Here is a 57,671-nt window from a genome sequence, read left to right on the forward strand (position 1 = left end):
TACATAGAGCTCTATTACAATAGGGTGCGCATGCATTCCACCCTGGGCTACATGTCTCCAGTGGAATACGAGCGGCAATACGCTTGAGGATCCTTAAAAGAAAGTCCAGTTTATCCTTCCCACTCCACAGTCCGGACCGCCCCGCGGTCCAACTTTCTGTCCGCACCCCCGTTTAAGCGTTTAAAACCGCCAAACAGTCCCTATTTCACCGCAACTTAGAGAGGACGGCCTCGGTCGGTACTGCCGTATCAGCCGAGGCCGCTGCATCGCTAGCGCTGTACGTAGGCGCGGACGAGCTCGAAGGTGTTGCGCACGCCGTCCATGTGGCTACGCTCGTAGTTGTGGCTCGCATACACGCCGGGGCCGATCAGACCATGGCGAATGTCGTAGCCGGCAGAGAGCGTGGCTTCGACGTCCGAACCGTAATGCGGATACACGTCGATAGCGTAATCGAGCTCAAGCTCGCGCGCGATATTGGACAGCGCCGTCACCAGGTCGTAGTTGTACGGACCGCCCGAATCCTTGGCGCAGATCGACACCATGTGCTCGGTGCAGCCTAGGTCGTCGCCCACGCAGCCCATGTCAACGCTGATCATCTCGCGCGTGTCGGCCGGCACGAAGGCGCCGCCGTGGCCCACCTCCTCGTACACGGTAAAGAGCAGCGAAACCTTACGCGAAAGCGTCACCTCGCCAGCGGCGACGGCACGCGCCAAGCCCAACAAAATGGCGGCCGATAGCTTGTCATCCAGGAAGCGGCTCTTAATGTAGCCGCTCTCCGTCACCGTCGTGCGAGGATCCATAGCGATGATGTCGCCGGTCTGAATACCCAGCTCGAGCACATCGTCCTTGCTGTCGACGTTCTCGTCGAGCAAGATCTCCATGTTCTTCTCGATGGTCTTGACCGGCTCGTCGGCCACGTGCGCCGAAGGCTCGGTGTTAAGAACCACGCCCGTGTAGACATTGCCGTCGCGCGTGTAGACGGTGCAGTTCTCGCCATCGGCCGTAGACCACTGATGCCCACCGAGCGTCGTGGGGCGCAGGCGGCCATTGTCCTTAATGGAACGCACCATGGCGCCTAGGGTATCGACATGGCTCGCCAGTACGAGCGGCTCGCCCTCGCCGCCAAGCTCAACGAGCACGTTACCCTTATTAGAACGCTCAGGCCCAAACCCCATATCGCGCAGGGTCTCCATCAGATAATCAGTCGCCGCACGGGTATAGCCGGTAGGGGAGGCAATAGAAGTCAGCGTCTTAAGCTGTCCTGCGATATAGGAGAGCGTCTCCTCTAGAGAAGCATCAATATTAGAAGTCATATGCATCCTTCCAAGTAAAACTAAGACCGAGTCCCGATTTTAACCGTTCTGCACGTGCAATGCCCCAGGAGCCGAGCCGCCTCCAGACGTCCCCGCACCGGTTTTGTGCACGTGCACGGTTTACAATCTCAATCTTGCATAAATCCTATTGGTATTTGCATAGAAATGAGGTATCTTTTTGCTTCGTCTCAGGGTGCCCCACCTTGGACCGTGCAAAAAACGGAGTATTCAGCACCGTGGACCCCAACGGCCCCATCACGAACGACAAAACGACGCGGTTACAGCAGTGTTGCAGGTCGTCGCAAAGCAGAAACTCAGTAACAACCCCCTCCACTCATCGATAGCCCGCCCACAATGGCTGTCGATGGGCGCCTGCGGATCACTACCGCCCATTCACAACGTTATGCATTTTTAAGAGCTTGTTGAATACTCCCAAAAATGCACGCAGGGAAGTGCACCACCTATCCGCAGCGGGCAGTACGCCTTGGTTTTGTCCGTCTCAGGGCATCGACGCAGCACAAAAAGCCCCGCCGTGCGTAGCACGGCGGGGCCAGCGGCACGTCAAAAGACCATACACCTACGGGCGAAGGACCACCAAACTGGGCTAGGCAGCCGGGCAGATCTTCTTGAAGAGCTCGATGACGTCGTCGAGCGTTGCCTCGCGCGGGTTACCCGGGAAGCAGGCGTCGGCCATGGCGTCCTTGGCCAGGACCTCGATCTCGTCAGCCTTCATGGCCTCACAGACGTGCGGGATGTTCACGTCGGCGGAAAGCTGCTTGACGGCGGCGATGGCGGCATCGGCGGCCTCGGCGGTGCTCATGCCCGTGGTGTCAACGCCCATGGCGACGGCAACCTTGGCCAGGCGCTCAGCGCAAACCGGCTTGTTGAACTCCATGGCGATCGGCAGCAGCATGGCGCAAGCGACGCCGTGCGGGGTGTCGTAGTGAGCGGACAGGGTGTGAGCCATGGCGTGGTCGATGCCCAGGCCAACATTGGAGAAGCCCATGCCGGCGACATACTGACCAAGAGCCATGCCCTCACGGCCGGAGCCGGGCTGGCCGGACTTGGCCTCGGCGACGGAGTCGCGCAGGTTCTCGCTGATCAGCTTAATGGCCTCAAAGTGGAACATGTCGGAGAGCTCCCAAGCGCCCTTGGTGGTGTAGCCCTCGATGGCGTGGGTCAGAGCGTCCATGCCAGTGGAAGCGGTCAGGCCGGCGGGCATGGAGGCCATCATGTCGGGATCGACGACGGCGACCTCGGGGGCGTCGTTGGTGTCGACGCACACGAACTTGCGGACCTTCTCGGGGTCGGTGATGACGTAGTTGATGGTCACCTCGGCGGCGGTACCGGCGGTCGTCGGCACAGCGATGGTGAACACGGCGTGGTTCTTAGTGGGAGCAACGCCCTCGAGGCTGCGGACATCGGCGAACTCGGGGTTGTTGATGATGATGCCGATGGCCTTAGCAGTGTCCATGGAGGAGCCACCACCGATGGTCACGATAGCGTCAGCCTCGGCGGCCTTGAAGGCCTCGACGCCGTCCTTGACGTTCTGGATAGTGGGGTTGGGCTTGATCTCGGAGTAGAGGCTCCAAGCGATGCCGGCAGCGTCGAGCTCGTCGGTCACCTTAGCGGTAACGCCAAACTTGACCAGATCGGGGTCGGAGCAGACGAAGATCTTCTTGTAGCCGCGACGCTGGAGCTCGCCGGGGATCTCCTTGATGGCGCCGGAACCATGATAAGAGATGGTATTGAGAACGAAACGATTAGCCATTGATAGCCTCCCATCGTGTGCGGGGCATCCATTACGCCCCACGCTATGAGTCCCATCCTAACGCTTTTGAAACAAAAAACGCGTGAGAACGTCAATAGTGTTAAAGCGTTTCAACAGATGATGAAAAATATTGCGGCAAAGGGACAACCCCTTTGCCGCATTCGGTTACTTTCGGCAGCCCTCTTTCCAAGCCTCGGCCGCAACCTTCCAGCGTAAGCGCAAGTCGCGCTCGCGGTCGATGAACATGATGGCAAACGCGACAAACAGCAGCAAGCTCGCCACGACGATGGCGTGCAGGCCCATGCGCTCAATACACCAGTTGCCCAACACGGCGCCAAACACAAAGGTAAAGATCACGCCAAAGTACAGCAGGCCGTTTTCCAAAAAGCCGCGCCTGTGGGTGATGATGTAATCGTCCACGTTTTGCAGCGCGTTGCGCAAGTTGCCGATGCACATGGTCGTAGCGATGCCGTGACCGTGGATCTTGCGGAAGCTCTCGACCTGCATTCCGCAGGCAAACGAGGTGAGGCAGTTGGCGAGCAGGTTGAAATTGCCGCCCGGGATAAAGCTCACGCCCAGCAAGATGACGGCTTCAAAGAACACCGTTACCTGGCGCCAGTGAATCACGCTGCCAAACCGCTCGTGTACCAGATCGGCAAGCATAATACCCACGGCAAACGACACCACAGGGAAGAAGTAGCGCCCCGCAAGTGCCCAGTTGCCCTCCGAGATGCTCACGCCCACGAGCAGGATGTTGCCTGTCTGCGCGTTGGCGAAAACATGGTCGCGCCCAATGTACGAATACACGTCCATAAAGCCACCGGCGAGCGCCAAGATGATGCCCAGCTCAATAGACTCCGATATCTGTTTGGCACGCTGCATCGTCGTGCATCCTCCTTGTTGACGACTCTCTCGTGCGTTGGCGGAAACATAGCCGCCGTTCATACTGTAACCCATTGACAACATGGCGTGCGCGCGAGACGGGTTCTCCAACGCGCAGATACACAGTCTGGAAACAAACGATCCCCGCATCGACGCGCCGATCCCCAGCTCATGTACTCCCCCAGTCTTTTTAGCCCCGTCCCAAAAAGACTGGTTACAATTACGTGCAGCATACAAACACCGGGAGGGATCGTGGCACAAAAGCCTCAGCACGCTCAGAACAACCAGCGCAGTCAGCAGGGCAAACAGGGCCAGCAGCAAAAGCGCGGCGGTAAGGCGCAGGCCACGGTCGCCCGCACCAAGCATTCCCAAGCGACGCCCGCCCGCCCCTGGCGACCGGGCCGCGATAAGTTCCTCCCCGTCAGCCGCGCCGACATGGATGCGCGTGGCTGGGACCAGTGCGACTTTGTCTACATCTGCGGCGACGCCTATGTGGACCATCCCAGCTTTGGCATGGCCATCATCAGTCGCGTCCTCGACGCGCACGGCTACAAAGTGGGCATCATCTGCCAGCCCGACTGGACCGATCCCGCCAGCATCAGCGTGCTCGGTGAGCCGCGCCTGGGCTTTTTGGTCAGTGCCGGCAACATGGACTCCATGGTCAACCACTATTCGGTGACCAAGCACCGCCGCCACACCGACGCCTATACCCCCGGCGGCGAGGAGGGGCGCCGTCCCAACCGAGCTGTCACGGTCTACGGCAATCTCATCCGTCAGACGTTCAAGGACGCCCCCATCATCATCGGCGGCATCGAGGCGAGCCTGCGCCGCCTGGCCCACTACGACTACTGGCAGGACAAGCTCAAGCGCTCGGTACTGCTCGACTCGGGCGCCGACATCCTCATCTACGGTATGGGCGAGCACGCGATCGTCGAGATCGCCGACGCGCTCGACGCGGGGCTGCACATCGATCAGATTACCTATATCAACGGCACCGTTTACCGCACGGGTTCGCTCGACGAGGTCTACGACTACGACTTGCTGCCCAGCTGGGACGACCTTGCCGCTGACAAGCTCAACTACGCACGCAGCTTTAACGTGCAGCAGCAGAATATGGACCCCATCACCGGGCATCGCCTGGTAGAGCCATATCCCAACAGCGTGTACGTGGTGCAGAACCCGCCGTCGGCGACGCTCACCACCGACGAGATGGACGAGGTGGCCGAGCTCCCCTACGCACGCGATTGGCATCCCGACTACGACGCGGCGGGCGGCGTGCCGGCCTTTGCTGAGATCAAGTTTTCAATCAGCTCCAACCGCGGGTGCTTTGGTGAATGCTCGTTTTGCGCCCTCACCTTCCACCAAGGTCGCGTGTTGCAGATGCGCAGCCACGACTCGATCATGCGCGAGGCAGAGCTGCTCACGCGCGATCCCGAGTTTAAGGGCTACATCAACGACGTAGGCGGACCGACGGCCAACTTTAGCCGTCCCGCCTGCGACAAGCAGCTCAAGCACGGCGTGTGCAAGAACAAGCGCTGTCTGTGGCCGAGCGTGTGCAAGAACATGGTGGTCGACGAAAGCGGCTACACGCAGCTGTTGCGCGACCTGCGCCAGCTGCCGGGCGTCAAAAAGGTCTTCGTGCGCAGCGGCATCCGTTTTGACTACACCATGGCCGATGCCTCGGACGAGTTTTTACGCGAGCTGCTGGAACACCATGTCTCGGGCCAGCTGCGCGTAGCGCCCGAGCACGTGAGCGACGCGGTGCTGTCCGTGATGGGCAAGCCGAGCCGAGCTGTCTACGACGCATTCTGCCGTAAATTTGAACGCTTGAATCGCGAATACGGACTCAAGCAGTACGTGGTGCCGTATCTGATCTCGAGCCACCCCGGTTCAACCATGAAGGAAGCCGTGGACCTTGCCGAAGCCGTGCGCGACATGGGCTACATGCCCGAGCAGGTACAGGACTTCTACCCCACCCCGTCCACCATGTCGACCTGCATGTACTACACCGGTGTAGATCCGCGCACCATGCAGCCGATCTACGTGGCGCGCGACCCGCACGAGAAGGCCATGCAGCGCGCGCTCATCCAGTATCGCAAGCCCGAGAACTATAAGCTGGTACGCGAGGCGCTGGAAAAGGCTGGCCGTCGCGACCTGATCGGCTACACCAAGCATTGCCTGATCCGTCCCGTGCCGCCGCGCCCGGGCGAGACGTCTGCTGGCGGTGGGCATGGCGCAGGCAAGAAGGGCGGCAAGGCCCACGGTGGCGCCGCTGGCAAGGGGCCTAAGGGCAGCAAGGGGCACAGCGGCATGTCGCGTGCGCAGAACACCGCAGGCCGCAACCGCGCGGCACAGGGGCGTCAGGGCGCCAACGGAGGCGGTCGCCGCAACTAGGGCAGCGGCGCGCTCGCTGCGTCCATCCCACACGCGTGGCGCAGCGAGCGCATCGCCCCTACCAGCACAAAGCCGGCGATGGCAACCGTGACCACCACGTCGAGCGGAGTGTTCACAAACCACAGCAGCCCCATGAGATACGACCCGGCATTAAAGGCAAAGTGCAGCAGGATCGTGTAGCGGAGCTTTCCGGTCGTCACGAGCACCCAACCAAAGATGAGGCCGGCGGCACCCGCGTAGCAACCCTGCACCCAGTTCATGTGCATAAAGCCGAAGACCGCCGCCTGCAGCACGATTGCCGCGGCGACGCCCCAGGTACTCGGGGCCGACCAGGGCACCATGGCGCCGTCCTGCGCGCTCGCACGACGCCGGCGCTTCCAAAGTGGGCGGCACTGCGGATTAAACGCTCGGAGCGAAAACTCAAAAATAATGCCGCGCACCAGCAGCTCCTCACAAAATGGGGCGCCGAGCACCGTAGTCAGGACGGCGAGATAGCTGGTGTCGCCCATGCCTGTTTCCTCGACAAGCTCGCTGTAGTCGGCCGCGGCATCGGGCAACAGCGACAGCACGGCGTCGGTCACGTAGCCAACGACCACCTGCAGGGCCAAGCCAATCACGATAACTCAGGCGATGCGTTTCCACGCCCCACGCGCTCCCCCGCCGAGCGGATGCTCGCTTTGCCGGCGTGCCATAAACGAACGCGGCCACAGATAACGCCACCACAGTAGCGCCATCAAAAACGATGCCGTCTGCGCGACGGCCTGAAGCAATTGAATGTCGAGGCCATCGATCGAAAAACCCATGAACACCGATGCGACGCCAAGGGCGGAGAACAAAACGACGCTCAGGGCAATATCGGCAGCGACGACGCCAAAACAGGCAAGCGCCCAAATCATCGCATTGAGCATGCCAACCTCCTCCCGACAGGTAGTCGTTAAAGAACGTCCCCAACGACTAGTCATTGGGGACGTTCTTTAACGACTAGTTGCTGGGGACAGTCTTTGCCAAAGGCCCCGTTGGGCGAGATGTCGAACGGGAAGGTGCCGCAGCGATTGAAAGCGGCGATGAACATGCGGATGGCGTTGGACGGCGTGGTGCCCACGAGCTGGGTTGCCGCCGCGAAGGCTGCCTTTTCCTCGGGCAAGACCTTCGCGACAACCGGGGTCATGTGTTCTGCCATGGCGCTTCCTTTTTGAAACAACGGTAGTGCGGATAGATGCGGGCCGCGCGGCTGGGCGACGGGCTGTGAAGGCAACCCGATTGGCCCGCATCTGGAGTTTGTTCTACGGCGTTGGTATTACTTGGTATTCCTAAGTATTACCCCGCAGATAGAATACCATACCCGACCCCATGGGGACGGAGAAAAAACGGATCAATTTGTTGCTGAGTAAGTATTTAGAGCGTGATGATGTCCGAGATATTGAGGGCCTGAGCGTCGACGGCATCGTGCGTAGCAAGCAACAGCATGCGGCCGTCGAGCAAGTCGCGCACGACCTCGGCGCATGCGTCGCGCGCAGCGATGTCTAGACCGGTAAAGGGCTCGTCCAGAATCACCGCGTCGCCCGGACACAGCAGGGCTCGGGCAATCTCGACGCGACGGCGCTGCCCGCCCGAAAGCTCGGCCACACGAGCATGCACATCGATCCCCGGCACCAGCAGGCGCAACAGGGCTGCGGCACTCGAGGCATTCACGCGTGCATCGGCGCACACCAGCACGTTATCCAAAGCAGAGGCGTCCTCGACCAGGCGCACGTCCTGAAACACCATGGAGCACGGTGCGCACTCCCCCGCCACCAGCGCAAGCAACGTCGACTTGCCCACGCCCGAAGCGCCCATCACACAGGTGCGTCCACCGGCGGGTACGTTGAGCGCCAGACCGTCGAGCGCCGGCGCCCAGAGCGCACGGTCGCCCACGGCAAGCGCAAGCTCCGCCGCAACCCCGCCGCCAGCAGGGCCGCCCGCACGCCCACGCAGTCCACGCCCATGCGCCCGCACGGCAACACGCCATGTCGCAGGCCCCGAAGCCCGCAGCAACCACACCAGCACACGCTCGCATGCCCACGATGCCGCCACGACCAACACGGTCCACGCCAGCAGGTCAGCCGTCTCGATGAGCAGCTTCGCCTGATAGATGCGCTCGCCCACGGTGCCCACCGCCATGCCGATCAGCTCGGCTGCCACGCCGGCCTTCCAGCTCATGCCAATCACGGTGCGGGCGCACGAAAGCACAAACGGCAGGACTTCGCGCCAGGTGTGGGCGCAAAACAGTCGCCAGCCCCGCACGCCATGCAGACGAAGCATCTGCTCCAGCGGCCTATCCGCTTGCGTCAAACCCTCGACCAGCGAGAAATACACACCCGGCAGGGCCATCAAAAAGACCGCCGCAATGCTCACGCGCGCCGACCCCAGCCAAATGAGCAGCAGGACCACTACGCAGGCAACCGGCGTCGCCTTAACAAACGAAAGCGCCGGCGCCACCAGGCGGGCAAACGTCCGCGACCGCACCGAGACTCCCGCCAGCACGCCACCGCACACCGCGGCAAGCGCCAGCCCGCCCAAGATTCGCGCGCCTGAGCCCATCAGAATCGCCCACGTGCCGGCATCGCACACCAGCCGCAGCAACGCCACCACGACAGCACCCGGCCCCGGCAAAATCAACGGCTGTGCCACCAACGCCGCCGCAAAGACCCACGCGGCAAGCCAAAAGGCGGCAACGGCACCACCTGCCGCCACCGCCTTCATACGCTCTGTCATTTGTCGAGCAAACGCACGCACGGGCTACTCCATGTAGTAGAAATCGTCAGCCGGGAGCTTGCCGCCCACGGCGCTCGCGTCCGCATCGACCAGCACCTGTAGGTACCCACCGAGCGCCGCCTTCATATCCTTCCCCGTCTGGCACACAAGCATGCACCCGGGAATCGCCTTTTCCGCAATCGTGGCGTTGTCCACGATGCCCGCATCGACCACGGCCTGAGCCCAGTCCGCCGGCGCCGCGTTCACGGCCTCAACGCTCGCCGCATGGCAGCTCAAGAACTCCGCCACGGCCTCGGGATGCTCCTCGGCAAAGGCCCGGCGCACCACGGTCACGCCCGTCAGCAAACGGGAGCCCGTGTCGCCCACCAGCTCATCCCACACATCGGTCAGACTTACCGTCGCCGACAGCTTGCCTTCGCTCTTTGCGATGGCAGCGGTCTTGAACGGCTCCGGCAGCACGCCCACGGCGGACGGGTCGGCAAGCAGGGCCGACAGCACCTCGGTGGGCTCGCTCTTAAACTCGAGCGTCACCTGGCCGGTCAGGTCCGCGCGCTCCAGCAGGTAGTTCATGACGTACTCCGGCGTGGTGCCCTTGCCCGTCATGTAGACGGTGCGACCCGCCAGGTCGCCAAACGAGGTCACGTCCGCGTCGCCCGTCACAACGCTCAGCACGCCCAGCGTGTTGATGTCGATGACCTGCACCGCACCCTCGGTCTTGTTGTAGAGCACGCTCGCCACGTTGGCGGGCACTAGGGCGATATCGACATCGCCCTGAATCACCTTGGGCACGATCTCGTCAGCGGCAGTGTTAATCGCAAAGTCGAACTCGTTATCCGTGGCACCCTCGTCTGCCTGGTCCATAAACTGCACCAGGCCAATCGAGGTCGGCCCCTTGAGCGAGGCGACGTGCACCTCGACCGGCTCTGCGACAGCACCGGCGCCGTCCGTGGCAGCCGAGCCCGCGGCGGACCCCGCCCCCGCAGCTCCGCCGCCACAGCCAGCCAGTGCGAGCGACAACGCGCCTGCGGCAAGCGCCGAGGCAAATCCTCGGCGCGTCATCTCAGCATCAAACGCACGCATCGTTAGCACGCCCCCTCGTGGGGCATCGACCAGGCATGATGGTCGGTATGCAGTAGCTCCTCGGCCAGCGGCGAGAGCGGCGCGCCCAAGAACTCGCGATAGCAAGCCTGGACATCGGGATTCTCGTGCGAGAAGCGAATCTCGGCGTTCGCATCCAGGCCCCAGAGTACCTGACCACGCTCGGCCGCCAGCTCGCAGCCGTCATGGATGGGCTGACCGCCGCCACCGACGCAGCCGCCCGGGCACGCCATGACCTCGACGAAGTCATAGCTCACACGGCCGTCGCGAATCGCGTCGAGCAGACGGGCGGCGTTGCCCAGCCCGTGCGCCACGGCGACGCGCACCTTGGTACCGTCGATATCGGCCACGGCCTCCTTCCAGCCCTCGAGTCCGCGCACGTCAGTGAAGAAGTCGGCATCCGGGTTCTTGCCCGTCACCAGGTAATATGCCGAGCGCACGGCGGCCTCCATCACGCCGCCCGTGGCGCCAAAGATCACACCCGCGCCCGTGCCAAAGCCCAACGGCGTATCGAGCGGCTCCTCGACCAGCGTGTCAACGCTCACGTGGCTCGCGCGGATCATACGCACCATCTCGCGCACCGTCAGCGCAACGTCCACGTCGGGCGCGCCGCCCTCGCCCATCATGCTCGGCAGCGCACACTCGGCCTTCTTGGCCGTACACGGCATCACGGACACCACAAACAGGCGCTCGGGCTCCACGCCCAGCACCTTGGCGTAGTATGTCTTGGCGATGGCGCCGAACATCTGCTGCGGCGACTTGGACGTGGACAGACTGTCGACAAACTCCGGATAGCGCGCCTTCACAAAGCGCACCCAACCCGGGCAGCAGCTCGTAAACATGGGCCAGCCGCGGCTGTCGCCTTCGCCCTTAGCGGCGGCGCCTAGGCGCTCGAGCAGCTCAGAGCCCTCCTCCATAATGGTGAGGTCGGCCGAGAAATCGGTGTCGAACACGTACTCAAAGCCAACGCGGCGCAGTGCGCAGGCCAGACGCTCGACGGTTGCCTCCTCGCGAGATATGCCGAGCTCCTCGCCCCAGGCGCTGCGCACGGCAGGCGCGATCTGCACCAGCACGATCTTGTCGGGATTAGCGAGCGCGTCAAACACGGTCTCGGTGTCGTCGCGCTCGCGCAGCGCGCCCGTCGGGCAATGCGTGATGCACTGGCCGCACGCGACGCAAACGGTCTTGCCGATCGGCACGCGCCCGCGGGTGCCCACGGCGGTATGCGTGGCGCGGTTGGTCAGGTCCCAAATCCCTAGGCCCTGTACGCTCTCGCACACCTTGATGCAGCGCATGCATTTAATGCACTTGTCGTTTTCGCGGATGATGGGGAAATCGAAATCCCAGCCCTCGCCCGCCAAATGCCTTTGATACGGCAGATAGAAAATACCCAGGTCGTTGGCAATGGTCTGCAGATTGCAGTTGCCGCTGCGCACGCAGCTCGTGCACTGCGAATCGTGCTGGGACAGCAGCAGCTGCACGTTGGTGCGACGGGCCTCGCGGGCCTTGGGGCTGTTGGTGTGGACCACCATGCCGTCGAGCACGTAGTTGTTGCAGGCGGCAACCAGCTGATCGCAGCCCTCGACCTCGACCACGCACACGCGGCAGCCGCCGATCTCGTTTAGATCGCGCAGGTAGCACAGGGTGGGAATCTGAATGCCGACGGACTTGGCCGCATCCAGGATCGTGGTGTGCTCGGGCACCACGACCTCGCAATTATCGATAGTGAGCTTGACCATATTGAGTGCTCCGCTTTCGGTGTTGTCGCTGACAGTGGGGTTGTTGAGCTCTACCATTCCAGGCTCCTCCCTCCGCGGAACGCGCCAAAGCCAAAGTGGTCGCAACGCAGGCAGCGGCTTGCCTCCTGGCGCGCCTCCTCCTCGGTAAGGCCCTGCTCGACCAGATTCCAATCGTGAATACGCTCGCCGGCCTCGCGCTCACCCAGCTCGCAGCGGCCGCACTCGTGCTTGCCCTTAAACTGCACGGTCGGCAGCTCCACGTCGAGCTTGATCTTGTGGTCGAAGCCCAGGTAGCGGTCGATATTTGCCGAAGCCACGCGGCCAGCGTTGATGGCACGGATGACGGTGGCGGGACCGGTCTGGCAGTCGCCGCCGCTAAAGAGGCCGTCGAAGTTGGGCACGGCACCGTCCGAATCGGTGACCACGCAGCCCCACTTGCAGGCAATGCCCACCTCCTCAAACGGTTTGGAATCGATGTCTTGGCCAATGGCGACGAACACACGCTCGCAGGGGATGACGCGCTCGGGCGTGGCGGCGGCACGCGGAGCCGGACGACCGCGACGGGGCTCGCCGATAATCTGCGGCTGCACGCGCAGGCCGCTCACGCGACCGTCCTCGCCCGTCTCGATGGCGAGCGGGGCCGTCAGCTCCAGCACCTCACAGCCCTCGGCCTGGGCACCGGCAATCTCGGCGTCCTGGGCCGTCATATCGCAGATGCGACGGCGGTAGACGATGCTTACCTTTTCGGCACCGCAGCGCACGGCAGAGCGTGCCACGTCCATGGCAACGTTGCCGCCGCCGATGACGCACACGCGCTGGCCGCTCAGGTTGGGCAGCTCGTCATCGCCGATGGCGCGCAGCATCTTGACGGCCGATTCCACGCCGGGCGCTTCTTCGCCCGGAAGGCCGAGCTTCTTGTCGCTGTGGGCACCGATGGCCAGGTAGGCGGCATCGAACTCGTCGCGCAGACGGGCGAGCTCCTCGCCGTTCACGGAATGGTCGAGTTCCACGTCGATGCCGGCGCTCAAAATCCAGTCGATCTCGGCCTGCAGGCGCTCGCGCGGCAGACGATAGCTGGGAATTCCGTAGCGCAGCATGCCGCCCAGGTGGTGGCGCTGCTCAAAAATGGTCACCTTGTGGCCCATCACGGCCAGGTAGTAGGCACAGGAAAGGCCGGCCGGGCCGCCGCCGATCACGGCGACGCGCTTACCGGTGTTGTCCACTACATGCGGTTTGTGGTCGTTGAGGTCGCTGTGCTCAACGGCAAACCGCTTGAGGGCGAGGATGTTCATGGGATCGTCGACCATGCCGCGGCGGCAGTGCATCTCGCAGGGATGCTCGCACACCAGGCCGCAGACGAGCGGCAGCGGGTTGTTCTTGCGGATGACCTTAACGGCATCGGCATAGCGGCCGGCCTCGACCAGCGAAATGTAACCGGGAATGTCGACGTGCGCAGGACAGCCCGAGACGCACGGGACGCGGGCCTCGCGGTCAAAGCCGCAGGAGTGCTCGCGGATGTGGTGCTCAAAGTCGTCGCGGAAGCCGCGAATGGCCGTGAGTGCCATGGCGCCAGCTTCGTAGCCAATGGCGCAGTCGCTCGAAAGGTAGATGGTGCGGGCCGTGCGCTCAATCAGGTTGAGCGTGGACTCATCGGCGCGCCCTTCGAGCACATCGGTGAGCAGGTCGCTCAGAGCGCTCAGGCCCACGCGGCAGGGCGTGCACTTGCCGCAGCTCTGGGTGGAGCACAGGTTGACGAGCGCTGCCGTAAACTCAACGGGACACGGGGCGAGCGAACTCACCGCCAGACGACGTCCGAGCGCATCGTGCAGATCGTCCATGACGGCCTGAGCGTGGCTGCGTTCCATTACATGCAGTCGAGCCATAAGATCCCCTCTCACATGGCAGCCCGAAGGCGAAGCCGAGCGAAGTTGCTACACGCAACACACTGACCTATAAAGTTGTTTGGCAGCAACACGGTTCGGCAGGCGGTATGAAACGTCGTCCCCAGCGGTGAAAAAGAACATTACCGCAGATAAATGCCATATTTGATAAAACGCGTTACCAAATAGCAATAGCCCATGTGGGCAAATAACGCCTTACTATTTTTCCTATCTGATCCGTTTTCCTCCGTCCCCAAGGGGTCATGTGATCCGAAGGGGACGAAGGAAACCGGATCATTTTTGGTACAAAGGAGTCAGGCCGCCTTGCACCAATCATGAGTTGCGGTGAAATAGGGACTGAAAAGCCGCTCAAAAGGCCAAAACAGTCCGTATTCCACCGCAACTTCAAGACGTTGGTGCATATGAACCTGTCCCCCTTACACCAAAAAGGGCTCCGAGCAAAAACATGCCCGGAGCCCTCTGGTCGCCTCGACTTAGAGCGCGACGCGTATGTTACTTGCGCTTGCCGCCGCCGTCACCGGGACGACGGGAGCTGCCGCCGCGCTTGCCGCCACGGCTGTTGCCATAGCTGCCACGGTTATCGCGACCGCCGGCGCGGCCGCCACGGGAGCCGGCCTGATTGCCGCCACGTCCACGGTAACCGCCGCGACGCTCCTCGCGGGTGTCGTCGTAGTTGCGCCAGTCATCGCGACGATCGCGGCTGGCACGCGGATCGCGACGATCGCGCGACTCACCAGAACGGCCGGCGCCGCTGCGCCCGCCATTGCCGCGAGCACCCTCGCGACGCTCGCCGCCGCGGCCGCCGTGCTCTTCAAAGCGCTTGCCGCCACGGGACTCACCGCTGCGGGTGCCACGCTCACCGCGACCCTCGCCGCCGCGACGCTCGTCACGGCCACCACGCTCGTCATTGCGACCGGAACGACGACGGTCGCCCGAGCCACGCTTGCCGCCACGCGAGCCACGGCCCTCGTCCTCGCGCTCAACACGGCGACGACCACCGCGATCCTCGTCCTCGCGGCGACGGCGATGCGCCTCGCCCTGGAACTGCTTGGCACGGCGCTCGGCACGATTGCCGCGCGGGGCCTGCTCGACGGTACCAGCACCGTCGCGCTCCTCGGCAGCCACCTCGCGGGCCACGCTCTCCACGGCCTCGTCCACGCGAGCCTGAACGCCCTCGCGCACGCGGGTCTTGCCGCCGCGCTTGGGACGGCTCGGACGCTCGCCATCGCCGCGGCGCTCGTCGCGACCGCGGTTGGAACGACCGGCCACATCGCCGTAATCGTCGCCGTTGCGTTTGCCGTCGCGACGTGCCTGCTCAAGCTTCTTCTTGCTCTTAGACTTGCCGCGCTTGGTCTTCTTCTTCACCTTAAAGGCCGCAGGGTCGCGCTCGGGATCAACCGCGGGCGGATTGGGACCCACATGCAGGTCGCCGGCCTCGTAAATGTCGGCGGTCTTGTCCATGAGCTTCTCGATCTCGTAGAACTCGTCCACGTCCTGCTCGGTCACAAACGTAATGGCCCAGCCCAGCTCGCCGGCGCGACCCGTACGGCCAATACGGTGGATGTAGTCGGTCGGCTCGGCCGGCACGTCAAAGTTCACGACGTAGCGCACGTCGCTAATGTCGATGCCGCGAGCGAGCACGTCGGTCGCCACCAGCACGTCAACGGTGCCGTCGCGGAAGGCCGAAAGGGCACGCTCGCGCTGGGCCTGGCTGCGGTTACCGTGAATCGCGGCGGCCTTGATGCCCTTGCGCTCCAGACGACGGCAGCAGCTATCGGCACGGTGCTTGGTGCGCATAAAGACGATAGTGCGCTCCGGTCCCTCCTTTTTGAGGAACTCGGGCAACAGGTTGTTCTTGGCCTCGATGGACACCGGGAACACAAACTGGTCGACGGTGTCGGCGGTCGACGTGGCCGGCGCGATCTCCACGCGGGCCGGGTCGCTCACCAGGTCGGTGATCTCGCCCACGGCCTCCTCGTCGAGCGTCGCCGAGAACAGCAGCGTCTGGCGCTCGGCCGGCGTCTCGCGCACAATGCGGCGGACGGCGGGCAAAAAGCCCATGTCGAGCATGCGGTCGGCCTCGTCGAGCACCAGGACCTTAACCTCGTCCAGGTGGCAGGCGCCCTGCTCGATCAGGTCGACCAGACGACCCGGCGTGGCAACTAGGATATCGCAACCGTACTTGAGTGCCGCGGTCTGCGGCTTGTAGCTCACGCCGCCCACGACGGTCACGGCAACGTGGCCCGTGACGTCGGCGATTTTGCTTGCGACCTCGTCGATCTGCTGGGCAAGCTCGCGCGTGGGGGTGATGACGAGCATCACGGGGCCACGGCCGTTGCCCTCGGGCTTTTTAGCACCGCGACGGCGGTTGCGGCCGCCACGCTCGCGCACGGGTTTGGGAGGAGCGATGTGCTCCAGATTGTTCATAGTCGGCAGCAAAAAGGCGGCCGTCTTGCCGGTGCCGGTCTGAGCGGCGGCAAGCAGGTCACGGCCCTCGAGCACTACGGGGATCGAGCCGGCCTGCACGGGCGTGGGCGCCGTGTAGCCCAGGTTCTCGATAGCACGAAGCATCTCGTCGGAGAGGCCCAGCTCGTCAAAGGCGGGCAGGCTCTCGGTAGCGGACTCGACGGCCTGGGCGGCATTGGCCTCATCGGCGGCATCGAAGGCAGCCTGGGTCATGGCCTCGCGGGTCTCGTCCAGAATCTCGGCGTCGGTGACGTCAGATACAGAATTACGCATATGTTGTTGTTCCTTATCTGCACGCGCAATGGGCACGGCATGCGGCCGCGCGGGCGTGCTTGGTAGTGCGCTAATACATACAAAAACAGGTGCGCACAGAGAGGACGTTGCTCAGCACGCTGGCGATCGCTTTGGCAGCCCTATCACGCGCCGTCCAGACGCAGCAGCTCTAAGCGATGGAGCAGATTCGCCGCCGGTTAGTATACCCGTGCTTCGCATGCCCCCACGTAAACCACAGATGACGAGGCGGACGAGGTGGGCCCGGCTGATTGTCTCAATCTGTAACATCTACAGGGCGAATCTTCCTCTACGTGTTACAGATCGAGACAAACGGTCGACACGGCTCACAAACGTCTCAATCTGTAACAGTTAACGAGTAAAATCGGCCCTAATTGTTATAGATCAAGACAGAGGGGGATTTCCGTCCAGTCCAAACCAAATCTCTCGCTCTTCCTGCAATTTCGAACATGTGGCCTATAATGTTGCTTTGGTTACGCTATATATTGCGCAGCCATTTAATACGTCGCCCACCGGGGGCCATTAATTCCTATCGCCATATTGGCTAGGAAGCAATCAAAGGAGGTATCCGTGGCAGCAGAGACGCCTTGCTCGGTCCTCTATAACGATATTCGCTCGTTCGGCGGTCTTAAACATCTCGAGATCGCCCGAATGCTCATCAATGGAAACTCTTATCTCGGCAGTACCCTGCTCGAGAAATGCTCTTCCAACCGCTCGTATCTCACCCGTTACATCGTCCATCGCAAGCCTGACCAGTGCGCGCCCTCCATCTACAGCGACTTTACCGTCACCACGCTCAACCTTTCCTCGGCAATCTGCAGCAAGCTCGGCGGCGGCGAGTCCGCCTATCGGGCAATCGCCGAGCACTATCGCGGTCCGGCCGCCAACGAAATGATGTCGGCTCTCGCCAGCTACAAGCTGGACAGCCGCCTATATGCAAATGCCCTCAATCGCATCGACAACTTTGACGGCAATGCCGTGCGCGAGAAAAGCACGCTTTACCTTATGCTCTTTGTGGCAACGGGGGCGCTCGCCGATCCCGTTCAGGGCGTGGCCACCGTCGAGCGCTTTTGCGACAGCAAGACGGGCGGGCACTTTGGCACCACCGAAACTACCGTCGGACGTGGCTTTATGAGCAGCCTGGAGCAGCCGCGCACCGTCGCTCCCAACCTCGGTCTGCTCAGAACCCATGCCGACAACTGCGCCGACATGCAAATCCATCCCCTCACACGCGATCCGCGCGGCACCGTGATTGGTTCTTTGCCCAAAACCTCGCCCAGCATCACCGATGTGGGCGCCGACGCATCGCGCGAGCATCTTCGCATTTGGCTTGAGGGTGAGCACTGGTACGCCCAGGGCCTTGGATCGACCAACGGCACGGTACTCGAATCGGGTGCAGGCGACGGCGATATTGTGATTGAGCCGCCGCGCGACCAACGCGAGCCCGGCAAGATCTATCCCCCGGTGGAAATCGAAAACAGCGACAGGCTCCATCTGGGTCTCTACACGACATTTCTCGTCATTGTGGACTAGCACGGACGGCGATCGAAAGACGGTCGCCGTCCGTCTTTCGTCTTCTACCTTCTGCATCGTAAACGACAATACTCAGCGGTATACATGGGCAGTGCGGCTATCATGGTACTTTACCGATATCCGCACTGCTCGCGTAAACGTGCGGTAACCCATGCCAGACAAAGGAACGCCATGGATACTACCGATAGCGCCTATGGCGACAAACTCATCCGTCTCGATACGTTCGATACCGCCGTGGCGGTCGACCCCAGCGCCGAGGACGACGCCAAGCGTCGGTTTATGACGCTTATTCTCCAGACGGACCACCGCAACAACGGCAATATCGGGCACGTGCTTCGCGCGACCAACACAAGCGGCGAGGTCTTTGCCGTCAAGTTGCTCAAGGACAACGCCATCCTTTCCGGCCAAGCCCCCGACCGTTCCGCCGAGCAATCGGCAGCGCACCTGGCCAACACCGCTGCGCTGTTCGAGGAGTACCGTCATCTGTGTACCGTCTCGCACCTGCGCGGATTTCCGCGCGTCTACGGCTACGGATCGTGCGAGGATGACCCGCTCATCCTCATGGAGTGGGTCGAGGGCACCTCGCTCAAGCAGGCGCTGCCCCTGCTTCCTCACGACGCCTCGGGCGGGCTGACCACCCAGATGGTCGCCGCCGTCGGAAACGCCGTGCTTCGTGCGCTCTTGATGACCCAAGGCCTTGTGAATCCGGTCGTCCATCGCGACCTGTCGCCTGCCAATATCATGTTCCGCACCACCAGCCGAACGCTCGAGCAGCAGATTGCTGATTGTTCCTTTGACCCCTGCCTCATCGACATGGGCTCCGCGACCATGGCTCTCGGCGACGACACGATCACCCGGCGCGCCGACATCTGGCGCTTTGCCACGCCCGCATACGCCGCGCCCGAGATGCTCACGCAGGATATCGAAGGCATCGCGGCCCTTCGCCGTTCGCCGGCAATCGACGTCTATGCGCTTTCGAGCATTTTGTACCAGCTCTACAGCGGTCGCAAACCGTTTGACTTTGAGTCGACGGACGCCGCTGCAACCGGCTCGTTCTATCTCGTAAAGACCAAGACCAAGCCGGCACCGCTCGAGCCGCGCTGCGAGGGCGATGAAGCGCTCGTCCAAATCATCATGAAGGGTCTCTCAGTCGAGCAGTGCGATCGTCCCACCGAGCAGCAGATGCTCGAGGTGCTCTCGGCATACCTCACCGATGCCGAATCCGAGGGCCGCGAAGGCGCGGGCAGTGACGCCGCAATCGACATCGACTCCGGTACGCACCTTAAGGTCGACGTCGCCGGCGAGCGCGCGCGAAAGATCCTGGAGCAGGCCCGGCACGATGCCATGACCCGCCGCCGCTTTATTATCGGTGGCGTCGTTGCAGTCGTTGCGGGGCTCAGCGTCATTGGGGCGGCGACCCATGGCTTTGGCATCCCCGACTACCTGGACGGCATCCGCGGTTCGCTTGACGACTACACTTGGGATCAGCTGCAGGAGATCTCGCTCAAGATTAAGGCCGCCGAGACCCGTAGCGAGGCACGCGAGATTGCCAAGCGCTATCATCTGCTCGATGACAACGGGCATATTCCCTATCCGTGCACCAAGCGCGTGAAACTCGCCAACGGGCTGGAGGTCGGCGCGCAGCTTGTGGGCATCCGTCACGATGAGCTTCTGGACGGGACGGGCAAGGCCGGGCTGACGTTTATGTTCGACGCGGGTATTGCCGAGCGCAACGCTGCGGCTGAACCGCCGAGCGCCGGCTGGGCAGATTGCGAGCTGCGGGAATGGCTCAACGGCGACGGCCTTAAGCTGCTGCCCAACGAGTTGCGCGCGCTCATTAAAGGGGTCAAGAAGGTCTCGAACAACATGGGCGTCGCCAAAAGCGCTTCGTGCCTGAGTGAGTTGCCCGCGACGCTCTGGCTGCCCGCCATGGTCGAGCTGTGCGGTACGCAACCGCCCGATTCGTTTGCCAAGGACTATCACTACCTGGCAGACATCTACAACGGCGAGGGCAAGGAGTATCAGCTCTTCCGCGAGCTCAAGGTGAGCCCGTATTCCACGAACGAGACGATGGTCCGCCAGTGGAAGGGCAAGGACACCTGCTGGTGGGAGCGCACGGTGAGCCCCGACTCATCGGAGACCGAAGGCACGCTCTATTTGAATCGCGTTGGACACGACGGCGACGTCTTTACGTACGCAACGCCTGCGGACAAGCCAAACAAACGAACCTGTGTGATCCCCGGATTCTGTATCTAGAGAGCGGGCGTCTTGCCGTGACGGGACCCCTCCCCGGCAATTGTCTCGATCTGTAACACTAGCTCGGCAGATACAGGTCTAGATGTTACAGAACGAGACAAACCCCAACCCCGCGAGACAACATCTCAATCTGTAACATCTAGCAGGCAAAACGGTCCTCAGATGTTACAGATTGAGATGATTGGTTGGGACGGTCCATCGGCCAACCAACCACCCTCATCTGTAATGAAAAGTCATACATTCCAACTATTACTAGACACCCCCAGGGGGTATGGGTATATAGTATCGGATGGTTAACATTTCCGACACTACGTCACAGAAAGGAGAAGCCATGGCTCAAGATAAGTTCGACGTGGGCGGCATGACGTGCGCCGCCTGCCAGGCGCATGTGGACCGCGCCGTGAGCAAGCTCGACGGCGTCCAAAGCGTCGCGGTCAACCTGCTTGCCGGCTCCATGCTGGTCGACTACGACCCCGCGCAGGTCACCCCCGATGACATCTGCACCGCCGTCGATCGCGCGGGCTACTCGGCCTCACCCGTCGACGCGGGCACCGGTGCCGCCGGCTCAAACGGCAGTGCGCAAGCCAGGTCCGGCGCCGCCCATATGGAGTCGCCCACCAAAAAGCTGGAGGCCGCCGCCTCCGCCATGCGCACCCGCCTCATCATCTCGATCATCTTCCTCATCCCGCTGTTCTACATAGGCATGGGGCACATGCTCGGTTGGCCACTGCCCGGCGTCTTCACCGACCACACCCACAGCATGACGCTCGCGCTCACCGAGCTCGTCCTGCTCATCCCCATCGTCTACGTCAACGACGCGTACTTTATCAACGGGTTTAAATCACTCGCGCACGGCGCGCCCACCATGGACGCCCTCATCGCCGTCGGCGCCACCGCGTCCATCGCCTGGTCGCTCTACGCCATGTTTATCATGGCCGACCAGCTGGCCGCGGGCCAGGTCCACGAGGCCATGATGACGGGCATGGACAATCTGTATTTTGAGAGCGCCGGCACGATCCTGTCGCTGGTCACCGTGGGCAAATACCTCGAGACGCGCAGCAAGTCCAAGACCGGCGGCGCCATCGAGGCGCTCATCGACCTGGCGCCCAAGACCGCGACCATCGTGGCCGACGACGGCACCGAGACCGCTGTGGACGTCGACGCCATCCTTCCCGGCCAGGTGCTGCGTGTGCGCCCCGGCGAGTCCATCCCTGTCGACGGCGTCGTACTCGAGGGCGCTTCGGCCGTGGACGAAAGTGCGCTGACCGGCGAGTCTATCCCCGTGGAGAAGACCGCCGGCGACACCGTCAACGCCGCCACCGTCAACCGCACCGGATCGTTTACCTTCCGCGCTACGCGTGTGGGCGCCGACACGTCGCTCGCCAAGATTATCCAGCTCGTCGAGGACGCCAACGCCACCAAGGCGCCCATCGCCCGCATGGCCGACAAGGTCGCCGGCGTGTTCGTGCCCGTGGTGTTTGTAATCTCTGCCGTAACTTTTGTGGCGTGGATGGTGCTGACCGGAAGCATCAACGAAGCGCTCACCTCCGCCGTGGCCGTGCTGGTAATCAGCTGCCCGTGCGCGCTGGGCCTGGCCACGCCCGTCGCCATTATGGTCGGCACCGGCAAGGGCGCCGAGATGGGCATTCTGTTCAAGAGCGCCGAGGCGTTGGAGAACCTGCGCAGCGTGGGCACCGTGGTGCTCGATAAGACGGGCACAGTCACCCGCGGCAAGCCTGCCGTGACCGACATTGTGGTTGCCGCGCGCGCCGACGGCTCGCCCACTATGAGTGAAAAGGCGTTACTGAAACTCGCTGCCGCGCTGGAGCGCTCAAGCGAGCACCCGCTGGCCGAGGCGATTATGGCCGAGTGCAAGGCGCGCGGAATCGTCGCACGCATGGTCGAGGACTTTGCCGCCGTGCCCGGGCGAGGCGTTACGGCACGCGAGGGGCAGAATGTCATCGCCGCCGGCAACGTGCGTCTGATGGACGAGCTGGGCGCGAAGGTGCCCGCCGGCCTTGCCGAACAGTTCGCGGCCGAGGGCAAGACGCCGCTGTTCTTTGCCAAGAACAGCGAGCTTGTCGGTACCATCGCCGTGGCTGATGAGGTCAAAGAGACGAGCGCCGAGGCCATCGCCGCGCTCCGCAAGCTCGGCATCGACGTGCGCATGCTCACCGGCGACAACCGCGTGACAGCCGAAGCGATCGCCCGCCGCGTGAGACTGAGCAGCGAGCAGGTCATCGCCGACGTCCTCCCCGCCGACAAGGAACGCCACGTGTGCGAGCTGCAGGATGCGGGCAGCAAGGTCGCCATGGTGGGCGACGGCATCAACGACTCCCCCGCCCTGGCGCGCGCCGACGTGGGCCTTGCCATCGGTACCGGCGCCGACATCGCCAAAGAAGGGGCAGATGTGGTTCTCATGCGCAGCGACCTCATGGACGTCGCCCGTGCCATCGAGCTGTCGCGCGCCACAATTCGCAACATCAAGCAGGACCTGTTCTGGGCGCTGTTCTACAACGGCATCGGCATTCCGCTGGCGGCGGGCGTGTTCTTCCCCCTCACCGGTTGGCAGCTCTCGCCGATGTTTGGCGCCGCGGCCATGAGCCTGTCGAGCGTATGCGTCGTGTCCAATGCCCTGCGCCTGCAAACCTTTAAGCCGAAAGTGGCAAAATAGGCTCACCATTAAGTCCATTTAGAACGGGTTTCCAGGTGCCCGAGATCGACCTGAAAGAGGAGCGACGCGTACTTTGGTACGCGAGCGACGGATTGAAGGTCAAGGTCGGGTGCCTGGGAAAGCCGACACAACAGAGAGGAATACCCATGCGTTACACGATCAAGACTTCCGGCCTTATGTGCGGCCACTGCGACGCCACTGTCGAGACGGCACTGCTCAACGTTGCCGGCGTGACCGACGCCGACGCCGATCACGAGACTCAGACCGTACAGGTGGAGTGCGCCGACACCGTGACCGCTGAGCAGCTCGCTGCCGCCGTCGAGGACGCCGGCGAGAAGTTCCACGCCCTATCCGTGACCGCCGCGTAGCAGACGCCGCCTACTGAATCCTCAGAAGTTGCGGTGAAATACGGACTGTTGTGCCGCCCTAGGCCTTTAAACGGTCCGTATTTCACCGCAACCGACGGGGACATCCGGAAGATCGACCAGAAACGAGGACCCGCCATGATGGCAGACCATAAATCGGTGACCCGCATGCTCAAGACGGCACGCGGCCAGATCGACGGCATCCTACGGATGGTCGAGGAGGACCGTTACTGCGTCGACATCTCCACGCAGCTCATGGCAACACAGGCGCTCCTCGCGCGCATCAACGCCGACGTGCTCAAGGCGCATATCGAGGGCTGCGTGACTTCGGCAATCGAATCGGGCGACGAGGACCTCAAAGCCGCCAAGCTCGCCGAGATCGAACGCGTCGTCGACAAGCTCTCCAAGTAATTGGGGCATTGGGGACAGACTTCTTTGCACCGTCTTGGTATTCCGGGGACAGGTATGTTTGCACCACATTGGTGCAGATTAACCTGTCCCCCTTGCTCTAAATCGGGTATAAAGGCGTGCAGCATATCGAACGAAAGGCAATTTGCATGAATGACTTTATGAAGGGTCGCAATGGTGCCGATGAACTCACCATCGTGATGGGTTTTGCCGGCATCGTCATCGCGATGATCGGATCGATAGCCCGCATCCAGTGGCTCAGCTGGATCGCCATCGCCGTAATCGTGATTGGCGTGCTGCGCGGCCTGTCCAAAAATATCGACGCACGTCGCAAGGAGAACGAGGCCTTTGTCGCCGCGACTGCAAACGTACCCGGCTTGGGCAAGTTTGTAGCTAGCTTGGGCGGCGGAGCTGCAGCGGCCAGCACCTCACGCGCAGCCGGCACCAGTAAGGAAGACTTTGAGCGTGCCAAGCGCACGGCCAAGAAGATGTGGAAGGGGCGCAAGACCACGGCATACCTCAAGTGCCCCAACTGCGGCCAGATGCTCTCCGTCCCCAAGGGCAAGGGCAAGATCCGCGTCACCTGCCCCAAGTGCCACGCCAAGATGGAGACGCGCTCATAGCCGCCATACCATGGGACAAATAAAAGCCGAGGCCTCGCACTGGGACCTCGGCTTTTTCTGATTATGACAAAAGGATTGCCCCTTTGTCACACCTATGCCACGCCGTCGCGGGCGAGCTCCTCGGCCAACGCCTCGGCAGGCATGGCCATAATCGCGTCGAGCTCGGCGTCCACCTCGGGAATACGCTTCACCTTGAGCTTGCGCACCAGATCACCGCGACACATCACGTGCGTCGGTTCACGCAGTGCGCACAGGTCATCGAGCGGGTTCTTGCGCGTCACCAGGATATCGGCGGCCTTGCCGCACTCGATCGTGCCAGTCTCGCCGCCCAGCCCCAGCAGCTCGGCATTAACCTGCGTGGCTGTATGCAGCGCGAAGGCGTTGCTCACGCCGACATACTTGGCAAAATAGGCCACCTCGCGCCACATGTCATACTGCGTCACGAACGGGCAGCTTGAGTCCGTGCCAAGGCCCACCTTAACGCCAGCTTCCAGTGCGGCACGGGCGCTCTCGATGATGCCCGAGCACACGATGTCGCCGTTCTTCTTTTGCGTATCGGTAGAATGGGTCTTTTCCGGGTCGAGCAATACAAACGGCAGCGCCGGGCTGATAGTGCAGGTCACACTCGGAGCACGCCCCTCGAGCTGCGTGCCCGCAGCGCCACGGTACAGCTCCAAGATCTCGGGTGTCAACGGAGCACCGTGTTCAATCGTGTCAACGCCGGCCTCAAGCGCGGCCTTCACGCCCTCGGTACTCTCGACATGGGCCATAACCGGAAGGCCCATATCGTGCGCCGCCTTGCATGCCGCCGTGGCAACCTCCACCGGCATACGCAGCACGCCCGGCTCGCCCACCTCGGTCGCATCGAATACGCCGCCCGTTACGAACAGCTTAATGACGTCGGCACCGCGCGCATACAGGTCGTGCACCTGTTCGGCTGCCTCGGCGGGACTGTTTGCCACCTGGGCGAACAAGCCTGCACCATGGCCGCCCGGCACCGTGACGCCCGTTCCCGGCGCCACCAGGCGAGGACCTTGATACTTGCCGGCGTCGATGGCATTACGAACGGCGATGTCGGCAAACAGTGGGTCGCCCGCGCCGCGCACCGTGGTCACGCCGCTTGCCAGTTGTTGTTGGGCGCTGCCCTTAAGAATATGGCGCACGATGGCGCGCCCCACGGGATTATCGAGCTTCTTCATCAGCGCGCCCGCATCGCCCGCCGAAACCGGCTTGCCCGAACCGCACAGATGCACGTGCATATTGATGAGACCGGGCATGAGATACGCACCACCCAGGTCGATAACCTCGGCACCCGCGGGCGCCTGCGCCACAGCACTCGGCCCCATCCATGTGATGACACCGCGCTCAACAGTCACGGCCATATCGGGTTGCGGCTCCATATCCTCCGAACCATCCAAGACGGTCGCATTGATAAACAACGTGGAACGATCGGCAGACGCCATATCGAGCTCCTCCCTCACGATTAACTTGAACATTTGTCCATTATCACCTAGTCCAGCTGGATTGCTGCAGACGCATCGGTTAACGGAGGGAAGAGGGGATATGGGGGACGGAATACGTTGCAGCCCCATCCCAGCAACATCAGGGGAATGTCTCGATCTGTAACAATTACGAGCTCAAATAACCTCTAAACGTTACAGATTGAGACAAAACCTCTCAGCGCCCATACCACTGACGTCTCCACTCCTCAGCCAAATCGGGCCGTCGCGGAATACCCGCCAGCCTCATCTTCTCAACCAGCTTCCCCGGATTCTTGAGCTCATCAAACGTAAACCGAAGCACCTTGTGCCCGAGCATTGTCAGATGGGACTCCCGTTGACGTTCTGCCACGAATGGGTCGACCGACTCCCGGCCCTCGCCGTTCTGCAAGGTGTACTTCACCTTTCCGTCGAGCTCGCCGATGACACACGTCCCGTCCTCGAGCCGCCAAAAATAGTCGACGCGAAACACCTGGCTCAGATCAAGCGGGTCGCGAAACTCCACCTGCAGCTCCGGAACCGGAAAGCCGTACGCAATAAAGAACGCTCGGAACCGAGACTCGCCGCCGTTTTCGGACAGCCCGTCCGCATACGACGCAATCACCTGTGCCCTGCGATACCCTCGCCTGCCCTCGCAATCGGCGCGGAGGCGCTCGCACAAATCCCCACGTGATACGCCTTTCGCCCGCAGTGCAGAATCGGCAATCGCCAACCCGTAGGAGAACGGCGCACGCAGCAAGCAATCCTCCACCGTGCGCCAAAACGACGTCACCCGCACGCCGTCGACGCGCTCAAGCGCTCCCGCCATCTGAGGACGCAACAACCTGCACCCGCTGCTCAACGTCACCGAACAACCCGTCTTAACAAGAAAACGCGGCCCGAGCAGATCATTCGGCACCTCCAGACCCCACAAAAGTGCCGCGTCATAACCCCAAAACGCCCAATCGGGATGAAATTCCGCAAGCCCTTTGATAGTCCTCAGCGCTCGCTCTGCAGGCGTCAATGCATCCCAATCATGCTGAAAACAGAACAGGTACGGCTCGGGCTCCGCGATATCGTCGGTTCCAACATGGCGTCGCAGCCACATGAGCTCGGTATTGTCATGCGTTGCGAGCAGCGCACCTTGCTTGGCCGTCTCCGTGAGCCGCGCGAGCATCCTATTCCGCGCCAACGTGTTGCGAGTCGCATGTTTGTGTTTGAGAACGGTATTAGACACTTTCATCACCACCACGTCAGACAAATGGACCATCGTCACCGTTGCCTCCGCTGGCAAATGTCTTGATCTGTAACAGGAAGACAGTCTTTGAGCCTCTAGTTGTTACAGAACAAGATCTTTCGGCAGCCGCCAACCTTCCGTCTCAATCTGTAACAGTTACGGGCCCAAACAGCCGCCAAACGTTACAGATTGAGACAAAGTCAGGGCTGTAGGGCGGCACCAGTCACATCCCCTACTCCCATTCTTGTTCGTAGATGTTGAGCGACTTCACGTACCGCCCCTGGGCGCCCATGATGTCGCGGACCAGGCGCAAAAAGAAGCTGACGCACGAGGTGTCAAAGCCGTCCTGCAGATCCTCGGGATGCACCGCACCCGGTCCATCGACCGCCGTGTCACTCAGGCGCGCGATGTCATACAGATAGAGCTGTCCCGCCGTCAGCCAGACATCGTCGACGCAAGCGAGGCGCACCGCAATCGTGCCGTCGCTCCAATGCTCCTTTTGCACGATATGCGGGTCGTAGACATCAAAGCGACGGTCGGTGCGCGTATCCTTCAGCGCAACCATGCCGTTCGCAGGATCCTTGTCCAAAATGCCAAAGCGCGAGAAATACTGCGTGCCGCGTACCTGCTTGAGCCGCTTGAGCGAGGCAGGCGAAAGCGATGCCGGCGGCTCGTCAACATACAGCTCGAGCAGCGTCTTGCCATGGCGATAGGGGCGCTCGAAGAGCAGCCAATCGGTAAATGCCATGTTGTAGGCCATGATTTCGTTTTGGGAAGGCTCGGTGCAATAGCTGAGCCACGGGTCGACAATGATCTCAAACTGCTCGCGCGCCGGCTCCAAAAACTGAAACTTCCGCAGCATCCAAAAATGGGCCATGTCGGCAATATCGTTGCCGACGGCTTCAGCCAGATGCGCTCGGTCTAAAACGTGGTCAGTCACGGCATCCTCCTCAAACTGATGAACCTCAATTTGAGCTTACGAGGAGGGTGGGCAGCCACTGTCAACACGGACAAAATAGGCCTCCGGCTGCAAACCAACTGCTGACCAAACACTTGACGGGATGCTTGATCGAAAATGCGCACCGCAACAAAACCGCAGGTAAACATAGACGTCCAACCCGCTCTTTTGAGCCAGATGCCCGTAGCCACCACAGAAACAACAGGTGACCACAGCCCAAGAAGTCGACAAATGAACACCCGTACGTCGGCAAACGAACAAATCGGTCGCAAACCCGCAAGGGGTGTCCCTGGATGCCGGCACATAAGGAACGTCCCCAGCTGCCGGCACTTGGGGACGTTCCTTTTGGGCCGGCCGTTGGGGACAGACCTTGACGATTCAGCTGTGGACAGCCGCCTTACAGCTCCAGCGCGTCGGCGACTTCGGCAGCGCAGGCCAGGGCATCGGCCATAGCGTTCACCACGAGCGAGCTGCCGTTACGAGCATCACCCGCCACATACACCGGTGCGGCATCCGCGGAGACGCCGTCGACACGTGCCGCGAGGTGCGAGCCCTCGGCAGCCATCACAGGCAGCGGACGACCAGCGGTGGCAACAGGCACGCCTACCGCATCGAACACGCCATGCTCGGGACCCGTAAAGCCGCAGGCGATGAGCACCAGCTGGGCCGGCACCTCGTGCTCGGAACCTGCAATGCGTTCGGGCTTTCCCGCCGACCAGTCCAGATCGACCACGCGCAGACCCGCGGCTGCACCCTTCTTGTCCAGCAGCACCTCGAGCGTATCCACGCCCCAGGCACGCATCTCGCCGCCCATCGCAGCGATAGCCTCCTGCTGGCCGTAGTCGGTCTTCTTAACGTTGGGCCACTGCGGCCAGGGGTTGCTCGCCGCGCGCTTATCGGGCGCAGCCGGCAAGAACTCAAACTGGCGCACGCTGCGCGCACCCTGACGTACCGCGGTGCCCACGCAGTCGTTACCGGTATCGCCGCCGCCAATGACGACGACGTCCAGGCCACGTGCATCGACGACAGGCTCGCCGCCATCGAGTATCGAGACGGTCGAGGCCGTCAGGTAGTCCACGGCATACACCACGCCCGGGGCATCAATGTTCGCAGCCGAAAGCCCACGCGGAGCACGGGCGCCGGCAGCCACCACGACGGCGTCAAAGTCGTCTAGCTTGGCGGTAACCTTGGGATCGCTCACGTCGGCACTCAGCTCAAAGACAATGCCCAGCTCGCGCATAAGTGTCACGCGACGCTCGACCACAGACTTCTCGAGCTTCATGTTGGGAATGCCGTACATGAGCAGACCGCCCGGGCGGTCGTCGCGCTCAAACACCGTCACGCGGGCGCCACGACGCGCAAGCTCCCATGCTGCCACCAGACCAGCGGGACCGGAGCCCACCACGGCAACCGTGGGTGCGCCCTCCCCTGCCGGCTCAAAGCGGTGCGGACCGCCGTTGGCCCACTCATGGTCGCTAATCGCGCGCTCGTTATCGTGGATCGTCGTGGGCTGGCCATCGACCGAGCCCAGGTTGCATGCGGCCTCGCACAGCGCCGGGCACACGCGACTCGTGAACTCGGGCATGGGCGAGGTGAGTGACAGGCGCTCGGCAGCCTCGTCCCAGCGGCCGCGATACACTAGCTCGTTCCACTCGGGAATCAGATTGTGCAGCGGGCAGCCACTCGGACGCGCCTTGCCAAAGCTCGCGCCCATCTGGCAAAACGCCACACCACACATCATGCAGCGGCTCGCCTGGGCACGGCGCGCATCGTCGTCGAGCTCCACGTACAGCGGATCGAAATCGCGGCTGCGCTCCTCCACGGGGCGCAGCCCGTGGGTCACGCGATCGATATCAAGAAAAGCACCGGGCTTACCCATGGCACTTACGCCTCCTTCTTGGTCGAAGCAACAGAGCTGGCAGCGGGCACAGCGCCAGCGACACCACCCGCCACATCAAAGCGAGCGACATCGGCGGCGTCGGCGCGACCGGTCACGATGTCAAACGCCAGCTCCTCGGCCTGCTCATGCGTCTTGCCGACGGCCTCGGCGGCGGCGACAATCGCCAGCACGCGCTCGTACTCGGTCGGAATGACCTTCACAAAGTGCTTGCTCATCGTCTCAAAGCTGTAGAGCAGCTTAATGCCGCGCGGGCTCTGCGTCGCGTCCACGTGCTCCTGAATGAGCGCACGAATCTGCGCCAGCTCGCCGGCCGTCGGGGCCTTGAGCTCAACGCTCTCGTGGTTCACACGGGCATCGAGCGTGCCGTACTGGTCAAAGACGTAAGCCACGCCGCCCGTCATGCCGGCGGCGAAGTTCTGCCCGACCTCGCCCAGGATGAGCGCCAGACCTCCCGTCATGTACTCGCAGCCATGGTTGCCGCAGCCCTCGACCACCACCGTGGCACCGGAGTTGCGTACGCCAAAGCGCTGGCCGGCCAAGCCGTTAATGAAACCGCGACCGCTCGTGGCGCCAAAGAATGCAACATTGCCCACGATGATGTTCTCGTCGAACTTGTAGGTCGCATGCGGGTTGGGGCGCACCGACACCTCGCCGCCCGAAAGGCCCTTGCCAAAGTAGTCGTTGGCGTCGCCGCACACGTTGAGCGTAATGCCGCGCGGCAGGAAAGCGCCAAAGCTCTGACCGGCCGAACCATCGCAATCGATGGTGATGGAGCCGGCGGGCAGGCCCTCGGGATGCGCCTTGGTCACCGCGTTGCCCAAGATGGTGCCCACGCAGCGGTTGACGTTGGCGATATCGGCGCGGAAGCGAATCGGACGCAGGTGCGCACGGGCATCGGCCGTATAGGGCACAAACAACGTGGAGTCGAGCGTCTTATCGAGCTCGCTGTCCGCAGCCATCTGGGGCAGGAAGTGACGGCCGTCGGCGCCCGGGATGTGGGCACCAAACTCACAGGTCGCGCTTGCCAGCACGGGCGACAGATCGAGCAGGTTGGCCTTGCGGTTGCCCGGGACCTCGATCTGGCGCAGGCACTCGGGATGGCCGACCATCTCGTCGACGGTGCGGAAGCCCAGGCTCGCCATGACCTCGCGCAGCTGCTCGGCAACAAAGAGCATAAAGTGCTCGACGTGCTCTGGCTTGCCGCGGAAGCCGCGACGCAGGCGGCAGTTTTGCGTAGCGATGCCGGCCGGGCAGGTATCCTGCTGACAGTCGCGCTGCATGAGGCAGCCCATGGAGATGAGCGGCATGGTCGCAAAGCCAAACTCCTCGGCACCCAGCAGGCAGGCGACGGCGACGTCGGTGCCGTCCATGAGCTTGCCATCGGCCTCGAGCACCACGCGTGAGCGCAAACCGTTTTGCAGCAGCGTCTGCTGGGCCTCGGCAAGGCCAAGCTCCAGCGGCAGACCCGCGTGCCAGATAGAGTCGCGCGCAGCGGCACCCGAGCCGCCATTGTGGCCGCTGATCAAAATCTTGTCGGCAGCGCCCTTGGCCACGCCGGTGGCGATGGTGCCGACGCCGGCCTCGCTGACCAGCTTGACCGACACGCGCGCGCCGGGGTTGGCGTTCTTAAGATCGAAGATCAGCTCTGCCAAGTCCTCGATGGAGTAGATGTCGTGGTGCGGCGGAGGCGAAATCAGGCCGATGCCGGGCGTGGACTGACGGACCTCGGCAATCCAGGGGTAGACTTTCTTGCCGGGCAGGTGACCGCCCTCACCGGGCTTGGCGCCCTGGGCCATCTTGATCTGAATCTCGAAGGCGCTGCACAGGTAGCGGCTTGTCACGCCAAAGCGCGCGCTTGCCACCTGCTTGATGGCGGAATTCTTGGAGTCACCGTTAGCCAGCGGGGTCTCGCGACGCGGATCCTCGCCGCCCTCGCCCGAGTTGGAACGACCGTGCAGGCGGTTCATGGCGATGGCCATGCACTCGTGTGCCTCTTTGCTGATGGAACCGTACGACATGGCGCCGGTGTTAAAGCGGCGGACGATGTTGAGCGCGGGCTCGACCTCGTCGAGTGCCACCGGGGTGCGGCCGCCGGCATCAAAGTCCAGCAGGTCGCGCAGGCGCACGGCACGGCCGGTGCGGTGCAGGCGGGCGCTGTACTCCTTAAAGGTGTCGTAGCTGTCCTCACGGCAGGCGGTCTGCAGCAAGTAGACAGTCTGAGGATCGATGAGGTGATCCTCGCCGCCGAGCGGGCGCCACTTGGTCAGACCCAGCGTGGGCAGTTGATCGGGAGCCGGGCTCTTAAGGATAGCGAGCGCGGCGTCGTAGCGCTCGTTTTGCTCGCGCTCAACGTCCTCGACACCCATACCGCCCACACGGCTCACCGTGCCGGCGAAGTACGCGTTGACAAACTCCGGCGTAAAGCCCACGGCCTCGAAAATCTGCGCCGAATGGTAGCTCTGCACCGTGGAGATGCCCATCTTGGACATGATGGAAACGATGCCGGCAGTCGCAGCCTTGTTGTAGTTGGCGATGCCTTGCTCGGCTGTCACGTCCAGATCGCCGTGCGCCGCCAAGTCGCGAATGCACGAATGCGCGTTGTACGGATAGATGCCGCTCGCGGAGTAGCCCACCAGTGCCGCAAAGTCGTGCGGAGACACGGCGTCGCCACACTCCACCACGATGTCGGCAAAGGTACGCACGCCGGCGCGGATCAGATGGTTGTGCACGCAGCCCACAGCGAGCAGTGACGGCACAGGGACCTCGCCCGCCGCAGCACGGTCGCTCAGCACCACGATGTTCACGCCATCGCGAACCGCGGCCTCGACGTCTTCGGCAAGCTGCTTGAGCGCAGCCTGCAGCGCGCCCTCACCCGCGTCGCGGCGGTACACGGCACGGAAACGGCGGGTCTTAAAGCCCACGCGGTCGATGGCACAGATACGCTCGAACTCCTCCTCGTTGAGCAACGGGCGCTCCAAGCGAACCAGCTGGCAGGCCGTACGGGAGTCCTCGAGCAGGTTGCCGTGGTTGCCCAGGTAGAGCGTGGTCGAGGTGACCATATGCTCGCGCAGGGCGTCGATCGGCGGGTTCGTGACCTGGGCAAACAGCTGGTAGAAGTAGTCGAAGAACGAGCGCGTCTTCTTGGACAGGCAGGCCAGCGGCGCATCGATGCCCATCGAGGCGAGCGGAGCCTTGCCCTGCTGGGCCATGGGACGCGCGACTTCGTCAACATCATCCCAGTGATACCCGAGCTTGGCCATGCGCACGGCGGCGGGCACCTCGGTATCCTCGGCGGGCGTGAGCGCGACGGGCTTGTCGAGCGCGTCGACGGTCAGCGTCTCTTCGGCGATCCAGTCGCGATAGGGCTTTTCCTTGGCGTAACGGGCGCGCAGCTCGTCATTGTAGATGACGCGGCCGCGGGCAAAATCGACCTCGAGCATCTGGCCCGGTCCCAGACAGCCGCTCGTCAGGATGTTCTCGGGGCTCACCTCGATGGTGCCCACCTCGCTCGCCAGCATAAAGCGGCCGTCGCGCGTCACGTAGTAGCGAGCCGGACGCAGGCCGTTACGGTCGAGGGCGGCACCCAGGGTACGGCCGTCGGTAAAGGCGATAGCGGCAGGACCGTCCCACGGCTCCATGAGCATGGACTGGTAAGCGTCGTAGGCGCGGCGCTCCTCACTCAGGCTGTCGTTGTGGTCCCACGGCTCGGGCAGCAACATGGACGCGGCACGCGTGAGCGGGCGACCGTTCATGACCAAAAACTCGAGCACGTTGTCCAGAATCGCGGAATCGGAGCCCTCACGGTTGATGATGGGCATCACGCGCTCAAGATCATGCTGCAACACGGGGCTGTACAGGTTGGGCTCGCGGGCACGAATCCAGTTGACGTTGCCCTTGAGGGTGTTGATCTCGCCGTTGTGGATGATAAAGCGGTTGGGGTGCGCACGCTCCCAACTGGGCGTGGTGTTGGTGGAGTAGCGCGAGTGTACGAGCGCCACGGCCGTCTTGACGGCGGCGTCGTTGAGGTCGATGAAGAAGCGGCGCATCTGTGTGGCGACCAGCATGCCCTTGTACACGATGGTGCGCGAGCTCATGGAGCACACATAGAAGATCTTGTTGCGCAGGGCAAACTCGGCGTCAGCCTTCTTCTCGATGGTGCGGCGGCACACGTACAGGCGGCGCTCGAAGGCGTCGCCGGCGGGCGTGTCGTCCGGACGGCCCAGGAAAGCCTGCAAAATGGTGGGCATGCAGGCGCGGGCTGTCTCGCCCAGGTCGTGCGGGTCGACCGGCACCTCGCGCCAAAAGAGCAGCGGCACGCCGGCCTCGGCGCAGCCCTCCTCAAACACGCGACGGGCATCCTCTACGCCCTTGTCGTCCTGCGGGAAGAACAGCATGGCCACGCCATAGTCGCCCTCTGCCGGCAGAATCTGGCCGCACTTTTGAGCCTCTTTGCGGAAAAAATGATGCGGAACCTGGAACAGGATGCCGGCGCCGTCGCCGGTGTTCTTCTCGAGTCCCGTACCGCCGCGGTGCTCCAAGTTGACCAGAATGGACAGCGCATCGTCCAGAATCTGGTGATGGCGCTCACCGTTGATATCGGCAAGCGCGCCGATGCCACATGCATCGTGGTCGAATTCGGGGCGATAAAGGCCCTGCTGCTGAGCGGAATCTGCCTGCATCGCGATCCTCCCCTAGATATTAGACAGTCAGTTGAATAGGCATACTAGGAGCATCGCCGGCCCGTTGTGTTTCCCGCCCGTTTCGAAACAATCGCGTAACGCACGCCCTACGAGTGGACACCGCCGACCTCAAGGACGACGACAAGGCCCCCAGGTTCGACCTGTAAGCTCACCGCTTCAAACATCTCAATCTGTAACAGTAAGACCCAATTTCGACGACTAACTGTTACAGATTGAGATTTTCTGCAGGACAGTTTTGGTTTGTCTCGATCTGTAACACGAAGGGCCGGTTTTTGCAGCTAACTGTTACAGATCGAGATTTTCCATAGGACCATTTCTTCCTGTCTCGATCTGTAACACCTAGGTCCAATTTCCATCCCTAGTTGTTACAGATCAAGACATTTCGGCAACTCCTTTCCCCATCCTATTCAAATACAACAATTTTGTTAGTCTCGGTTAACCTTTAAGCCTAAAACGGGTACCCTTTACGGCGTCAAACAAACGGCACGCAGGAGTGCACCATGCTCAACCATCTCAAACAACACTTTGGCTCGCACCGCACCGGAGGCCACGGAGGTCTGGGTATCGCCCGGCATATCGGCCCCGGGCTGCTCGTGACCGTCGGCTTTATCGATCCGGGCAACTGGGCCTCCAATATGGCCGCCGGCTCGCAGTTTGGCTACGCGCTGCTGTGGATCGTCACGCTGTCCACGATCATGCTCATCGTGCTGCAGCACAACGCGGCGCACTTGGGCATCGCCACGGGCACCTGTCTTGCCGAGGCCACGACACGCTACCTCCCCCGCATCGTGGGACGCGCGGTACTCGCCAGCGCCTATCTCGCGGCCATCGCCACCGCCATGGCCGAAGTCCTGGGTGGCGCGATTGCCCTTCAAATGCTCTTTGGGCTGCCCGTGCGCGCGGGCTGCGTCATCGTGGCGGCAGTATCGATGGCGATGCTCATGACGAGCTCCTACAAGCGCGCCGAGCGATGGATCATCGCCTTCGTCGGCGTGGTAGGACTCTCGTTTTTGGCCGAGCTTGCGCTAGTCAAGGTCGACTGGCCGCAAGCCGCCGCAAGCTGGATCGCGCCCAGTATGCCCACTGGCTCTGCCGCGATTATCGTGAGTGTCCTGGGTGCGGTCGTTATGCCCCACAACCTCTTCCTGCACTCCGAAGTCATCCAATCCATGCACTTTGAAGGCCAAGGCGAGCAGGTTATCGAAGAACGTCTGCGCTACGAGCTCTTCGACACGCTCTTTTCGATGGGCGTGGGCTGGGCAATCAACTCGGCCATGGTCATCCTGGCCGCAACGACCTTCTTTGCGCACGGCATTGTCGTAGACGACCTCGCCGTCGCAGCGGTCACGCTCTCCCCCATCTTGGGCCCGGCGAGCTCGACCATCTTTGCGGTGGCACTGCTGTTTGCGGGCATATCGAGTAGTGTGACGGCGGGCATGGCGGCGGGCACCATCACCGCGGGCATGTTCGATGAGGAATACGACATCCACGATCGACATTCCTCGATCGGGGTGGCGGCCTGTTTCGTCGGCGCAGTAGCGGCGTGCCTGGTCGTCCCGAATCCTTTTGAGGGTCTCATTTGGAGTCAGGCGCTGCTGTCGCTTCAGCTGCCGATTACGGTCTTTGTGCTCATACGACTCACCAGTTCGTCCCGCGTCATGGGCAAATACGCCAACTCGCGCCCGCTCAACGCGTTGCTCGTAGGGATCGGCGCCATCGTGACGATTCTCGACATCGTGCTGCTAACGGGAATGTAATTGAGATGGCGTGACTGTCCAGATATAACGTCTTAATCTGTAACACGTGAGACCGTTTTAAACCGTCAGATAAATCAAAAGGGTCCCGGCCGAGAATTCGACCGGGACCCTTGGACAGAGCTATGTTCGGCTTTCGCCGTGTGCCTGCGAGTTACTCCTCGACGAGCTCAAACTGATCGGGACCGACGCCGCACACCGGGCACACGTAATCCTCGGGCAGCTCGGGCGTGTCGACCTCAACCTCGTAACCGCAAACGGTGCACACAAACTTATACGTCTTCTTTTCCTCAGCCATGATGTTCTCCTCTCGAACGTGACTGCTGGTGTACTTACTTATTAGTATATATTCTCAATAACATAATGCAAGTATTTTTAGAACATTTCTAGCCTTGATACGACGAGGCTTTGGGCGGCGTCTTGCCCTTTAGCACCTTGTGATAGTAGTCGTACGTCAGCGGCATCTCGTCGCTCAGGCGCTCGGCATCCTCGACCTCGCCAATAAACAGCAGATGCGTGCCCACATCCACAGTGTCGATCAAACGGCAGCTAAACAGGGCCGCCGCGTGCTCGGGCACATAGGGCATGCCCAGAGCCGTCTCGCGGGTCTCGTATTTGGCAAACTTGTCATAATCGCTGCTGGTGCGGAACCCAAAGTTACCGATGTAGAGCATGTCGGCCGTCTGATCGATCACGGTCAGCGCGAACGCTTTGGCCGATGCGATGATGCCCGAGGTGACATTGTCCTTGTTCACGGCAACCGAAATACGCGGCGGCATGGACGTCACCTGCACCGCAGTGTTGATGACGCAGCCGGCGCGCAGCCCGTCTGCCACAGCGCTCACCACGTACAGACCGCTCGGCATGGTAAAGAACGCAGTTTTGTCCATAACGATCACTCCCCTAGCTCGGGTTGGAACCTCATGAATGTATGTACCCACAAAAAAGGCGGCACCCATAACGGACGCCGCCTTTGAGACATATGTGTCAGAACAGTAAGAAAGATGAGACGCCCGCAGTTGCGGTGAAATAGGGACTGAATAGCCCCTCAAACAGGCAAAACAGTCCGTATTCCACCGCAACTTATACAGAGTGCCTAGCGGTTGCGTTCCTTAAGGGCGCGGTCGATCTCGCGTTGGACATCACGCTTGGCCATGTCCTCGCGCTTGTCGTAGAGCTTCTTGCCGCGACCCAGACCCAGCAGCAACTTTACGCGGCCGTCGGTATTAAAGTAGAGCTCCAACGGAACCAGCGCATAACCACGGTTGCGAAGTTTGCCGTCAAGAAAGTCGATCTCCTTGCGGTGCAGCAGCAAACGACGCCGACGGTCGGGATCGCGATTCCACACGCCACCATGGCTATAAGGGTGGATATGCAGTCCGATGAGCCAGCACTCGCCGCCACGAATCAGCGCAAAAGTGTCAGTGATCTGGCAGGCGCACTCGCGAATCGACTTGACCTCGGTGCCGCTCAGCTCAATACCGCACTCAAACGTCTCATCGATAAAGTACTCGTGATGTGCCGAGCGATTCTTGGAAATGAGTTTGCGCTCGCGCTTACTGGGCATCGCCGGCCTCCTTGGCGCCGTCGGCGTTTGAGCCCGCAGTCTCGCGCTTTGCCTTGCGCTCGGCATTGAGCTCGGCATCGCTCTCGCGCACCAGTTTGATAATCGCCGCGCAGGCCTCCTCGCCCACCAAGTCGCGAGCACGTACCGTCAGGCGCGTCGCCTCCTGCTTGTCGCCGTCGCTTGCAGCATCGGTCGCGCACATAATCAGGCAGATGGCAATCTCGGCCGAAGGCGAGGTCGGCACGCCTTGCAGGGCCAATTCACCCATCACGTGGTCGTCGCTCTCATCAGCGGCATCCGGATAGGTGGTATGGATCTTGTTGAGCAGGCGCGTCGTATGCGCATCGTTGGGCGCCAGGCGCAGCGCCAGACGCGCGCAGCCCACGGCAGCCGAAACGTTCTCGGTCTCGGGCTCCAAGAAGTACTGCCCTAGATTGGCGTAAGCGCGGGCGGCGCACTTGCCATCGCTTGCACGCTCCAGCACCGAGAACGAGAGCGATGCCCATTCCTGCTTGTCCTCGAGTGCACGGAACAGCTCGGCCAAATCCAAGCGATAGTTGCAGTTCATGGGGTCCCAACGCACAGCCTGCATCAGGGCATTACGAGCGCTTACATAATCCTGCTGGCGAATGTAGGCAAACGCCATGTCAGAGTACAGGCGGTCAAACGGCACCTCGACCTGCACGAGCTCGCGCGGATCCTTCTCCACGCGGCGATAGGCCAAGCGCTCAAACTTGCTATCGAAGCTAAAGTATTGACGCTTCTCCTCCGTCTTGCACTCAGCATCAATATACTCCTCGGCGAGCTCCACCAGACGCTCCAGCAGCGGCGTCGCCGTAGCCAGGTCGCCCTGCGCCAGATAGTTCTCGGCATACGTGATGTCTTGCAAGCTGATGGGCAGATCCATGGCTACTCCTCGATCTGAGCGAAACACGGCAGGCGCCGTATATACGGTCAATACACAAAACCCGGGTCTCTTACGAGGCCCGGGCGTTCATTTGTGGGTAGCCCGTACCAGATTCGAACTGGTGATCTCCGCCTTGAGAGGGCGGCGTCCTAAACCGCTAGACGAACGGGCCATATGAAGCAAATGCAATGGCTGGGATGGAGGGAGTCGAACCCCCATTGACGGAACCAGAATCCGCTGTCCTGCCATTAGACGACATCCCAATGACTGCATCGCTGCGCTCGGCTGTGCCTTTGCGCAAGAAAGAAATATACGGGAAGTCCCGCCATGACGCAAGCCCCAATTTTGACTTTTTTGAAATTCGGGCAAATTGGCCTAATTTCGTCCAAGCCGTGAAGGACCTGTGAAGCCGACCGCTGTACATGAAGGGCAAAACGCCGCGAGCGGTAGCCGTCAACCGTTGGCAGATTCTACCGTGAAAACGATAGCACCAGGCAACACAATCGAAGTATCAATGATCGCGTAGATATCGAGGCACCATGGACGAAGAGCTTGATTACCTATGGGAGACCCTGGGCCTCGAGATCACTGCCGACCTTTGGCCCGAACGGGACAAAATTCACCCCACGTTACGCCCCGCCATTACTGTGGTGCAGGCAAAATACCGCCGTGCATCCTTTTTGATCATGCGGATGTCATGGCACGCGGGACTCCCCGACCTTAAGCGAATCCAGGCAAGCCTCGTCGAGTTGTCCGGTATGCCGACCGTCATATCCGAGGCACACCTGGAGCAGCGCCAGCGTGAGCGACTGCAACAGCAGCGGATTCCCTTTATCTGCCCTGGCGTTCAGGCATATCTGCCCTTTATGGACGAGGAGTACTGGAGCGGCAAGCCCAACAAACACGTAAAGGTCTACGATCCGCACGAATGGGCACAGCTGGCGGACTGACTGGGGCAGGCCCGCCGGCGGAAAGTGCGTCCCAGATTTCAAGCTCAAACTGGTCCCTACTTTCCCGTCGAGCCCTCAACCGGAAACCGTGTCCCGCAATCGAAGCTCAGAATGGGACGTGCTTTCCGCAACCGGCCACTTTGGGAAAGTGCATCCCATTCTGGAAGCGAATTCCGGGTCGCACTTTCCGCAGCCGCTACAGCAACGCCTCGGCCCAAGCCGCTTCCCTAAAGCCGGGAATCGCAAAGTCGTCGCCCACCAGCAGCGGACGCTTGACCAGCATGCCGTCGGTCGCCAGCAGCTCGTAGCACTCCCGATCCGTCATGCCCGCATCCAGACGCGCCTTCAGGCCCAGCTCTCGATATTTCATGCCCGACGAATTAAAGAAGCGCCGCACCGGCAGCCCCGAACGAGCAATCCAGGTCGCAAGCTCATCAGCCGTGGGATTGTCCAAAACGATATCGCGATCGATATACTCTACCCCATGTTCGTCCAGCCATGCCTTGGCCTTCTTACAGGTCGAGCACTTGGGATATTCAACAAGCAGTACGGTCATGGGAATCCTCCGAATATAGATCGGCCAACGCGAGCACACGCCACACGAGGCGCCTTCGTATGATGGGCCAATTGTAGCCCACGGGTCACACGCTAAACGAACCGTACCCCGAATCCGCGTTTGATGAACGGCAGTAGCTCCATTGCCTCGGGCGTGATATGGCCCGCAACGTTCATGCGCTCGTCACCGGGAAGATCGACCCGCGCAATCTCAAGCTCGCCTTCGTAGCGCCCATATCCGCTATTGCTCACAGCGATCGACCCCGCCTTTCGCGGCAGGCCGGCTCCGGCATCCGTCGGCACGGAATCCGGCTTAAGCGTCGTACGTGACTCCTGAGACCTAAAGATGAAGACGCTCGAGTCGGGCCGGTCGTGATGAATCTGCCCGCGCGCATAGGCATAACCGGGCTCAAGCTCGCATTGCAGGTCCACGTATCCGGCGGAAACTTGAGCAAACTGCGCCCAGCCCGCATCGGATAGATCGGGGTCGCCGACCAACACAATGTCGCAATCGGCGCCATGTGCAAGCTCAAGCATATTGAGAGCAACCTTTGACGCGCGACCGCGCTGCGCCTCGACCGTCGGCAGTCCCTCGAATACCGGCCCGCGAACGTTAGCATCACCCGGCACAAAAGCCATGATTTCGAATCCAAGCGCCGCAAGACGAAGATTCACCCGAGCAATGTCCTCCAGAGCTAAACCGGTATAAGGCTTGGGGTAAAAATTGTGGCAGGCGGCAAAACGAGTCACATCGGCACCAGCCTCACGCCACGATGCGATTTCATCAGAACTCACCGTCGATGCATTGACCACAATGTGAAATACACCGGACAGCTCCGCGACCCGCTGGGCGCTAAAGCCATAGTCCAAACGAAGGTATTCCAACCCCAGATCGCGCAGGTCCTCGATGCGCTCAAGCCCGAGCAAATCGCACGTGCGAGGCCCCACATCGGCAATGAGCGCAATGCCGCGGGCGGAAAGCAGCGACAGCACATGACGGACCTTATCGGCATACGCCGCTCCCCCATCCTCGGGAATATGCAGCGAGGTGAACGCATAGCGCGCACCCGCCGCGGCACCATGTTCAATCGTCCGCTCAATATCCTGCAGAGGGCTGGAAAGATAAATCGAAATACCCGTTTTCACGCTTCAACGCTCCTTTAAAAAAGGCCGGCGGAGCAGCTAGCCCCGCCGGCACAACCATAACATCAAGAAATCTGCCGCGCGCCGCGAACCCCGAGCAACACGGCTCGCGATATCAAACTACTCGCCAAAGAACTCGTTGATCTTCTGCTCGTCGACACCGAAGAACCACGTCAGGACAAAGCCGGCGGCATAGGCAAGCAGCATAGCGGCAACGTAGCCGAGCTGCTGGCCAGGAACGACGATCAGCAGGCCAAACAGACCGGAAACGCCCTGAGAAACCGTGCCGATGTGAAGCAGCGCCGCGAGCGCGCCGCCAAATCCGGCACCCAGGCAGGCCGTCACAAACGGACGAACGAGCGGCAGCGTAACAGCATACATCAGAGGCTCGCCCACACCCAGGATTCCAACGGGAATGGACTCTGCGACGTACTTCTTGAGCTTGGCGTTCTTGGTCTTAAAGTACAGCGCCAAACCGGCACCGACCTGGCCGCCGCCAGCCATCATAAGGATGGGAAGCAGGTAATTGATACCCTTGGTAGCGCCGTCGGGATCGTTGAGCATAGCGTGGATCGGCGTGAGCGCCTGATGCAGGCCGACGGACACCAGCGGCAAGAAGCCTGCCGACAGGATATAGCCGCCCAGGACGCCCAGCTTCTCGAAGATAAAGGTCAAAACGCTAAAGATGGCAGTCGTCAGCCATGCGCCAACCGGCTGGATGACGAGCATCAGAGCAAAGGCGCCGATGATGAGCACCAGTAGCGGAGACAAGAACGTGTCGAGTGCGTTGGGCATAACCTTGCGAATCTGACGCTCCATCCAGGCAAAAAATGCGCCAGCGATGAGAGCCGCGATCATGCCGCCCGCTGCGGGGTTGTACTGCGCACTGGTGAGCGGCAGCAGAATGGCAGTGGCAGGATCAGCCGCGCCAGGCGCAAGCAGGGGCATGGCACTGTTGGCGATACACATCATGCCGGCGATGCCGCCCAGCGCAGCGGAGCCACCAAACTCACGTGCCGCGTTATAGCCCACCAAGATGGGCAGATAGGCAAACAGGGCCCAGCCCATGGAACGAATGCCCTGGTACCACCACTCGCCTGCAAGCGCGCCTGCCGTCGAGACGTTAATGACGTTGCAGATACCGTTGATGAGGCCAGCCGCAATGATGCCGGGAAGCAGGGCGACGAAGACATTGGAAATCTTCTTGAGGAAGGCCTGAACCGGCTTAGACTCGTACTTGGCCTTCTGCGCGGCCTTGTTTGTGGCCGCAGCGTCAACCACGCTCTCGTCGGCAACGCCTTTCGCAAGGCCAGTGAGCTTGGAGAACTCCTCGAGCACCTTATTCACCTTGCCCGGACCCAGCACGATCTGCATCGTGTCGTCCTCGACCAGGCCCATCACGCCGTCGAGTGCCTTAATGCCCTCCGTGTCGACGTTGCCCGCGTCTTTGACGGTCACGCGCAGGCGCGTCATGCACGCCGCGTTTGCCAGCACGTTGTCTTTACCGCCCAAAAGGTCCAGCAGCTTTTGAGCCAGCTCTTTGTTCGTCATAACTCCTCCTTGTATTGGGTATCTCGTCTGGATGTCATATCAGCTCGCGCCGCGCACCTATTGGGCATCGGCATTGCTTTTCTCATGGCCACTCACCGCAGCACGGACATGGCCTCGCGCCCGCTCAAGAGCTACCGTAGCCTGCTCGGCATCGCAGTCCAGCAGTATCGAGACAATAGCGGTTTTTACGTGGCCGCCGGCATCTGCAAGCGCCTGAACAGCGCGCTCGCGCGTGCAGCCGGTCGCCTCCATCACGATGTTCTGCCCGCGCACCACCAGCTTCTCGTTCGTCTGCTGCACATCGACCATCAGGTTTTGGTATACCTTGCCGATCTTGACCATGGCACCGGTCGAAATCATGTTGAGAATGAGCTTTTGAACCGTTCCCGCCTTGAGCCTCGTTGAGCCGGTCAGCACCTCGGGACCGGGCACGGGCTCAATGGCAAGATCTGCGCTCTCCCCGATCTTCGACCCTTGGTTGCAGGCAATTGCAATGGTCTTGCACCCAGTTGCCTTGGCGTACACAAGGCCGCCCACCACATAAGGAGTACGACCGCTTGCCGCCAGGCCAACGACAAGATCCTTGTCCGAGAGTCCACGCTCTCGCAGGTCGTTCGCGCCAAGCTCATCGCTGTCTTCGGCACCTTCGACAGCCTTGATAAACGCCGTCTCGCCTCCGGCAATGAGCCCGACAATCAGATCGGGTGACACGCCAAACGTGGGCGGACACTCCGAAGCGTCGAGTACGCCCAGACGACCGCTGGTGCCTGCGCCCATGTAAAAGACGCGCCCGCCGCGCTCGAGTGCCTCAGCAGCCCAGTCGATTGCTGTGGCAACCTGGGGCAACACTTTCGTGACCGACTGGACGGCACGAAGATCCTCATCGTTCATCGTCGTGACGATTTGCAGCGATGTCATCGTATCGAGGTCCATTGACCTTTGATTACGCTGTTCGGTCGTGAATTTTGTTAAATCGAGCATTTCATTCACCTCATCTTTCCTGTTTCTCGATGTAGTTTTGCTTAATGACATGCGTCGCCCGTTCGTAGTCGCTGGCAACGTAAGCAGCGTACAGGGCATCGACAACCATAAGCTGGGCCATACGCGAAGCCATGGCACCGCTGCGGATCAAGGGTTCACTCGCAGCAACGCCGAGCACGGCATCGGCCATGGTGGCAAGCTTGGATGATCCATCTACTTTGGTAACGGCCACAACGGGACAGTTGTGACGTTGAGCCTCGGCGGTGCAGTCCAGCACCTCTTGCGTCAAGCCCGAGTAACTAAAGGCGATTGCCATATCGCCCTCATGCATGTTCTTGGCACATAAGAGCTGATCATGCCAGTCGTCGTACAGATGGCACTCTTTGTCGACACGCATGAGCTTTTGCGCCAGGTCGTGCGCGACCAAACGAGAGGCACCAATACCGAACAGATTGACTGCGCGTGCCCGCTTAAGACGGGCCGCGCATCGCTCCAAGACGGTGTAATCGAGCGTTCGCGCCGTCGCCTCGATCGTGCGCACGTTGCTTTTCATCACCTTCCCCACGATACGTTCGACGCTGTCATCCATGGAGATGTCCTCGAGGGCTACGTCTTTCTTGTCGCCTAAGAGCGCCAGCTCGGCAATCAGTTCGCGCTGGAACTCCTTGTAGCCCGCAAAACCCAAACGCTTGCAAAAGCGCAAAATGCTCGAGGGCGAGGAGAACGTGACATCGGCAAGACCGCGGACGGACAGCCCGACCACCTCGTGCGGATGAGCGCTTACATATGCGATGACATTGCGTTCCGCCGGGCTCGCGCTGAGCTCACGCTCGCGAAGCCGCAAAAGCAATCCGTTTGCCATCTCAAACACCTCCGTTGAGAAGAATTAAAGACCAACGAACGATTCGTACCGGATACAAACAGCTTTTGCGGTACATTGTGCCGCATCGTGGCGCACAAAGGGCGAGCGTTCTACCGCTCGCCCCTCAAATCCGACCGCTCGGAAATACGCGCGACACAAAATAATTCAACGAAGTTGCATTATCAGAAACGGGTTTGTTACCGGCTAGCGCCTCGCATGGGCGCCGATCGGCCGAGTCGCATGGCGCACCAACGCCGCTGCCAGCAATACCAACAGCATGGCGGTGACATAGCCCGCAGTATCGAATCCTAAATCGATAACGTCGAAATGCCTGCCGGGAACAAAGATCTTATGCACCTGATCGCCAACGGAGCAGGCGGCGCAAAAGAGCAATACGGGCACGCAACGGGAGCATACGCTCCACGGACGCCTGGAAAAGCAAACCACGACCACCGAGGCGAACAATCCGACGAAGAAAAACTCTACGGTATGGGCAACGCGACGGACGTTCGTGCCCACCCACATGCGAATGGAAGCAAGTCGGCCAGACCGGACATTCGAGGCAGCCGAATCGGCGCCCCCGGTCATTCCGTTCTCTGTCTGGGCTTCACCCGTGGCATCAGCAGCCTGAACGCCCGTAGCCTGACCCTCCACCACACGCGCGGTGGACTCGCTCAGCAACGACGTCTCCACCGCATTTTGCTCCGTCAGCACCCAGATGCCCGCCAGCGTTGCAACGAACAGAACGATCGCGGTCCATCCGATTATTTGTTTTACGCGCGCCAAGGGCCAACCTCCTTTTTTGAATATCAGCGAGTGTAGCCCCAAATGGCATCGTCACCGTATCAAAATTTGAATCGCAACAGGAAGCGACAAAGCGACGCAAACCCCTACCCCGCCTCGCGCATCCAGCGATCGAACGTCCCCACGCACACGCCCAGGCACTTTGCTGCCTGGCTGCGGGTAATATCGCCTGCCTCATAGCTATCGCGCACCAGCTCAAACTGAGGAGGGCACGGCTTGCGAGGTCGACCGAAACGAACCCCTCGCGCCCGCGCCGCTGCAATTCCCTCCGCCTGGCGCCGATGGATATTCTCGCGCTCCACCTGCGCCACGTAGCTCAGCAGTTGCAGCACAATATCGGCAATCAGGGTGTTGGTCACATCCGGCGCGCCGCTGGCCCTAGCGCGCGTGTCAAGCAATGGCATGTCCAACACCACAATGGCAACCCCGAGCTCCTTGGTAATGCGTCGCCATTCCTCAAGAATCTCGGAGTAATTACGGCCAAGTCGGTCGATAGAAAGCACCACCAGTACGTCCCCGTCTCCCAGGACGTGCAGCAGCTCGCGATAACGCGGTCGATCGAAGTCCTTGCCGCTCGCATGGTCGGCATAAATATTCGCCGAGCCCACGCCATAGGCGCCCAGCGCATCCAGCTGCCGATTAAGGTTCTGATCGCGCGAACTCACCCGCGCATAACCGTACACCGTCGCCATCTCATCCCCGCTTTCTTGTAAACCTGCCAAAAAGGGACAGGTTTATTTTGGTAGGTTTTACCTCTCAAATAGCAGGTAAGCGGGCGGCCGAGCAGACGGCAAGGTAGCCACGATTCAAATGCGAAGGGCGGTCCCGAAAGGCCGCCCTCCGCTCCCCCACCATGAGTCGGGATTTGGCTAATGGATAAGCTTAAAGTCCAGGTGCCCACGCGTGGTATTGACGCGCGAGACCTCGATAATCACGCGCTGCCCCAGCTCGTAACGGGTGCCCGTGTCGGCACCCGTGAGCGTTAGCGCGTCCTCGTCGAACTCGAACCACTCGTTGCCCAGGCTCTTGATCGAAACCAAGCCTTCGACCTGCGTTAGATCCAAGCGCACAAAGAGGCCCATGCTGCTAACCCACGAGACGGTTCCGGCATAGCGCTCGCCTAGACGGTCCTCATAGTACTGGGCAATCTTGATCTTTTGCGTCGCATGGCTGGCGGCATCTGCCGCGCGCTCGGCATCGCTGCATGCGCGGCAGATCTGCGGCAGAATGCGCGGCAGCGACTCGCGTCCCTTGCCGATCAGCCGCGACGTACGGACCAAGGCGTCCTTGCCGCCGAGCTGCTCATAGGCCAACTGCAGCTTGAGTACGCGGTGCACCACCAGATCGGGGTAGCGACGGATGGGACTCGTAAAGTGGCAGTAGCACGGCGCGGCGAGCGCAAAGTGGCCCTCGTTGCGCGGCTTGTACAGCGCGCGCTGCATGCTGCGCAGAAGCAGCGTGTTAACGAGCGGTGCGTTGGCCGTACCGGCGGCAGCATCAACTGCAGCCTGCAGCTCATCGGGGCTCCCCAGGGCAATACCGGCAGCACGGCGATCGTCGATGATGCCTAGCTGCGCCAGCGCAACGGCAGCACCGTGCAGGCTATCGGGGCTCGGATCCTCATGCACGCGATAGCAGGCCTCGATATCACGGTCTGCCAGCCACTCTGCAACGCACTCGTTGGCGAGCAGCATGGCTTCCTCGATAAGCGACGTGGCACACGAACGCTCACGCGCCACAATCTGCACGGGCACTCCGTCCTCATCCAATAGAGCGCGAATCTCGGCCGTGTCAAAATCGACTGAGCCGCGGGCGCGACGAATACGACGGCGAAGTTCGGCGAGTTCGTTAGCGGCGACAAGGAAATCGCCGAGGTCGATGTTGTAGCCGCGGGCGGCCTCCTCGCACGCAAGGCCGCGCTCAAGCGCTTCCTCGCGCGAGGTCTCGGCAGCCGCAACATCCTCGGCTGCACCCTCCAGCACCGAATACTCAACCGCGCCGGCACGCACCAGCAGCGCCTCGGCGCCGTCATAGTCCATACGCACACGCGAGCGAATCACACTGGGGTACGGATCGTAATGCCGCACGCGACCCTGTGCATCGAGCTCGATATCGACGGTAAACGCAAGACGGTCCTCGTCAGGGCGAAGCGAGCACAGGTCATTGGACAGGCGTTCGGGCAGCATGGGAAGCACGCGATCGGCCAGATACACCGATGTCGTACGATGGCGAGCCTCAAGATCGATATGCCCGTCCCAAGCCACATAGTGTGAAACGTCGGCGATATGCACACCCAGCTTGTAGCCACCCTCGGGCGTGCGCTCCAGCGAAATGGCGTCGTCATAGTCGCGCGCGTCGACTGGGTCGATCGTGATGACAAAGCGGTCGCGCAGATCGCGGCGGAGCGGGTCCTTAAGCGCCGCGGACACATCGAGCGAAAGCCCCTCGGCCTCGTCCAGCGCGGCCTCGGGATAGCTATCGGTATAGCCGTAACGCGCCATCACATATTGAACGCCCAAATCGGGCGCGTCATCTCCGCCAATGCGGCGTTCGATCGTCACGGTACCCGATTCCAGGCGCGTCGGGTAGGTCAAAATACGCGCGACAACAGCATCACCCGGGTGGACACCCAGACGATCCGCCGAGGTATCCTCGGGCAGAATGAAGAAGTCGGCCTTCAGACGCGAATCGAGCGGCTCGATCACACCGAGCGGACCGGCGGTCTGGTACGTGCCCACCACGCTTATGGCTGCACGCTCAACCACGCTTTCGATCACGGCGCGCCGCTCACCGTGCGGGCTGTTCTTAATGCTCACGGCAACGGTATCGCCATCCATGATCTCGCGCTTACCGCGGCCCATGACCTTGTAGTCGCCATTCTCGGTTATGACATAGGCACTGTGCTCATGGAGCTGCACGCGCCCGGTCAGGCTCGGACGGCGTTCGCTGCGCACCGGCCCGCGCCGATTGCGAGTTCCACGCTTATGCTTGTTATTGCGCCCCATGGCGCCTCCTAACTATCGATTGCCGTTTACATCCCAAGAGTCTACCCAAACGATCCCTAGGGGATGAAGGAAAACGGATCACATAGATAGACCAGCGCTACGATGATTCGTTTCCTTCGTCCCCTAGGGATCAAAAAACGGGCCGCCCCATAAGAGACGACCCGTTGGAAGGGATGAATTCCAGGCATGCCTACACGCGCAGGTAGCGACGCATGGCGATGGCAGAACCAAAGAGGCCGATAATCACGCCGACCAGAATCAGCGCAGTATAGGTCACCAGGTAGTACTGCATCGGCAGGGCAAACGACATCCAGCCGATGCTCTCCTGCAAACGCGGAATCATCAGATTGCGCAGCAGCTCCAGAACGCCGATGGAAAGCAGCGAGCCCAAAATGGCCTGCAGTACGCCCTCGGTGATAAACGGGCCACGAATGAAGCCGTTGCTGGCGCCGACCAGACGCATAATCGCAATCTCACGACGACGCGCCGTAATGGACAGGCGAATCGTGTTGTTGATAAAGATGAACGCGATAAAAGTCAGCAGGCCAACGAGCACCACGGCGGCGATGCGGATGTAGTTGGTCACCTGGAACAGGCGGCTCACTTCCTCCTGGCCGTACAGCACGCTCGCGTTGACGTCGCCGTCATCCGCGATCTTCTGGAAATCGGCATCCTTCTTGAGCTTCTTTGCCGTGCTCTCGACCTTGGACGGATCGTCCATCTCAATAGCGAAGGAAGCCGGCAGCGGGTTCTGGCCATCGAGCGCGCTCATGGTGGCGTCGGCGTTGCCCGACATCTTGCTCGTATACTCGGCCAGCGCGTCGTCCTTGTCCTTATAGGTCACGGACTTGACGTTATTCCACGTCTTAAGCTCGGCCTCAAAAGCCTGAACATCGGCCTGATCGGCGTCATCGCTAATGAACGCGTTGATGACAACCTGATCCTCGACGGTGCCGATCACGGAGTTCAGCATCGCGGAGCCCATGATGAACAGGCCGATGATAAACAGCGAAAGGAAGATCGTGATGACGGCGCCGAGCGAGGTAGTCCAGTTACGGAAGAAGTGGCTGATTGCCTCTTTGAAGGAGTAGCCCACGTTAGTTGGTGCCATAGTTGCCGTAACCTCCCCTCTCCTGGTCGCGGATAACGTGGCCGCCCTCGAGGGCGATCACGCGACGGTGCATGCTATCGACCATCTCGCGGTCGTGCGTGGCGACGATCACGGTGGTGCCGGTGCGGTTAATACGCTCAAGCAGCTTCATGATGCCCAGCGAGATCGCCGGGTCGAGGTTGCCCGTCGGCTCGTCGCAGATCAGCAGCGGCGGACGGTTGACCATAGCGCGGGCGACGGCAACGCGCTGCTGCTCGCCACCGGAAAGCTGGTCGGGCAGCGAGTCCATCTGATCGGCCAGACCGACCAGACGCAGCACCTCGGGCACCTGGCTGCGAATGACGCCCTTGGGCTTGCCGATGCACTGCAGGGCAAACGCCACGTTTTCGTAGGCGGTCTTTTGCGGCAGAAGCTTAAAGTCCTGGAACACGGCGCCAATCTGGCGGCGCAGGAACGGAACCTTGCGGTTCTTGATCTTCATGAGGTCCTGACCGGCAACCAGGATGCGACCGCTCGTCGGCTTGACGTCACGGTTGAGCGTCGACAGCAGCGTGGTCTTACCCGAGCCGGAGTGACCAACCAGGAAGACGAACTCGCCCGGATAGATCTCGATGTTGATGTCGTCGAGTGCAGGCTTGTTGGGCTGTGCCGGATAGATCTTGGTGACATGCTCCATAAGGATAACGGGCTCGACACCGGCCTGCTTGGCCATCTTCTTGCGGCTGGCCTGCGGATCGATGGGCGCAAACACCGACGTAAAATCGGGGTTGTTGAGCGCGTTATCGAGGCTTGCGACCTCGGCTGCCTGATCGCTCTCGACCACCGGGGCAGCAGGCTGCGTGGGGTCGGGAATAGCGGCAAAGAGACCGGACTGCGCAGGCTGAGGAGCCGGCGTCGCAGGGGCCAAGGGGTCGGGAATGCCGGCCATGGTAGGCTGCGGCGTGGCGGCACCAGCCTGAGGCTGCTCCACGCGAGCGGTCACGGCCTGAACGGGCTCAAAACCCGCCGTGCCGGAAAGCGCGACATCGCTGGTTGGATTGTAGGCAAAGGGATCGGATGCCGGCTGTGCCTGATCTGCCGGCTGAGCGGGGGCCTGAGCAACAGGCTGGCCCTCTGAATCCGGAGTGGCGAAACGACTGCCCTGGACGCCTGTCTGCGTCTTGGGGGCATCATCGCCCGCACCGGAGGTACGGAAGTGGTTACCCACTGGTGCTCCTTATCGTCGTGCGTTTAAACTACATGAGCGCTTTGTATTTTAGCAGCATTAGCTTTGCTGCACATAAGAAGCATGGCGTGCTTAGGGATCCCGTCGGCCGGGCACAGGGCTACTAAGGGGCCGCCGCGTTTATCTTGGGGTGCTGCATATACAAAGTTGGAAGGGTCTGAATTGCGCTTTGTCGATATGTGCCCTTTTCCCTGATGGGACCGTGCTTGAGGGGCGTCTTCATGAGTTGCGGTGAAATAGGGACTGTTTTACCAGTTAAAAGGTCTAATCAGTCCCTATTTCACCGCAACTGAAACAGGGGCGCTCTCCAAGAGAGCGCCCCTGCCGGGTTTCCATAGTACTGGCGAAACAGTTTTATAGTTCTGGCGAAGCAGTCCTTGAGATCCGCCTTGCCTTATGCCAAGAACTCCTTGGTGGTCGCCACGATGTTGGCGGCGTCCAGGCCATACTTGTGCAAGAGCTCGGCACCCGGGCCGGACTCGCCAAAGGTGTCGTTGACGCCGATCTTCTTGAGGGGCGTCGGGCACTGCTCGCACAGGACGTCGGCAACGGCGCTGCCCAGGCCACCGATTACAGAATGCTCCTCGACGGTCACGACGTGACCGGTCTTGGTGGCGCTCTTGACGATCAGGTCGGCATCGATGGGCTTGATGGTGTGCATGTTGATGACCTCGGCGTCGATGCCCTCGGCAGCGAGCTGCTCGGCGGCCTCGAGAGCCTCGCCGACCATCAGGCCGCAGGCAATGATGGTCACATCGGCGCCCTCGCGCATGACAATGCCCTTACCCAACTCGAACTTGTAGGTCTCGGGGTCGTTGATAACCGGCGAGGCCAAACGAGCGAAGCGCATGTACACCGGACCGTCGCACTCGTAGGCGGCGCGCGTCACGGCGCGGGCCTCGACGTCGTCGGCAGGAACGATCACAGTCATGCCAGGGATGACGCGCATCAGGGCGATATCCTCGCAGCACTGGTGTGTGGCGCCGTCCTCGCCCACCGAGATACCGGCGTGCGTGGCGCCAATCTTAACGTTGAGATGCGGGTAGCCGATGGAGTTACGGACCTGCTCAAAGGCGCGGCCGGCGGCAAACATGGCAAAGGTGCTCGCGAAGGCAACGCGGCCGGTGGTCGCGATACCGGCGGCGACGCCCATCAGGTTGCTCTCGGCAATGCCCACATCGAAGAAACGATCGGGGCAGGCGGCCTTGAACTTGCCGGTCTGTGTGGCGGCGGCCAGGTCGGCGTCGAGGACCACAAAGTCATCGTGCTCGTTGGCGAGCTCGACGAGGGCCTCGCCGTAGCTTACGCGCGTGGCGATTTTTTTGACGTCTGCCATCCTAGAGCTCCTCTCCGGCGGCCGTGAGCTCTGCCATGGCCTGCTCAAACTGTTCATCGTTGGGGGCCTTGCCGTGCCAACCAACCTGGTTCTCCATAAAGGAAACGCCCTTGCCCTTCATGGTCTCGGCGATGATGGCGGTCGGCTGACCCTTGGTGGCGCGGGCCTCGGCAAAGGCGGCGCGGATCTGATCGAAATCGTTGCCGTCGGCAAGCTCCACCACGTGGAACTTAAAGGCGCGGAACTTGTCGGCGAGCGGCATGGGGTCGTTGACCTCCTCGACGGGGCCGTCGATCTGCAGGCCGTTGTGGTCGACGATCACGCAGAGGTTATCGAGCTGCTGGTTGCCGGCAAACATGGCTGCCTCCCAGACCTGGCCCTCCTCGCTCTCGCCATCACCCAGCAGGGCGTACGTGCGGTAAGTATCGCCCCAGTGCTTGGCGGCAACCGCCATGCCCACGGCGGCGGAGATGCCCTGGCCGAGCGAGCCGGTGGACATATCGACGCCCGGGGTGTCGTTCATGTTGGGATGACCTTGCAGGTGGCTGCCGATATGGCGCAGCGTCTCGAGATCCTCCTTGGGGAAGAACCCACGCTCGGCGAGCACGGCGTACAGGCCCGGAGCGCAATGGCCCTTGGAGAGCACAAAACGGTCGCGATCGGCCTTGCGGGGATCGGCCGGGTCGACGTTCATTTCCTCAAAGTACAGATAGGTCATGATGTCGGCAGCGCCGAGCGAACCGCCCGGATGGCCGGACTTGGCAGCGTGCACGCCGGTGACGATGCCCTTCCTTACCTCGTTGGCAACCTTTTTGAGCTCTTCGTCGCTCATTGTGCCTTCCTTTCATCCTCATTAGACAAAATGCGCACGGCACCGAAGGTAATCCCAACACAGCCGCAATGCACGTACGTCATTCATTATGCTGGAAACTGATGGCTTTACCAGAGTTTTTATCATTATTTGAACAATTTAGCAGGCAGAACCGCTGATGAAACGGTTTATCAATGTGAACGTCTTTTGGATGGAACGCGGTCGCCCCTACGCGCTAATGTCCTTGAATCCCTCGCCGAAGGCTTCCGTAACGTCAGCGACCGTCACAATGGCGTGAGGATCGCGCTCGCGCACGATCGTCTTGAGGGTATTGAGCTCTCGACGGCTCACGATGACCATAATCACCGGCTTCTCGGCACCCGAATACATGCCAGTCGCCTTAAACTTGGTACAACCACGACCCAGGCCATACATGATATCGGCAGCGATATCAGGGAACTTGTCCGAGATGATGAGGACCATACGGCGTTTGTTGCCACCATCGACCACGGCATCGATCACGTAGCCGCTAATGACCATCGAAAGGCCTGCATATAGTGCGTTTTCGATTGAAAAGACCGGAGCCGACAGCGCGCATACGGCAACATCGATCGCCATGACGGTCGAGCCCACGGGCAGCGAGGTATTACGCGATATGATTTGGCCAATCGTGTCCGAACCGCCGGTGTTGGCGCCGGCGCGCAACACCATGCCGTAACCGATGCCCGTAATAATGCCGCCCCACATAGCGGGAAGCATCAGGTCCGCATCCGCCAGAGGTGCTACAAACGGGGCGAACAGATCGGTAAAGAAGCCCAGCAGCACAAAGCCCGTCGCGGTCTGCACCACGTAGAACATGCCGCCCTCGCGCATAACGACCAGCAGCAGCAAGGCATTCATCACGATGGTCTGGATACCGACGGGAAGCGACACGCCTCGCGTCGCGCCGACCGCCTGGATAATGGTGGCAAGGCCCGTAACGCCACCGGCAGCAAGGCCGTTGGGAATCAAAAACAGGTCGGTCGCGATGGCGGCCAAGGCACACCCCAACATAATCTGGGGCAGATCGTGAAAGAAGTTCATCGAAAGAATGCGCTTGATGTCCAGACGATATGCCATGCTGCCTCCCTCAAAAAAGCGCACCCAAACGGATGCGCTTTGAACTTCTTCTTGTATTCGATTCTACCGATTCGCCGGACAAAAACCACCCCTGCGCAGGGTTTATTCTGGATACAAACCCGTCCAACCGTTGGGCTTGGCATCGGCTTGAAGCCGCCCGATGTTTTAGACCTCCGAGCCTTCTGCATCGGCGTTGCCGGTGGCCCAGCGATGGTAGCCAATAACAAACGGGTCCAGGTCGCCATCGTCAAGGACGGCCTCGACATTGCTGGTCTCCACGCCCGTGCGCAGGTCCTTAACCATCTGATACGGGTAGAGCACGTAGCTGCGAATCTGGTTGCCAAAACCAATCGTGGTCTTGGGTCCGCGAATCTCATCCAGGGCCTCGGCGCGCTTCTCGAGCTCAATCTCGTACAGGCGAGCCTTGAGGATCTGCATGCACGCGGCCTTGTTCTGGATCTGGCTGCGCTCGTTTTGGCAGGTGACCACAATGCCGCTGGGGAAATGCGTCACGCGCACGGCGGAGTCGGTGGTGTTGACGCCCTGACCGCCCGGGCCGCTCGCGTGGTACACGTCCACGCGGATGTCGTCGGGACTGATCTCGATGTCGATATCATCGGGTAGCACGGGGATGACCTCGACGCCGGCAAACGTGGTCTGGCGGCGCTTCTTGTCGTCGGTGGGGCTAATGCGAACCAAGCGGTGGACGCCGGCCTCGGCGCGCAGCATGCCAAATGCGTCCTTGCCCTCGACGGTAAAGGTCGCACGGTCGATGCCGATGACCTCGGCCGCGGGACAGTCGTTGATGGTGACCTTCCAGCCGCGACGCTGGCAGTACTTCATGTACATCTTAAAGAGCATGAAGGTCCAGTCCTGGGCCTCCAGACCACCCTGTCCGGGCTTGATGGTCACAATGGCATCGCCGTGATCGAACTCACCGGTAAACCAGCTCGAAAGCTCAAGCTCATCGATGGCACGGGCCAGGCGCTCAGCCGTGGCTGCAGCCTCCTCGCGAAGGGCGACGGCGTCGGGGTCATCCCCCATCTCCTCGGCAAGCTCCAGCGCGGCGCGGGCATCGGAAAGCTCGCCGCGCGCGGTGTCCACGGCAGCGATATCTTCCTTGGTACGCGCGATCTCCTCCATCGTGGCGCGAGCGGCGTCGGCGTCATCCCAAAAGCCAGGGGCAACACTTTTGGCCTCGAGCTCCGTTACGCGGGTGCGCTTCTCGTCCAAGTGGAGATACGACTCGACCTCGCCGAGCCGGTCCGCGAACGCGTCCAGCTCGGCGGGCGTTACCTCTAAAGCCTCAGCCATTAACGATTCCTGCCGTGGCAGTACTTAAACTTCTTGCCGCTACCGCAGGGGCACGGGTCGTTGCGGCCCACGTTGACGTACGGATCGTCGCTCTCGGACTTGCGATAGGTCGTCACCTTGCCACCGTTGTTAACGGCAGCCGGACCACCCTGGACAGCCGTGCGGGCCTGCACCTGCGCCTGCTTGCGCAGCACCGAGTCGCCGTTGTCACCATCGACCTCGGCAGGACCGGAGAAGCGCGCACCCTCGAGCGCGGGCTCCTCCTTGTGCTCCATGGCACGCGGGGCAGCCTTGATCTCGATACGCAGAACCGTGCGTAGGTAATCCTCGTACATGGTGTCGACGAGCATCTGGAACGCGCCGTAGGCCTCGGTCTTGTACTCGACCAGCGGGTCGCGCTGGCCAAAGCCGCGCAGGCCGATGCCGGTCTTGAGGTAGTCCATCTCCTGCAGGTAGTTCATCCAGCGGGTATCGATGACGCGCAGCATGACCTGGGTGTTGAGCTCGCGCATCAGGTCCTCGCCCAAGCGCTCGGCCTTCATGTTGTAGCACTTCTCTACGTAAGCCAGGACATCGGCAGCCAGGGCCTCATAATCCTCGTCGGGGAACTTCGGCGTATCGATGTGGCCGGTGAGCTCCACAACCCACTTGCGCAGGCCCTCCAGGTCGCGCTCGCCATCGTGACTGTCCTTGGTGCAGAACTCCTGCACGCAGCGGTACACGGTGTCGTGCATGACCTCGGTGATGTGGTCGGTCAGGTCCTTGCCGTCCAGAATCTTATTGCGCTCGGCGTAGATGACCTGGCGCTGCTTGTTCATGACGTCGTCGTACTCAAGGACGCTCTTACGCATGGAGAAATTGATGCTCTCGACCTTGTGCTGGGCGCTCTCGACGGCCTTGGAGATGATCTTGTGCTGGATGGGCATGTCGTCGCCCATGTCGGCCGTGACCATCATTTTGGAGACGCGGTCCATCTTGTCGCCGCCGAACAGGCGCATGAGGTCGTCCTCGAGCGACAGGTAGAACTGGGTCTCGCCCGGATCGCCCTGACGACCGGAGCGGCCGCGCAGCTGGTTGTCGATACGACGGGACTCATGGCGCTCGGTGCCGATGACGGTCAGGCCACCGGCGGCAAGCACGCGCTCGCGCTCGGCCTTGCAGGTCTCCTTGGCCTCGGCGTTAAACTGCTCGAGCTGCTCGGGCGTCACGTCCTCCATGGTCAGGCCCTCGTACTCAAGGCGCTCGCGCACCAGCTCGTCGGGGTTGCCGCCCAGCAGGATGTCGGTACCACGACCGGCCATGTTAGTAGCGATGGTCACGGCGCCGTAGCGTCCGGCCTGGGCCACGATATGGGCCTCGCGCTCGTGATGCTTAGCGTTGAGGACCTCGTGCGCGATGCCGCGCTTGGTAAGGGCGGCCGACAGCTTCTCGGAGCTTTCGATGGAGACGGTGCCCACCAGGACCGGTTGGCCCTTGGCGTGACGTCGCTCGACGTCGTCGGCAACGGCGTTGTACTTGGCCTGGACGGTGCGGTACACCAGGTCCTCGTGGTCAACACGCTGCACGGGCTTGTTGGGGGGGATGACCTCGACGGGCAGTTTATAAATCTCACGGAACTCGGCGTCCTCGGTGAGTGCCGTACCGGTCATGCCGGAGAGCTTGTCATAGAGACGGAAGTAGTTCTGAAGGGTGATGGTGGCCAGCGTCTGGTTCTCCTCGCGCACGAGCACGCCCTCTTTGGCCTCGATGGCCTGGTGCAAGCCCTCGGAATAGCGGCGGCCTTCCATGATGCGGCCGGTGAACTCGTCGACGATCTTGACCTCGCCGTTAGTGACCACGTACTGCTTGTCGCGATGGAACATGTACTGGGCCTTCAGCGCCTGCTGCAGGTGGTTGACCAGCTGGCCGGAGAGATCGGCATAGATGTCATCGATA

At 61.5% G+C, this 57,671-nt stretch carries 44 protein-coding genes and 2 tRNA genes (1 of these 46 running past the window's edge); 9 read left to right on the forward strand and 37 right to left on the reverse strand.

Annotated elements, in window-relative coordinates; translation table 11 throughout:
- Positions 1 to 269: 269 nt before the first annotated feature.
- The 3 genes from AAAX72_RS07725 to AAAX72_RS07735 form a co-directional block, all read right to left on the reverse strand.
- Positions 270 to 1,313, reverse strand: a complete 1,044-nt coding sequence (locus tag AAAX72_RS07725) for a M42 family metallopeptidase (RefSeq protein WP_035137360.1) — start codon at positions 1,311 to 1,313, stop codon at positions 270 to 272.
- Between the two features lie 604 nt (positions 1,314 to 1,917).
- A complete protein-coding gene (gene fucO, locus AAAX72_RS07730) occupies positions 1,918 to 3,084 on the reverse strand; it encodes a lactaldehyde reductase (protein WP_035137361.1) in 1,167 nt (388 codons plus the stop codon).
- Positions 3,085 to 3,249: 165 nt separating this feature from the next.
- On the reverse strand, positions 3,250 to 3,966 hold the full coding sequence (locus AAAX72_RS07735; RefSeq protein WP_055310199.1) for a YoaK family protein: 717 nt from the start codon (positions 3,964 to 3,966) through the stop codon (positions 3,250 to 3,252).
- Positions 3,967 to 4,218: 252 nt separating this feature from the next.
- Here AAAX72_RS07735 and AAAX72_RS07740 point away from each other — a divergent pair, with 252 nt between their 5' ends.
- Positions 4,219 to 6,360, forward strand: a complete 2,142-nt coding sequence (locus tag AAAX72_RS07740) for a YgiQ family radical SAM protein (RefSeq protein WP_349129830.1) — start codon at positions 4,219 to 4,221, stop codon at positions 6,358 to 6,360.
- Here the strand turns inward: AAAX72_RS07740 and AAAX72_RS07745 are convergent.
- From AAAX72_RS07745 to AAAX72_RS07780, 8 genes are all read right to left on the reverse strand, one after another.
- Positions 6,357 to 6,977, reverse strand: a complete 621-nt coding sequence (locus tag AAAX72_RS07745; RefSeq protein ID WP_349129831.1) for a CPBP family intramembrane glutamic endopeptidase — start codon at positions 6,975 to 6,977, stop codon at positions 6,357 to 6,359. The genes AAAX72_RS07740 and AAAX72_RS07745 overlap by 4 nt on opposite strands.
- Before the next feature lie 6 nt (positions 6,978 to 6,983).
- The gene (locus tag AAAX72_RS07750; protein ID WP_349129832.1) at positions 6,984 to 7,268 is read right to left on the reverse strand and encodes a hypothetical protein; all 285 of its coding nucleotides are present in this window, start codon (positions 7,266 to 7,268) and stop codon (positions 6,984 to 6,986) included.
- Between the two features lie 50 nt (positions 7,269 to 7,318).
- Positions 7,319 to 7,540, reverse strand: coding sequence for a hypothetical protein (locus AAAX72_RS07755; RefSeq protein WP_195193203.1), 222 nt, complete (start codon positions 7,538 to 7,540; stop codon positions 7,319 to 7,321).
- Positions 7,541 to 7,755: 215 nt separating this feature from the next.
- Complete coding sequence (locus AAAX72_RS07760) at positions 7,756 to 9,135, reverse strand: ATP-binding cassette domain-containing protein (protein ID WP_349129834.1); 1,380 nt, start codon at positions 9,133 to 9,135, stop codon at positions 7,756 to 7,758.
- 3 nt (positions 9,136 to 9,138) lie between these two features.
- On the reverse strand, positions 9,139 to 10,194 hold the full coding sequence (locus AAAX72_RS07765) for an ABC transporter substrate-binding protein (protein ID WP_349129836.1): 1,056 nt from the start codon (positions 10,192 to 10,194) through the stop codon (positions 9,139 to 9,141).
- 2 nt (positions 10,195 to 10,196) lie between these two features.
- Positions 10,197 to 11,951 carry a [FeFe] hydrogenase, group A gene (locus tag AAAX72_RS07770; protein WP_349129869.1) on the reverse strand — a complete coding sequence of 585 codons (1,755 nt, stop codon included), beginning with the start codon at positions 11,949 to 11,951 and terminating at the stop codon, positions 10,197 to 10,199.
- A gap of 50 nt (positions 11,952 to 12,001) precedes the next feature.
- On the reverse strand, positions 12,002 to 13,834 hold the full coding sequence (locus tag AAAX72_RS07775; protein ID WP_349129837.1) for an NAD(P)-binding protein: 1,833 nt from the start codon (positions 13,832 to 13,834) through the stop codon (positions 12,002 to 12,004).
- Positions 13,835 to 14,344: 510 nt separating this feature from the next.
- Positions 14,345 to 16,591, reverse strand: a complete 2,247-nt coding sequence (locus AAAX72_RS07780; protein WP_349129839.1) for a DEAD/DEAH box helicase — start codon at positions 16,589 to 16,591, stop codon at positions 14,345 to 14,347.
- A 588-nt stretch (positions 16,592 to 17,179) separates the two neighbouring features.
- Between AAAX72_RS07780 and AAAX72_RS07785 the strand changes: the two genes are divergently transcribed.
- The 6 genes from AAAX72_RS07785 (at position 17,180) to AAAX72_RS07810 (ending at position 24,468) form a co-directional block, all read left to right on the forward strand.
- Entirely contained in the window at positions 17,180 to 18,142 is a 963-nt protein-coding gene (locus tag AAAX72_RS07785) for an FHA domain-containing protein (protein ID WP_316366067.1), read from the forward strand.
- A 171-nt stretch (positions 18,143 to 18,313) separates the two neighbouring features.
- Positions 18,314 to 20,398, forward strand: coding sequence for a DUF6273 domain-containing protein (locus AAAX72_RS07790; protein ID WP_349129841.1), 2,085 nt, complete (start codon positions 18,314 to 18,316; stop codon positions 20,396 to 20,398).
- A 331-nt stretch (positions 20,399 to 20,729) separates the two neighbouring features.
- A complete protein-coding gene (locus tag AAAX72_RS07795) occupies positions 20,730 to 23,072 on the forward strand; it encodes a heavy metal translocating P-type ATPase (RefSeq protein ID WP_349129843.1) in 2,343 nt (780 codons plus the stop codon).
- Positions 23,073 to 23,218: 146 nt separating this feature from the next.
- Positions 23,219 to 23,440: a heavy metal-associated domain-containing protein gene (locus AAAX72_RS07800; RefSeq protein WP_195245914.1), complete on the forward strand. Its 222-nt coding sequence runs from the start codon at positions 23,219 to 23,221 to the stop codon at positions 23,438 to 23,440.
- A gap of 135 nt (positions 23,441 to 23,575) precedes the next feature.
- Positions 23,576 to 23,848: a metal-sensing transcriptional repressor gene (locus AAAX72_RS07805; protein WP_022094020.1), complete on the forward strand. Its 273-nt coding sequence runs from the start codon at positions 23,576 to 23,578 to the stop codon at positions 23,846 to 23,848.
- A gap of 146 nt (positions 23,849 to 23,994) precedes the next feature.
- Positions 23,995 to 24,468, forward strand: coding sequence for a hypothetical protein (locus tag AAAX72_RS07810; protein WP_161194483.1), 474 nt, complete (start codon positions 23,995 to 23,997; stop codon positions 24,466 to 24,468).
- A gap of 92 nt (positions 24,469 to 24,560) precedes the next feature.
- Here the strand turns inward: AAAX72_RS07810 and AAAX72_RS07815 are convergent, their stop codons facing one another.
- The 5 genes from AAAX72_RS07815 to gltB form a co-directional block, all read right to left on the reverse strand.
- Complete coding sequence (locus AAAX72_RS07815; RefSeq protein WP_349129845.1) at positions 24,561 to 25,931, reverse strand: amidohydrolase family protein; 1,371 nt, start codon at positions 25,929 to 25,931, stop codon at positions 24,561 to 24,563.
- A gap of 214 nt (positions 25,932 to 26,145) precedes the next feature.
- On the reverse strand, positions 26,146 to 27,222 hold the full coding sequence (locus AAAX72_RS07820; protein ID WP_349129846.1) for a hypothetical protein: 1,077 nt from the start codon (positions 27,220 to 27,222) through the stop codon (positions 26,146 to 26,148).
- A gap of 193 nt (positions 27,223 to 27,415) precedes the next feature.
- The gene (locus AAAX72_RS07825) at positions 27,416 to 28,123 is read right to left on the reverse strand and encodes a hypothetical protein (RefSeq protein ID WP_349129847.1); all 708 of its coding nucleotides are present in this window, start codon (positions 28,121 to 28,123) and stop codon (positions 27,416 to 27,418) included.
- Between the two features lie 415 nt (positions 28,124 to 28,538).
- Positions 28,539 to 30,020 (reverse strand): glutamate synthase subunit beta, encoded by a 1,482-nt coding sequence (locus AAAX72_RS07830; RefSeq protein ID WP_349129848.1) that lies wholly within the window; start codon positions 30,018 to 30,020, stop codon positions 28,539 to 28,541.
- A gap of 5 nt (positions 30,021 to 30,025) precedes the next feature.
- Positions 30,026 to 34,720 (reverse strand): glutamate synthase large subunit, encoded by a 4,695-nt coding sequence (gltB, locus tag AAAX72_RS07835; protein WP_349129850.1) that lies wholly within the window; start codon positions 34,718 to 34,720, stop codon positions 30,026 to 30,028.
- Positions 34,721 to 35,241: 521 nt separating this feature from the next.
- On the opposite strand from gltB, the gene AAAX72_RS07840 reads away from it, so the two are divergent.
- Positions 35,242 to 36,498 (forward strand): Nramp family divalent metal transporter, encoded by a 1,257-nt coding sequence (locus tag AAAX72_RS07840; RefSeq protein WP_349129852.1) that lies wholly within the window; start codon positions 35,242 to 35,244, stop codon positions 36,496 to 36,498.
- 151 nt (positions 36,499 to 36,649) lie between these two features.
- Here the strand turns inward: AAAX72_RS07840 and AAAX72_RS07845 are convergent, their stop codons facing one another.
- The 6 genes from AAAX72_RS07845 to AAAX72_RS07870 form a co-directional block, all read right to left on the reverse strand.
- Positions 36,650 to 36,793 (reverse strand): rubredoxin-like domain-containing protein, encoded by a 144-nt coding sequence (locus AAAX72_RS07845; protein ID WP_035137395.1) that lies wholly within the window; start codon positions 36,791 to 36,793, stop codon positions 36,650 to 36,652.
- 88 nt (positions 36,794 to 36,881) lie between these two features.
- Positions 36,882 to 37,385, reverse strand: coding sequence for a flavin reductase family protein (locus AAAX72_RS07850; RefSeq protein WP_349129854.1), 504 nt, complete (start codon positions 37,383 to 37,385; stop codon positions 36,882 to 36,884).
- Positions 37,386 to 37,591: 206 nt separating this feature from the next.
- The gene (smpB, locus tag AAAX72_RS07855) at positions 37,592 to 38,062 is read right to left on the reverse strand and encodes an SsrA-binding protein SmpB (protein WP_349129856.1); all 471 of its coding nucleotides are present in this window, start codon (positions 38,060 to 38,062) and stop codon (positions 37,592 to 37,594) included.
- Positions 38,052 to 38,969 (reverse strand): hypothetical protein, encoded by a 918-nt coding sequence (locus AAAX72_RS07860; RefSeq protein WP_035137397.1) that lies wholly within the window; start codon positions 38,967 to 38,969, stop codon positions 38,052 to 38,054. Before AAAX72_RS07860 ends, smpB begins: the two co-directional genes overlap by 11 nt.
- A 98-nt stretch (positions 38,970 to 39,067) precedes the next feature.
- Positions 39,068 to 39,141 (reverse strand) — tRNA-Glu (locus AAAX72_RS07865).
- A gap of 17 nt (positions 39,142 to 39,158) precedes the next feature.
- Positions 39,159 to 39,232, reverse strand: a tRNA-Gln gene (locus tag AAAX72_RS07870).
- 276 nt (positions 39,233 to 39,508) lie between these two features.
- Between AAAX72_RS07870 and AAAX72_RS07875 the strand changes: the two genes are divergently transcribed.
- The gene (locus AAAX72_RS07875; RefSeq protein WP_006235322.1) at positions 39,509 to 39,919 is read left to right on the forward strand and encodes a hypothetical protein; all 411 of its coding nucleotides are present in this window, start codon (positions 39,509 to 39,511) and stop codon (positions 39,917 to 39,919) included.
- A gap of 196 nt (positions 39,920 to 40,115) precedes the next feature.
- Here the strand turns inward: AAAX72_RS07875 and AAAX72_RS07880 are convergent, their stop codons facing one another.
- The 15 genes from AAAX72_RS07880 to secA all read right to left on the reverse strand — a co-directional run.
- A complete protein-coding gene (locus AAAX72_RS07880; protein WP_349091271.1) occupies positions 40,116 to 40,475 on the reverse strand; it encodes an arsenate reductase family protein in 360 nt (119 codons plus the stop codon).
- Positions 40,476 to 40,567: 92 nt separating this feature from the next.
- Positions 40,568 to 41,620 carry a MupG family TIM beta-alpha barrel fold protein gene (locus tag AAAX72_RS07885; RefSeq protein WP_349129858.1) on the reverse strand — a complete coding sequence of 351 codons (1,053 nt, stop codon included), beginning with the start codon at positions 41,618 to 41,620 and terminating at the stop codon, positions 40,568 to 40,570.
- Positions 41,621 to 41,737: 117 nt separating this feature from the next.
- The gene (locus tag AAAX72_RS07890) at positions 41,738 to 43,168 is read right to left on the reverse strand and encodes a PTS transporter subunit EIIC (RefSeq protein ID WP_195625107.1); all 1,431 of its coding nucleotides are present in this window, start codon (positions 43,166 to 43,168) and stop codon (positions 41,738 to 41,740) included.
- A 57-nt stretch (positions 43,169 to 43,225) separates the two neighbouring features.
- On the reverse strand, positions 43,226 to 44,149 hold the full coding sequence (gene murQ / locus AAAX72_RS07895) for an N-acetylmuramic acid 6-phosphate etherase (protein ID WP_349129860.1): 924 nt from the start codon (positions 44,147 to 44,149) through the stop codon (positions 43,226 to 43,228).
- 10 nt (positions 44,150 to 44,159) lie between these two features.
- Positions 44,160 to 45,011 (reverse strand): MurR/RpiR family transcriptional regulator, encoded by an 852-nt coding sequence (locus tag AAAX72_RS07900; protein WP_349129861.1) that lies wholly within the window; start codon positions 45,009 to 45,011, stop codon positions 44,160 to 44,162.
- Between the two features lie 204 nt (positions 45,012 to 45,215).
- Positions 45,216 to 45,797, reverse strand: a complete 582-nt coding sequence (locus AAAX72_RS07905) for a VanZ family protein (RefSeq protein ID WP_349129863.1) — start codon at positions 45,795 to 45,797, stop codon at positions 45,216 to 45,218.
- A 104-nt stretch (positions 45,798 to 45,901) separates the two neighbouring features.
- On the reverse strand, positions 45,902 to 46,507 hold the full coding sequence (locus AAAX72_RS07910; protein WP_055310347.1) for a recombinase family protein: 606 nt from the start codon (positions 46,505 to 46,507) through the stop codon (positions 45,902 to 45,904).
- Between the two features lie 177 nt (positions 46,508 to 46,684).
- Positions 46,685 to 48,820 carry an RNB domain-containing ribonuclease gene (locus AAAX72_RS07915; protein WP_349129864.1) on the reverse strand — a complete coding sequence of 712 codons (2,136 nt, stop codon included), beginning with the start codon at positions 48,818 to 48,820 and terminating at the stop codon, positions 46,685 to 46,687.
- Positions 48,821 to 49,010: 190 nt separating this feature from the next.
- Positions 49,011 to 49,931: a permease-like cell division protein FtsX gene (ftsX, locus tag AAAX72_RS07920; protein ID WP_349129865.1), complete on the reverse strand. Its 921-nt coding sequence runs from the start codon at positions 49,929 to 49,931 to the stop codon at positions 49,011 to 49,013.
- A complete protein-coding gene (ftsE, locus tag AAAX72_RS07925) occupies positions 49,918 to 51,138 on the reverse strand; it encodes a cell division ATP-binding protein FtsE (RefSeq protein WP_349129866.1) in 1,221 nt (406 codons plus the stop codon). Before ftsE ends, ftsX begins: the two co-directional genes overlap by 14 nt.
- Before the next feature lie 412 nt (positions 51,139 to 51,550).
- Positions 51,551 to 52,492, reverse strand: a complete 942-nt coding sequence (locus tag AAAX72_RS07930) for a transketolase family protein (RefSeq protein ID WP_006235309.1) — start codon at positions 52,490 to 52,492, stop codon at positions 51,551 to 51,553.
- Between the two features lies 1 nt (position 52,493).
- The gene (locus AAAX72_RS07935; protein ID WP_006235308.1) at positions 52,494 to 53,324 is read right to left on the reverse strand and encodes a transketolase; all 831 of its coding nucleotides are present in this window, start codon (positions 53,322 to 53,324) and stop codon (positions 52,494 to 52,496) included.
- 207 nt (positions 53,325 to 53,531) lie between these two features.
- Positions 53,532 to 54,422 (reverse strand): YitT family protein, encoded by an 891-nt coding sequence (locus AAAX72_RS07940; RefSeq protein ID WP_138113002.1) that lies wholly within the window; start codon positions 54,420 to 54,422, stop codon positions 53,532 to 53,534.
- A gap of 165 nt (positions 54,423 to 54,587) precedes the next feature.
- Positions 54,588 to 55,736 (reverse strand): peptide chain release factor 2, encoded by a 1,149-nt coding sequence (prfB, locus tag AAAX72_RS07945; RefSeq protein ID WP_349129867.1) that lies wholly within the window; start codon positions 55,734 to 55,736, stop codon positions 54,588 to 54,590.
- Positions 55,736 to 57,671, reverse strand: the 3' portion of a protein-coding gene (secA, locus tag AAAX72_RS07950) for a preprotein translocase subunit SecA (protein WP_349129868.1). 872 nt of this gene lie beyond the right edge of the window; 1,936 of the gene's 2,808 nt are visible here — the last part of the coding sequence; the start codon falls outside the window, past its right edge — the gene reads right to left on this strand; its stop codon occupies positions 55,736 to 55,738. The genes prfB and secA overlap by 1 nt, the downstream gene beginning before the upstream one ends.

Origin of the sequence: Collinsella sp. CLA-ER-H8, from assembly GCF_040092335.1 — a bacterium.
Taxonomy (GTDB): Bacteria; Actinomycetota; Coriobacteriia; order Coriobacteriales; family Coriobacteriaceae; genus Collinsella.

Coding starts and splice junctions, on each gene's coding strand:
- AAAX72_RS07765 (WP_349129836.1), bottom strand. CDS start 10,194: ATGCGTGCGTTTGATGCTGAGATGACGCGCCGAGGATTTGCCTCGGCG.
- AAAX72_RS07815 (WP_349129845.1), bottom strand. CDS start 25,931: ATGGCGTCTGCCGATCGTTCCACGTTGTTTATCAATGCGACCGTCTTG.
- ftsX (WP_349129865.1), bottom strand. CDS start 49,931: ATGGCACCAACTAACGTGGGCTACTCCTTCAAAGAGGCAATCAGCCAC.
- smpB (WP_349129856.1), bottom strand. CDS start 38,062: ATGCCCAGTAAGCGCGAGCGCAAACTCATTTCCAAGAATCGCTCGGCA.
- AAAX72_RS07910 (WP_055310347.1), bottom strand. CDS start 46,507: ATGGCGACGGTGTACGGTTATGCGCGGGTGAGTTCGCGCGATCAGAAC.
- AAAX72_RS07830 (WP_349129848.1), bottom strand. CDS start 30,020: ATGGGTAAGCCCGGTGCTTTTCTTGATATCGATCGCGTGACCCACGGG.
- AAAX72_RS07850 (WP_349129854.1), bottom strand. CDS start 37,385: ATGGACAAAACTGCGTTCTTTACCATGCCGAGCGGTCTGTACGTGGTG.
- murQ (WP_349129860.1), bottom strand. CDS start 44,149: ATGCTCGATTTAACAAAATTCACGACCGAACAGCGTAATCAAAGGTCA.
- AAAX72_RS07860 (WP_035137397.1), bottom strand. CDS start 38,969: ATGGATCTGCCCATCAGCTTGCAAGACATCACGTATGCCGAGAACTAT.
- AAAX72_RS07845 (WP_035137395.1), bottom strand. CDS start 36,793: ATGGCTGAGGAAAAGAAGACGTATAAGTTTGTGTGCACCGTTTGCGGT.
- AAAX72_RS07805 (WP_022094020.1), top strand. CDS start 23,576: ATGATGGCAGACCATAAATCGGTGACCCGCATGCTCAAGACGGCACGC.
- AAAX72_RS07795 (WP_349129843.1), top strand. CDS start 20,730: ATGGCTCAAGATAAGTTCGACGTGGGCGGCATGACGTGCGCCGCCTGC.
- AAAX72_RS07810 (WP_161194483.1), top strand. CDS start 23,995: ATGAATGACTTTATGAAGGGTCGCAATGGTGCCGATGAACTCACCATC.
- AAAX72_RS07930 (WP_006235309.1), bottom strand. CDS start 52,492: ATGGCAGACGTCAAAAAAATCGCCACGCGCGTAAGCTACGGCGAGGCC.
- AAAX72_RS07800 (WP_195245914.1), top strand. CDS start 23,219: ATGCGTTACACGATCAAGACTTCCGGCCTTATGTGCGGCCACTGCGAC.
- AAAX72_RS07880 (WP_349091271.1), bottom strand. CDS start 40,475: ATGACCGTACTGCTTGTTGAATATCCCAAGTGCTCGACCTGTAAGAAG.
- AAAX72_RS07780 (WP_349129839.1), bottom strand. CDS start 16,591: ATGCGTAATTCTGTATCTGACGTCACCGACGCCGAGATTCTGGACGAG.
- AAAX72_RS07935 (WP_006235308.1), bottom strand. CDS start 53,324: ATGAGCGACGAAGAGCTCAAAAAGGTTGCCAACGAGGTAAGGAAGGGC.
- AAAX72_RS07725 (WP_035137360.1), bottom strand. CDS start 1,313: ATGACTTCTAATATTGATGCTTCTCTAGAGGAGACGCTCTCCTATATC.
- AAAX72_RS07750 (WP_349129832.1), bottom strand. CDS start 7,268: ATGCTCAATGCGATGATTTGGGCGCTTGCCTGTTTTGGCGTCGTCGCT.
- AAAX72_RS07900 (WP_349129861.1), bottom strand. CDS start 45,011: ATGGCAAACGGATTGCTTTTGCGGCTTCGCGAGCGTGAGCTCAGCGCG.
- AAAX72_RS07770 (WP_349129869.1), bottom strand. CDS start 11,951: ATGGTCAAGCTCACTATCGATAATTGCGAGGTCGTGGTGCCCGAGCAC.
- gltB (WP_349129850.1), bottom strand. CDS start 34,720: ATGCAGGCAGATTCCGCTCAGCAGCAGGGCCTTTATCGCCCCGAATTC.
- AAAX72_RS07775 (WP_349129837.1), bottom strand. CDS start 13,834: ATGGCTCGACTGCATGTAATGGAACGCAGCCACGCTCAGGCCGTCATG.
- AAAX72_RS07840 (WP_349129852.1), top strand. CDS start 35,242: ATGCTCAACCATCTCAAACAACACTTTGGCTCGCACCGCACCGGAGGC.
- AAAX72_RS07915 (WP_349129864.1), bottom strand. CDS start 48,820: ATGGGGCGCAATAACAAGCATAAGCGTGGAACTCGCAATCGGCGCGGG.
- AAAX72_RS07755 (WP_195193203.1), bottom strand. CDS start 7,540: ATGGCAGAACACATGACCCCGGTTGTCGCGAAGGTCTTGCCCGAGGAA.
- fucO (WP_035137361.1), bottom strand. CDS start 3,084: ATGGCTAATCGTTTCGTTCTCAATACCATCTCTTATCATGGTTCCGGC.
- AAAX72_RS07875 (WP_006235322.1), top strand. CDS start 39,509: ATGGACGAAGAGCTTGATTACCTATGGGAGACCCTGGGCCTCGAGATC.
- AAAX72_RS07940 (WP_138113002.1), bottom strand. CDS start 54,422: ATGGCATATCGTCTGGACATCAAGCGCATTCTTTCGATGAACTTCTTT.
- AAAX72_RS07790 (WP_349129841.1), top strand. CDS start 18,314: ATGGATACTACCGATAGCGCCTATGGCGACAAACTCATCCGTCTCGAT.
- AAAX72_RS07735 (WP_055310199.1), bottom strand. CDS start 3,966: ATGCAGCGTGCCAAACAGATATCGGAGTCTATTGAGCTGGGCATCATC.
- prfB (WP_349129867.1), bottom strand. CDS start 55,736: ATGGCTGAGGCTTTAGAGGTAACGCCCGCCGAGCTGGACGCGTTCGCG.
- AAAX72_RS07890 (WP_195625107.1), bottom strand. CDS start 43,168: ATGACGAACAAAGAGCTGGCTCAAAAGCTGCTGGACCTTTTGGGCGGT.